The 57,671-nt window shown below is 29.0% G+C and carries 51 protein-coding genes (1 of these 51 running past the window's edge); 42 read left to right on the top strand and 9 right to left on the bottom strand.

The window, feature by feature from the left end:
• Window positions 1–697, bottom strand: partial view of a DEAD/DEAH box helicase gene (locus tag HY951_04285; GenBank protein ID MBI5539252.1) — the 5' portion only. 542 nt of this gene lie to the left of the window's left edge; only the first 697 of its 1,239 coding nucleotides appear in the window; the start codon lies at window positions 695–697; its stop codon lies beyond the left edge, outside the window.
• 282 nt (window positions 698–979) lie between these two features.
• On the opposite strand from HY951_04285, the gene HY951_04280 reads away from it, so the two are divergent.
• Complete coding sequence (locus tag HY951_04280; protein ID MBI5539251.1) at window positions 980–1,444, top strand: ribonuclease HI; 465 nt, start codon at window positions 980–982, stop codon at window positions 1,442–1,444.
• 141 nt (window positions 1,445–1,585) lie between these two features.
• The gene (locus tag HY951_04275) at window positions 1,586–1,873 is read left to right on the top strand and encodes a hypothetical protein (GenBank protein ID MBI5539250.1); all 288 of its coding nucleotides are present in this window, start codon (window positions 1,586–1,588) and stop codon (window positions 1,871–1,873) included.
• On the opposite strand, the gene HY951_04270 is transcribed toward HY951_04275, so the two are convergent.
• Genes HY951_04270 through HY951_04260 form a run of 3 tightly spaced genes read right to left on the bottom strand, consistent with a single transcriptional unit; the run spans window position 1,866 to window position 5,960 of the window.
• Window positions 1,866–3,305: an MFS transporter gene (locus HY951_04270; protein ID MBI5539249.1), complete on the bottom strand. Its 1,440-nt coding sequence runs from the start codon at window positions 3,303–3,305 to the stop codon at window positions 1,866–1,868. The genes HY951_04275 and HY951_04270 overlap by 8 nt on opposite strands.
• Before the next feature lie 8 nt (window positions 3,306–3,313).
• Window positions 3,314–4,117, bottom strand: a complete 804-nt coding sequence (gene cysQ, locus HY951_04265; protein ID MBI5539248.1) for a 3'(2'),5'-bisphosphate nucleotidase CysQ — start codon at window positions 4,115–4,117, stop codon at window positions 3,314–3,316.
• A 58-nt stretch (window positions 4,118–4,175) separates the two neighbouring features.
• Window positions 4,176–5,960 carry an acyl-CoA dehydrogenase family protein gene (locus tag HY951_04260; protein ID MBI5539247.1) on the bottom strand — a complete coding sequence of 595 codons (1,785 nt, stop codon included), beginning with the start codon at window positions 5,958–5,960 and terminating at the stop codon, window positions 4,176–4,178.
• A gap of 472 nt (window positions 5,961–6,432) precedes the next feature.
• Here HY951_04260 and HY951_04255 point away from each other — a divergent pair, with 472 nt between their 5' ends.
• The 6 genes from HY951_04255 to HY951_04230 all read left to right on the top strand — a co-directional run bounded on the left by HY951_04255 (window position 6,433) and on the right by HY951_04230 (window position 12,570).
• The gene (locus HY951_04255; protein ID MBI5539246.1) at window positions 6,433–7,746 is read left to right on the top strand and encodes a radical SAM protein; all 1,314 of its coding nucleotides are present in this window, start codon (window positions 6,433–6,435) and stop codon (window positions 7,744–7,746) included.
• 146 nt (window positions 7,747–7,892) lie between these two features.
• Entirely contained in the window at window positions 7,893–8,699 is an 807-nt protein-coding gene (locus HY951_04250) for an ABC transporter permease (protein MBI5539245.1), read from the top strand.
• Window positions 8,700–8,702: 3 nt separating this feature from the next.
• Window positions 8,703–9,845 carry an ABC transporter ATP-binding protein gene (locus HY951_04245; GenBank protein ID MBI5539244.1) on the top strand — a complete coding sequence of 381 codons (1,143 nt, stop codon included), beginning with the start codon at window positions 8,703–8,705 and terminating at the stop codon, window positions 9,843–9,845.
• 1 nt (window position 9,846) lies between these two features.
• Window positions 9,847–10,863, top strand: coding sequence for an NAD(P)-dependent oxidoreductase (locus HY951_04240; GenBank protein ID MBI5539243.1), 1,017 nt, complete (start codon window positions 9,847–9,849; stop codon window positions 10,861–10,863).
• Window position 10,864: 1 nt separating this feature from the next.
• Window positions 10,865–11,977 carry a DegT/DnrJ/EryC1/StrS family aminotransferase gene (locus HY951_04235; GenBank protein ID MBI5539242.1) on the top strand — a complete coding sequence of 371 codons (1,113 nt, stop codon included), beginning with the start codon at window positions 10,865–10,867 and terminating at the stop codon, window positions 11,975–11,977.
• Window positions 11,971–12,570, top strand: coding sequence for a hypothetical protein (locus HY951_04230; protein MBI5539241.1), 600 nt, complete (start codon window positions 11,971–11,973; stop codon window positions 12,568–12,570). Before HY951_04235 ends, HY951_04230 begins: the two co-directional genes overlap by 7 nt.
• Before the next feature lie 231 nt (window positions 12,571–12,801).
• Here HY951_04230 and HY951_04225 read toward each other — a convergent pair whose 3' ends face one another.
• Complete coding sequence (locus tag HY951_04225) at window positions 12,802–13,908, bottom strand: radical SAM protein (protein ID MBI5539240.1); 1,107 nt, start codon at window positions 13,906–13,908, stop codon at window positions 12,802–12,804.
• Between the two features lie 67 nt (window positions 13,909–13,975).
• Between HY951_04225 and HY951_04220 the strand changes: the two genes are divergently transcribed.
• The 17 genes from HY951_04220 to HY951_04140 all read left to right on the top strand — a co-directional run bounded on the left by HY951_04220 (window position 13,976) and on the right by HY951_04140 (window position 33,147).
• Window positions 13,976–14,758 carry an SDR family oxidoreductase gene (locus HY951_04220; protein ID MBI5539239.1) on the top strand — a complete coding sequence of 261 codons (783 nt, stop codon included), beginning with the start codon at window positions 13,976–13,978 and terminating at the stop codon, window positions 14,756–14,758.
• A gap of 1 nt (window position 14,759) precedes the next feature.
• The gene (locus HY951_04215; GenBank protein ID MBI5539238.1) at window positions 14,760–15,200 is read left to right on the top strand and encodes a hydroxymyristoyl-ACP dehydratase; all 441 of its coding nucleotides are present in this window, start codon (window positions 14,760–14,762) and stop codon (window positions 15,198–15,200) included.
• Window positions 15,197–16,477, top strand: coding sequence for a beta-ketoacyl-[acyl-carrier-protein] synthase family protein (locus HY951_04210; GenBank protein ID MBI5539237.1), 1,281 nt, complete (start codon window positions 15,197–15,199; stop codon window positions 16,475–16,477). Before HY951_04215 ends, HY951_04210 begins: the two co-directional genes overlap by 4 nt.
• Window positions 16,474–16,716: an acyl carrier protein gene (locus tag HY951_04205; protein MBI5539236.1), complete on the top strand. Its 243-nt coding sequence runs from the start codon at window positions 16,474–16,476 to the stop codon at window positions 16,714–16,716. The genes HY951_04210 and HY951_04205 overlap by 4 nt, the downstream gene beginning before the upstream one ends.
• Before the next feature lie 4 nt (window positions 16,717–16,720).
• Window positions 16,721–17,308: a 4-phosphopantetheinyl transferase family protein gene (locus HY951_04200; GenBank protein MBI5539235.1), complete on the top strand. Its 588-nt coding sequence runs from the start codon at window positions 16,721–16,723 to the stop codon at window positions 17,306–17,308.
• Window positions 17,301–18,260, top strand: coding sequence for a glycosyltransferase family 2 protein (locus HY951_04195; protein ID MBI5539234.1), 960 nt, complete (start codon window positions 17,301–17,303; stop codon window positions 18,258–18,260). The genes HY951_04200 and HY951_04195 overlap by 8 nt, the downstream gene beginning before the upstream one ends.
• Window positions 18,260–20,035 carry an asparagine synthase (glutamine-hydrolyzing) gene (asnB, locus tag HY951_04190; protein ID MBI5539233.1) on the top strand — a complete coding sequence of 592 codons (1,776 nt, stop codon included), beginning with the start codon at window positions 18,260–18,262 and terminating at the stop codon, window positions 20,033–20,035. Before HY951_04195 ends, asnB begins: the two co-directional genes overlap by 1 nt.
• Window positions 20,036–20,107: 72 nt before the next feature.
• Window positions 20,108–21,808 (top strand): hypothetical protein, encoded by a 1,701-nt coding sequence (locus HY951_04185; protein MBI5539232.1) that lies wholly within the window; start codon window positions 20,108–20,110, stop codon window positions 21,806–21,808.
• The gene (locus tag HY951_04180) at window positions 21,808–23,232 is read left to right on the top strand and encodes a radical SAM protein (protein MBI5539231.1); all 1,425 of its coding nucleotides are present in this window, start codon (window positions 21,808–21,810) and stop codon (window positions 23,230–23,232) included. The genes HY951_04185 and HY951_04180 overlap by 1 nt, the downstream gene beginning before the upstream one ends.
• 12 nt (window positions 23,233–23,244) lie before the next feature.
• Window positions 23,245–24,627 carry a radical SAM protein gene (locus tag HY951_04175; GenBank protein MBI5539230.1) on the top strand — a complete coding sequence of 461 codons (1,383 nt, stop codon included), beginning with the start codon at window positions 23,245–23,247 and terminating at the stop codon, window positions 24,625–24,627.
• Window positions 24,608–25,933 (top strand): SPASM domain-containing protein, encoded by a 1,326-nt coding sequence (locus HY951_04170; protein MBI5539229.1) that lies wholly within the window; start codon window positions 24,608–24,610, stop codon window positions 25,931–25,933. The genes HY951_04175 and HY951_04170 overlap by 20 nt, the downstream gene beginning before the upstream one ends.
• Window positions 25,934–25,935: 2 nt before the next feature.
• Window positions 25,936–27,354 carry a radical SAM protein gene (locus HY951_04165; protein ID MBI5539228.1) on the top strand — a complete coding sequence of 473 codons (1,419 nt, stop codon included), beginning with the start codon at window positions 25,936–25,938 and terminating at the stop codon, window positions 27,352–27,354.
• Window positions 27,355–27,395: 41 nt separating this feature from the next.
• Complete coding sequence (locus HY951_04160; protein ID MBI5539227.1) at window positions 27,396–28,724, top strand: radical SAM protein; 1,329 nt, start codon at window positions 27,396–27,398, stop codon at window positions 28,722–28,724.
• Window positions 28,725–28,742: 18 nt separating this feature from the next.
• Window positions 28,743–29,627, top strand: coding sequence for a sulfotransferase domain-containing protein (locus HY951_04155; protein MBI5539226.1), 885 nt, complete (start codon window positions 28,743–28,745; stop codon window positions 29,625–29,627).
• Window positions 29,627–31,120, top strand: a complete 1,494-nt coding sequence (locus HY951_04150) for a hypothetical protein (protein ID MBI5539225.1) — start codon at window positions 29,627–29,629, stop codon at window positions 31,118–31,120. The genes HY951_04155 and HY951_04150 overlap by 1 nt, the downstream gene beginning before the upstream one ends.
• A gap of 5 nt (window positions 31,121–31,125) precedes the next feature.
• A complete protein-coding gene (locus HY951_04145) occupies window positions 31,126–32,304 on the top strand; it encodes a hypothetical protein (protein ID MBI5539224.1) in 1,179 nt (392 codons plus the stop codon).
• A 3-nt stretch (window positions 32,305–32,307) separates the two neighbouring features.
• Window positions 32,308–33,147: a hypothetical protein gene (locus HY951_04140; protein MBI5539223.1), complete on the top strand. Its 840-nt coding sequence runs from the start codon at window positions 32,308–32,310 to the stop codon at window positions 33,145–33,147.
• Here HY951_04140 and HY951_04135 read toward each other — a convergent pair.
• Window positions 33,140–35,599, bottom strand: coding sequence for a toxin-antitoxin system YwqK family antitoxin (locus tag HY951_04135; protein ID MBI5539222.1), 2,460 nt, complete (start codon window positions 35,597–35,599; stop codon window positions 33,140–33,142). The two genes, HY951_04140 and HY951_04135, sit on opposite strands and share 8 nt — an antisense overlap.
• A 126-nt stretch (window positions 35,600–35,725) precedes the next feature.
• On the opposite strand from HY951_04135, the gene pbpC reads away from it, so the two are divergent.
• The 17 genes from pbpC (at window position 35,726) to HY951_04050 (ending at window position 54,883) form a co-directional block, all read left to right on the top strand.
• A complete protein-coding gene (pbpC, locus tag HY951_04130; GenBank protein MBI5539221.1) occupies window positions 35,726–38,110 on the top strand; it encodes a penicillin-binding protein 1C in 2,385 nt (794 codons plus the stop codon).
• Between the two features lie 110 nt (window positions 38,111–38,220).
• On the top strand, window positions 38,221–39,189 hold the full coding sequence (locus tag HY951_04125) for a substrate-binding domain-containing protein (protein ID MBI5539220.1): 969 nt from the start codon (window positions 38,221–38,223) through the stop codon (window positions 39,187–39,189).
• A 121-nt stretch (window positions 39,190–39,310) separates the two neighbouring features.
• Window positions 39,311–40,204 (top strand): phosphate ABC transporter permease subunit PstC, encoded by an 894-nt coding sequence (gene pstC / locus HY951_04120; GenBank protein ID MBI5539219.1) that lies wholly within the window; start codon window positions 39,311–39,313, stop codon window positions 40,202–40,204.
• A gap of 1 nt (window position 40,205) precedes the next feature.
• On the top strand, window positions 40,206–41,060 hold the full coding sequence (gene pstA / locus HY951_04115; GenBank protein MBI5539218.1) for a phosphate ABC transporter permease PstA: 855 nt from the start codon (window positions 40,206–40,208) through the stop codon (window positions 41,058–41,060).
• A gap of 1 nt (window position 41,061) precedes the next feature.
• Window positions 41,062–41,817: a phosphate ABC transporter ATP-binding protein gene (locus HY951_04110; GenBank protein ID MBI5539217.1), complete on the top strand. Its 756-nt coding sequence runs from the start codon at window positions 41,062–41,064 to the stop codon at window positions 41,815–41,817.
• A 221-nt stretch (window positions 41,818–42,038) separates the two neighbouring features.
• The gene (locus HY951_04105; protein MBI5539216.1) at window positions 42,039–43,289 is read left to right on the top strand and encodes an alginate export family protein; all 1,251 of its coding nucleotides are present in this window, start codon (window positions 42,039–42,041) and stop codon (window positions 43,287–43,289) included.
• 161 nt (window positions 43,290–43,450) lie between these two features.
• A complete protein-coding gene (locus HY951_04100; GenBank protein ID MBI5539215.1) occupies window positions 43,451–44,317 on the top strand; it encodes a hypothetical protein in 867 nt (288 codons plus the stop codon).
• Window positions 44,318–44,476: 159 nt separating this feature from the next.
• The gene (locus tag HY951_04095) at window positions 44,477–45,154 is read left to right on the top strand and encodes a hypothetical protein (protein ID MBI5539214.1); all 678 of its coding nucleotides are present in this window, start codon (window positions 44,477–44,479) and stop codon (window positions 45,152–45,154) included.
• A 361-nt stretch (window positions 45,155–45,515) separates the two neighbouring features.
• Window positions 45,516–48,974, top strand: coding sequence for a T9SS type A sorting domain-containing protein (locus HY951_04090; protein MBI5539213.1), 3,459 nt, complete (start codon window positions 45,516–45,518; stop codon window positions 48,972–48,974).
• A 276-nt stretch (window positions 48,975–49,250) separates the two neighbouring features.
• Entirely contained in the window at window positions 49,251–50,267 is a 1,017-nt protein-coding gene (locus HY951_04085; protein MBI5539212.1) for a T9SS type A sorting domain-containing protein, read from the top strand.
• A gap of 21 nt (window positions 50,268–50,288) precedes the next feature.
• Window positions 50,289–50,540 carry a DUF2007 domain-containing protein gene (locus HY951_04080; protein ID MBI5539211.1) on the top strand — a complete coding sequence of 84 codons (252 nt, stop codon included), beginning with the start codon at window positions 50,289–50,291 and terminating at the stop codon, window positions 50,538–50,540.
• A gap of 23 nt (window positions 50,541–50,563) precedes the next feature.
• Window positions 50,564–50,983: a DsrE family protein gene (locus HY951_04075; protein ID MBI5539210.1), complete on the top strand. Its 420-nt coding sequence runs from the start codon at window positions 50,564–50,566 to the stop codon at window positions 50,981–50,983.
• Window positions 50,984–50,987: 4 nt separating this feature from the next.
• Window positions 50,988–51,617: a class I SAM-dependent methyltransferase gene (locus tag HY951_04070; GenBank protein ID MBI5539209.1), complete on the top strand. Its 630-nt coding sequence runs from the start codon at window positions 50,988–50,990 to the stop codon at window positions 51,615–51,617.
• 1 nt (window position 51,618) lies between these two features.
• A complete protein-coding gene (locus HY951_04065; protein ID MBI5539208.1) occupies window positions 51,619–52,065 on the top strand; it encodes a hypothetical protein in 447 nt (148 codons plus the stop codon).
• 65 nt (window positions 52,066–52,130) lie between these two features.
• Window positions 52,131–53,273: a DEAD/DEAH box helicase gene (locus tag HY951_04060; GenBank protein ID MBI5539207.1), complete on the top strand. Its 1,143-nt coding sequence runs from the start codon at window positions 52,131–52,133 to the stop codon at window positions 53,271–53,273.
• A gap of 184 nt (window positions 53,274–53,457) precedes the next feature.
• The gene (locus HY951_04055) at window positions 53,458–54,513 is read left to right on the top strand and encodes a hypothetical protein (protein ID MBI5539206.1); all 1,056 of its coding nucleotides are present in this window, start codon (window positions 53,458–53,460) and stop codon (window positions 54,511–54,513) included.
• A gap of 28 nt (window positions 54,514–54,541) precedes the next feature.
• Window positions 54,542–54,883: a hypothetical protein gene (locus tag HY951_04050; GenBank protein MBI5539205.1), complete on the top strand. Its 342-nt coding sequence runs from the start codon at window positions 54,542–54,544 to the stop codon at window positions 54,881–54,883.
• Between the two features lie 3 nt (window positions 54,884–54,886).
• Here the strand turns inward: HY951_04050 and HY951_04045 are convergent, their stop codons facing one another.
• The 3 genes from HY951_04045 to HY951_04035 all read right to left on the bottom strand — a co-directional run.
• On the bottom strand, window positions 54,887–55,816 hold the full coding sequence (locus HY951_04045) for a phosphatase (GenBank protein MBI5539204.1): 930 nt from the start codon (window positions 55,814–55,816) through the stop codon (window positions 54,887–54,889).
• Window positions 55,817–55,820: 4 nt separating this feature from the next.
• Window positions 55,821–57,197 (bottom strand): ABC transporter permease, encoded by a 1,377-nt coding sequence (locus HY951_04040; protein MBI5539203.1) that lies wholly within the window; start codon window positions 57,195–57,197, stop codon window positions 55,821–55,823.
• A gap of 12 nt (window positions 57,198–57,209) precedes the next feature.
• The coding region (locus HY951_04035) for a DUF4162 domain-containing protein (GenBank protein MBI5539202.1) at window positions 57,210–57,671 on the bottom strand (462 nt) is incomplete at its 5' end.

The following is a 57,671-nucleotide window of genomic DNA, read 5'->3' as shown; positions in this document are numbered from 1 at the left end:
CAGGAAATATTTTATCTACCTGATCAAATAACTTGTCTGCTAATTTTTTTAACCCAACAAAAACTAGTACTTTATTATAATCCTTATCGTCAGAAAGAAGTGATTTTATAAGATTAACTTTAGTATTAAAATTTTGTAAATAATAACCTTTTTGAATAATCTTATCGATTGGTGTACCATGTGGAGCAATCTCAATTTTAAGAGGGATTGGAATTGCATCATTTATAAATGCTTCAACATCTTGAGTTAAAGTAGCCGAAAACATCAGATTTTGTCTTTTTTGTGGCAACAAATCCAATAAACTTGACAATTGAGAACGAAATCCTAAACTTAGCATTTCATCAACTTCATCAATAACAACTTTCTGAATACTTTTTAATCTTAATACTCCTGTAAAAGCCAAATCAATTAACCTCCCCGGAGTTGCAACTAGAATATCCAATCCTGCATATATTAGATGCTTCTGAGTATTAATATTTGTTCCTCCATAAATTGCTCCGGAACGTAAATTAGAATATGTTGTTAATTTTTTAATCTCATTTAGAATCTGAATTACGAGTTCGCGGGTAGGTGCAAGAATTAGAATTCGTGGATCTTTTTGGTCTGAGAAATTTAATTGTCTTAATAATGGCAATAAATAGGCAAATGTCTTACCAGTACCGGTTTGAGCAATACCAACAACATTTCTTCCTGACATAATTATTGGAAACGCTTTCTCCTGAATTGGTGTCGGATACACATATTCCAAGTCTGCCAAAGCCTTTAACAGTGGAGTGTTTATATTTAATTCTTCAAATGTCACAACTATATATTTTAATTATGCAAAGGTAGTTAGAATTCACGTTAAGTTGCAGTATTTTAAAATAATCATTGAATTTCTGCTAATAATTGGCAGAAGAATCTACTTTTGTATTATAATAAAAAAAACAAATAACATTATACAGCAATTTTATTATAATTTAATCCGATAATTATTTTCATGAATCAAAAACTAATTAACATTTATACTGATGGAAGCTGCCATACTCAATTAAACATTGGTGGTTGGGCAGCAATTATATTTTTTGAAAACAAAAAAACTATAATAAAGGGAAAAGAATTTAACACAACTCACAATAGAATGGAATTACTTGCAGTAATAAAAGCCATTGAATTTGCAGAAACAAATTACAAAAATTTTTCAATAAAAATTTTCACTGACAGCCAATATGTATTTAGAATTCCAGAAAGAATGGAGAAACTTAAAATAAATAAGTTTATTACAAAAAAAGGAAATCAATTAAATAATAATGACTTATTGCAAATATTAATTACTCAGATTGAAAATCATTCTATTGAATTTGTAAAAGTAAAAGCACATCAGAAAACGGAATCAGAAAATTCAAATTACAATTCTGAGGTCGATAAATTAGCCCGCGAAATTGTAAGACAAGCTTTAATTTAAAAATAATTTATCAAAAAAGAATATAATACATTTACATATATAGATTTTCAATCTATTTATTCAACAATTTTGTATTAATACAAAATACTATTAATTTTAGGCTTTATAAATTTCAAATAAATCAACTTAAATATAAGAATTATGGCTCACCATCATGAAGACAACGAACACTTAAGTCCTGAGGAAATTAAATTCAACGATTGTATTCGTCGTGGCGATGATTTGTTTAATATTCATCAGTATATGGCATCAAGAGAATTTTATAATGAAGCTCTTGAAATGCATTTTAACGATAAATTAGTAAACGAAAAACTTGAATTAGTTACTAAAAAGAAAAGTTTTGAGACTAAAACTGTAATTAAAATATTAGCTATTGCTGCTGTAATTATTGCTGCTGTATGGATTTACAGGACTCAATTGCCTATTTAATAGATTTCACTTCTTTTTTATATTTTCTATCATAAAAATACAGTAAGATAACTGTTGCTGTACCTATACTAAACAATACTGTACCAAACATATAAGGATGGTAAGTATTCCATAACAAATCTGTTAATCCTTTTGAATCAGTATTTAATAAGCTGATAGCTTTTTCTGTTAATTGTTCATTTGTAAGATTCAAAGAATTTAATTCAGGTAACATTCTTTTTATCATTTCATATTTATCAGAAAGATTTAAATAAACACCACCTGAAATAAATCCACCAAAAAAATTACCTAAAGCAATTGGTAAAAACTGAGTACCCATATATAAAGCAGCCTTATCTTTTGGCGCAATTCTTCCTATATATTCAAGAATTTTTGGAGAAAAAGTCATCTCACCTATTGAAAAAATTATGATAGATGTTAATGCAAAAAATGGATTTCGTGTTAAAACCATTAATACAAGTCCAAGAGAATTTATTAAAATACCTATTGTCATTGCTGATAAAGGTCTAAGCTTCATAACAACATAACTAATTATTACTTGAAATGCAACAATAAAAAATGCATCCATAGCAATAATTTTTTCAGTAAGAATTAGACCATCCAAAGTACCTATTGCCTTTGCAAAAGCTGGCCAGATAGAATATAATCCCCTATAAAGTGGTGCAGTATCTACCCATTGTTCAATAAAAACAGGGAGACTATAAAAATACTGCCAGTAAACTGTCCAGGCACCAACAATTATCAATAAAAATGTCACAAATTTAAAATCTTTAAGTACTGTAAATATATTTTTAAATACTGTGCCAAGACTTTTTGCTAAAGATTCAGAATTATTATCTCTTACAGGCTCTTTAAAGAAAATTATTACAATAACAAGGTTCAATAAAATTGCACCAGATGACATTAAGAAAATATAATTCCAATTAATTTCACGTAAATACGAAGCGGTAAATGGTCCAACTAGACCACCAATATTTACTATCATATAAAAAATACCAAAGCCAATACTGGAATTTGACTCATTGGTAGTTTTTGCAATAGTTGCAGAAATTATCGGTTTAAAAAGAGCAGCACCTATTGCAACATATAAAAATGCAAGAAATACAGCTGCAAATGATGTTACAATTCCCATGACATAATATCCTGAGGATAAGATAACAAATGCTATTATTAGAACTTTTTTATATCCAAATTTATCTGCTATAGAACCTGTAATTATTGGTAAAAAATAAAGAATTGCATTAACAATTCCCATTATCATACCTTTTTCAACCTGTGAAAAGCCAAGTGCACCGGTTTCAGAAGAATTTGTTAAATAAAGTGCTAATAAATTAAAAAGCCCATAATATGCCCAGCGTTCAAAAAGTTCAAGAGTATTTGCTGCCCAAAAAGTTCTGGGAAGTGTTTTTACAGTTTTTGTAAATCCTGACATTTTAAAATCTAATTACTTCTATCCCTTTTAACTATAAAATATGGGTTCAGTAAATTTTCTTTATTATAAACAAATGGCGTTTTTTCATCTGCCTGAGTAAAAGTACAACCTGCTTCAATTGCTACTGCATGACCTGCTGCAGTATCCCATTCCATTGTTGGACCAAATCTAGGGTAAATATCTGCTTCACCTTCTGCTACCATACAAATTTTCAATGCACTTCCTCTGGACAATAACTCAACTTTTCCTTTTTCTGTTTCAAGCTTTTTTAAGTAGTCTTTTGTTTCAACATTCATGTGCGAACGACTAGCTACAGCAACAAAATTACTCCTATTCGCTATATTTGGAATCTTTGTATATTTCTTATATTCAGAATTAAAGATAGCATCAACCTGAATATTGGTTGTATATGCACCCTGCCCCAGAATTGAGAAATAAATTTGCCCTGAAACAGGAACATATACTACTCCAATAATGGGCTCATTATTTTTTACTAATGCAATATTTACTGTAAAATCACCATTTCTGTTAATGAACTCTTTTGTTCCATCCAAAGGATCAACAATCCATAAGTAATCCCAATTTTTTCTTTCTTCGTAAGAAATATTTCTTCCTTCTTCACTCAAAACAGGAATATGTGTTGTATCTAAAACTTTTATAATTGCTGAATGAGCATTCTTATCTGCAATAGTTAAAGGAGAATTATCTGCTTTTAACTCAGTCTCGAAATTTTCATTTTTATAAATATCAAGTATTGCTTTACCAGCTTTTAATGATGCATTTACTGCAACAACAAGCAAATTTTCTAACATAATAATACTTTAATTAATGGATAAAAAAAAGACGTCTTTCGACGTCTTTTAAATTTTACTAGAATTTATAAACGTTATCGTCTATTAGTTTAGTTGCTATTCTTCTTCGGGCTTCTTTAATGTTTACAGGTTCTATCGAAGTTAAATTCTGTAATGCTTTTTTAAGTTTTACAAATTCTTCAGGCTGAGCAAATGCATTAATTGCATCCATTCCTGATTTCAATAATCTGGAAGAAGCTTCATAAACTAAAACATCACATATATCTGAATAAACAACAAAGTCTTCTGCGCTTTTTATTGTTTTTAATTTTTCAACTCTTAAAACAACAGATTCTGCAGCATAAGTTTGAATTGACATATCAGAAATACTCATCATTATTTCCTGTTCAATATTGAATTGTTTTCCAACAGCTTCATGAGCTTTATTAAAGATAAGTAATACAGCTTTTTTTAACTGACTGATATAAAAATGTTTCTTTGCAAAATAATCAGTATGAGAAAGTGAACTATCAGTATTTGTATCAATTTTTTCGTAAATTGATTTTCCTAAACTAAATATTACAGATTCACATTTTTTAGCTTGTTTTAATAAAGTATCTGTAGCAACTAAACGATTAATTTCGTTTGTACCTTCAAATATTCTGTTAATTCTGGAGTCACGATATGCACGTTCTACAGGCATTTCAGCAGAATAACCCATTCCACCATAAATCTGAACTGCTTCGTCAACAATATAATCAAGTGCTTCTGAACCTAATACCTTTAATATTGCAGCTTCCATTGCATATTCACCCAAAGCTTCCATATAAGCTTTAATCTTTTCCATACCATTTGCAATATTCTGCTGAATTGTATCATCAACATATTTTGAAGTACGATAAAGAGCTGATTCAGCAGTAAACTGGCGAATAACCTGTTCGGCTAATTTATATTTAATAGCTCCAAAATTGGAAATCAAACTATTAAATTGTTTTCTTTCATTTGCGTATCTAACTGAATCAGAAATAGCTGTTCTGCCTGCACCCAAAACATTTGCACCTAATTTAATACGTCCAATATGTAAAATATTTAGTGCTATTCTGAATCCTTCACCTCTTTTTCCGAGTAAATTCTCAACAGGTACAACACAATCGTTAAAGAAAATCTGAACAGTTGACGAACCTTTAATACCTAATTTTTTTTCTTCGGGATTAAATGTAACTCCAGGAAAATTTCTTTCAACAATAAAAGCAGAAAGAATTTTATCGTTATCAATTTTTGCAAAAACGGTTAAAACATCAGCAAAACCACCATTTGTGATCCACATTTTCTGACCGTTAAGAATATAATTTTTTCCATCTTCTGAAAGTACAGCTTTTGTTCTTCCTGAATTGGCATCCGATCCAGCATTAGGTTCAGTTAAACAATATGATCCTGCCCAAACTCCACTTGCTAAATTTGGAAGATATTTTTGTTTTTGTTCTTCAGTACCATAATATAATATAGGTAAAGTTCCAATACCTGTGTGAGCTGAAAATGCTACAGCATATGAATAACCAGCACCTAATTCGTCTGAAGCGATCATAGATGTAACGAAAGGTTGGCCAAATCCACCATACTCCTCAGGAACAGATATTCCCAATAAACCCATCTCACCAGATTTTGTAACTAGGCTTCTCATTAAACCAGGTTCCATATGATCAATTCTATCAAGATTTGGAAAAACTTCCTGTTTCAGAAAATCCTGACACATTCCGGCAATCATTTTTTGCTCTTCATTAAACTCCTCTGGAATAAAAATATCTTTTGCAGATGACTCTGAGATAAGAAATTCTCCTCCCTTTAATACTTTAATATTTTCCATTAGTTATATGTGTTTTACGGGTTGCAAATTTAAAAGGATTATGATAAAAAACAAAGTTGGTTTCCTGATAAAATAATTAATTGACCTTTCATTATATAGATATATCTATATATATTGATTTTATTTTTTAAAATTTCTATTAATTTAGAATGCGTTAGATGCATAATATTAGATAGTAACATGATTTTAATAATTAGAAATTTTGAAACTAAAATATATTTATGATTAAAAAAGACTTATAAAATAAGATTTGTATACTTATTAACAAATAAGTAAAAATTTAATAACAAAATCTTTAAAATATGCCATTTCTATTTTACTTTTCTAAATACTTAATAAAATGTTTATTTAAACAACATCTATTTAATCAAGAAAATAAAATGATATAAAATCAAATTAATACGTAAAATTGCAACTAAATAAATCGTTCAAATTATTTTAAGACTTAGAAAATTTTTTATTTATATTTAAAATGTATTCAACTATTTCTAATTTCAGCAAAATTTTTCATAAAAAATATCTTTGTAAAGCTCCTTTTAATAGTATATATATTAGCGGTGATGGAAGTGTTACAACTTGCTGTTTTAATAGAACTGATATATTAGGTAATATTTATGATTCTCCGTTAATAGATATTATAAATAATCCCAAAATAATTGATTTAAGAAAAAAAATTGAAAATGGGATATTTCCAAATGGATGTAAGATTTGTAAGAATCATCTAAAAAATGGAAATAAAGCTAATTCAGGTATTACAACCTTTGAAAATTTTCCTGTGTTAAAAAATAGTTTATCAATAATTGAATTTGAGTTAAGTTATAAATGCAATATTAAATGCACTATGTGCAAGCGAAATGAAAATCATTTAAATATTAACCCAGAAAAAATTGGATTTAAAAAATTTAATCTTATTGAACAAATAACACCATTTATTGATAATATAAAATTAATGAGGTTTTATGGTGGAGAGCCTTTCTTTATTGAGGAATATTATTCTATTTGGGAACATGTAATTGCTGTTAATCCAAAATGTAAATTTTTAATACAAACAAATGGTACAATTTTAAATTCTCGAATTGAAAATTTAATAATGAAGGGTAACTTTAGTTATAATATATCAATTGACTCAATAAATAAAAATTCTTACGAAATAATTAGAAAAGGTGCCGATTTTGAAATCACTATGCAAAATTTAAAAAAGCTAAAACAAATAGCAGTTTTAAAGCACGAATCAATTAGTATTTCTTTATGTCCAATGCGAATTAATTGGAAAGAAATACCTGAAATTTTAGAATTTTGTAATAAAAATAAATTTTTAATCTTTTTCAATTCAGTATTTTCTCCATGGAATATGGCTCTATGGAGTCTATCATACAATGAATTAATTGAAATTTATAATTACTATAAAACAATTAAGTTTCGTACTAATTCAAAAGTATCAATTATTAATAAATTTAGATGGAATTCTTTTATTAAACAAATTCATAACTGGTCAATAATTGCAAAACATCGTCCTCAGTTATCAAACAAAGAAATTAATGAATTTAAAATAGAAATATTCAATATTATAAAGAATAAAACTTTAGAATTTGCTAATCAAAAAAATATTAAGATAGATTACATTCTTCAAAAAGAAAAAATAAACAGCTCTTTAGACGAAATCTTTAAATTTATTCCATTTTCAACTTTAATAGAAAAACTAAATTCATCTTCTTCGGAAACAATTTATAATGAGGTAATTAACAAAGACGAGTTTGAAATAAAAGATAATATTATCAGGTTTTAGTATAATTACGACAAAATAACATCGTGTAGACATAAAAGTATTTTTATAACTTCCTCTAATAATTATTATATTAACGAAACATAAAAAATATATTTATATTTGTCTATAAAAGATGCTAGTCAAAATAATTCAGAAAATTTTATAAGATGATAATTATTGATTCAATAAGTAATTACAATATCTTTTCATATCTAAATAAACTTTGGCAAAGCAAAAGTCTTTTATGGGTTTTTGCTAAGAGAAATATTAAAGGGAAAGTTGCTCAAACCAGACTAGGAATATTTACAGTTCTTTTGCAAGCAATTTTTTTAACTATAGTTTTTGGCTTGCTCGTAAGCCATTTTATTACATTTCCTATAACATATCCATATATTTTGTTTGCTGTTACTGGAATGATGGGGTGGTATATTTTTTCTTATGTTGCTGTATTCTCAGGAACTTCTGTTATTCAAAATCATCTATTAGCTTCAAAGGTATATTTTCCAAGAATTATTTTACCATTTTCTTACGGAATATCAGTCATACTAGATTTTTTAGGCTGGTTATTAATATTAACATTATTATTAATTTATTATAAAATTATCCCATCTATAAATTTTCTTGCAATATTTATTTTTTTAATAATAGATATTATATCAGGACTAGCTATAGGTTTGTGGATATTATTATTAAGCCTTAGAAAACGTGACGTTGCTTTATTTGCCCCATTAATTACTGGAATAGGAATGTTTTTTACACCAATATTTTATCCTGTAAAAATATTTCCGGCATTTTTAACTGATTTTATTTATTTAAACCCTTTAGCAGGAGTAGTAGAAGGTTTTCGGTGGGCAATTTTTAATACTAATTTTGATTTAAGATATATTTGGGGATTTTCAATTATTGTATTGATCTTTTTATTTGGCATTTTTCTTTTTGTTAAGAAAGATGGAAATATGGCAGATAACTTATAATCTATGAATAAAGAAATTGTTATATCTGCCGAAAATTTAACGAAATATTATTATATTTCAGAAGGGATATTTTCTTTTCATAAAAAAGATAGAGTTATAAAAGCTTTGGAAGGCTTAAATCTTGAAGTAAAAAAAGGAGAAATACTTGGAATAATTGGACGAAACGGATCAGGAAAAAGTACATTATTAAAAATACTTAGCCAAGTTACTAAACCATCTAAAGGAAAAGCTGAAATACATGGGAAATTAGTTTCTGCAATTGAAGTCACAAGTGGGTTTAATTTTGATTTATCAGGAAAAGAAAACATAAGAAACACTGCTCAGATATGGGGTTTAAAATCAAAAGAAATTCAAAATATAGAAGAAAAAATTATTGAGTTTTGTAATTTAAGTAAATTCATTCATTTGCCTGTTAAAAAATTTTCAACGGGTATGATTAGCAAACTTGCAGCTTCAATAATAATTCACATAAAAGCAGATATTTATATTTTAGATGAAGCATTAAATGGAAGTGATCAAGTATTTTCAAGAAAAATGAATCAAAAACTTATTGATTTGCAAAACGAAAATAAAACTATTATAATTGCTTCACATAAAATTACTGATTTGATATCGTTATGTAATAAAGCAATAGTTTTAGATGAAGGAAAAATTATTCATAGCGGAAATACATTTGAAGCAATAATTTTCTACCAAAAAATAATAAAAAATAATATTTTAGATATTGTAACAAATAATAAGAATAATTTTAAAAATAATTACTTTAAATTTAACGATTTTAGAATTATTTCTTCTAAAGAAAATTACAAATTTACATTTACCATAAAACCGATAATAAATTCTATTTTAAATTCAAAAATTTACATTGTAATTAATAACAGTTTTGACATCCCAATTGGGCACAGCTCAATAGAATTAACTGAAGTAAAAAAAGAAATAGTATTGTCTTGTAACTTTCCAAATAAAATTCTAAGTAATGGAATATATATTATTTCATTAGCTATTAAAATTAATGAAGACAATTGGTTATTTTTTCCAAGAGTATTTGAATTTGAAGCAAATAATAACAATATTCATAATTATCAATTTATTCCAGGATTGCTAATTTCTGATGCAAGCTGGGAAATATCTAATAAAACTACCTAACATGAAAAACATTCTTATAACAGGCGGATTAGGTTTTATTGGATCACATTTAGCAGTTCAACTTTCTGAAAATAAAAACTATTCTGTTTCTGTAATTGATTCTGAAAAATATTTTTTTGAAAAAGGCAACTTAAATTACAATTATTATAAAAACTTAAGAGAACAAAAACTTTTTAAAAATTCTGTTAAAATTTTTAAAACAGATTTACTTAATAAAGAACAAATAAAATTAATTTTCAAAGAAAATAAACCTGATATTGTTATTCATTTGGCATCTGTTTCTGTTGCCGGTATTGCTGATTATTACCCGGATAAAGCAAAAGAGAATATTTTTGATATAACATACAATTTATTACAAACCATTGTAAATGAATTCCATATTGAACGATTTATTTATATTTCTTCCTCAATGGTATATGGACATTTCCCAAAAGACGAAAATGATAACATTATTCCACCAAACGAGGATGCTCCTTGTAACCCAATTGATATTTACGGTTCATTTAAACTTTGTTGCGAACATTTAATAAAAGCATTTCATCACAGAAAGAAACTACCATATGTTGTAATCCGTCCAACTGCAGTTTATGGTCCAAATGATTGTAATTTTAGGGTAACTGAACTGTTTGTAGCAAATGCAATTTTAAAACGTCCTATTCTACTTGATAACGGTGGATTACATCTTTTAGATTTTACTTACGTGAATGATTTAGTTTCGGGAATTATTTCAACTATTGAAAACCCTAATGCATTAAATCAGACTTTTAATTTAAGTTACGGAGAAGGAAATTCAATAAAAGAATTAGCTGAAATAATAAAAGATATTTTACCTAATGTTACTATAAATAACAGTGAATGCAGACCATTCAGACCGAATCGTGGAGCTTTGGATATTTCAAAAGCTAAAAAGTTGTTAGACTTTGCTCCTGAATATTCTCTTCAAAAAGGCATGAAATTATATATTGAACAGGTAAAGGAACATATCTTAAATCTCGATTATCCTGAAAAGTATTTTTAATATGAATCACATAAAATTCTATAATGTCGACAGATTTTATCAGACTCACAAAGATAAAATACTTGAGTTAACCAATGAGGTTTTCTCAACAGGACAAGTACTTGAAGGCGATTACGTAAAAAAAGCTGAAGAAGAACTTGCAAAATTAACAAATCGCAAGTATTCACTTACAGTTAATAGTTGTACGGACGCATTATATTTTTCATTAATTGCTTCAGGTATAAAAAAAGGTGATGAAGTATTAGTTCCTACATTTTCATTTATTGCTTCAGCATCAGCAATTGTTCGCACTGGTGCTACTCCAGTATTTATTGACGTTAACGAAGACGGATTAATAAATTTAAATAAAGCTGCAGAAAAAATAACAAGTAATACTAAAGCAATAATTGCTGTACATATTTTTGGAAGAATAGTAAATCCTGAAGAACTTAATAGTTTTGCAGAAAAATATAAATTAATAATTATTGAAGATGCAGCGCAAGCATTAGGAAGTAAATATAATGAAATCCCTGCTGGAAAAACTGGCATAGCAAGCTGTTTCAGTTTCGATCCTTCAAAAATTATTCATGCATTTGGAACAGGGGGATGTGTAGTTACAAATAACGAAGAAATAGCCAACAAAGTTAAAAGTATTCGTGTTCATGGAAAATCTAAAAACAATAATGATTTTGAAACTTTAGGTTATAACAGCAGAATACCAGGTATACAAGCAGCAATCCTACAGTTTCAATTGTTAAACATTAAATCATATATTGAAAAAAGAACTTTTATTGCTGACTATTATTATTCTAGATTAAAAAATATTGAAACATTAAAATTCCTATCTCCTTCCCCATCAGAATCATGGAACTATCATAAATTTCCAATTTTTACTTCATACAGGGATGAATTAAAATCATTTTTAACATTAAATAATATAGAAACAGGAATTCATTATCAAAAAACACTTCCCGAATATAGTTTATTTGGTATAACAAATAACACTTTTCCTGTTGCAGAAGCATTAGCTAAAACTGAACTTTCACTTCCTATTTATCCTGAACTTCATGACGAAGAAATAAAATGGATTTGTGATTGCATTATTAAATTTTATAATTCTAAAGGCTTATGTTAATAATAGGTACAGGTGGATTAGCCAAAGAAATATTTGGTATGGTTTTAAAATATAAATTGTCAGATGACATTACTTTTTACGACGAAAACAAATCAACTCCTTCCCTTTTATATAATAAATTTAAAGTACTTCATGAGGAAAATGAAGTGCAAAAATATTTTTCTGACATTTCTAAAGATTTTATTGTAGGTATTGGAAACCCTCGTATTCGTGAGAAACTCACAATAAAAATGCGAGAACTTGGTGGTAAAAGCACTAATGTTATTTCTAATGAATCTGCTATTTTTCAATTTAACGACTATTCAACTGCAACTATAATTGAGCCTTTTGTTGGAATTTCACATGCATTAAGTCTTGGAGAAGGCTGTGCTATTCATATTCATGCAAGTATTGGTCATGCTGCAAAAATTGGCAAATATGTAAATGTGGGACCTGGAGCCACTATCATTGGTCCTATTGAGATTGGCGATTACACTTATGTTGGTGCAAAAACATTAGTATTACCAAATATTAAAATAGGAAAGCACGTTATTATTGCAGCCGGAGCTACAGTAAATAAAGATTTAAATGATTATGAAACTTTTCTGGGTTAATTAACAAAATATATTTATAATTTGTCATTCAGAACGAAATGAGGAATCTATTTCGACAAATTATAAACATATACTATTGCAGGTTTTGAAGCATTTTCAGCATGGCTAAATCTGCAATTAAATAAATCATCAAGGTGAGGATTGCAAATCCTCAAATATTAACATCGGGGTTACAAACCCCGACGAGCGGTTACTGCTATTCTCGATAAACTAGAACAAGCAGCTATACAATTATTTATTCGACCCAAAATGCACCATTCTGCAATAATTCCTGTATTGTTTTACAGTTTCGTCTTCCATAACTTTTAATTCTTTATCAGATAAATCCTCAATAAAACAAGTTGGATCAGATTCGTAAATATCACCTGTCATATAATACGAATAGACCCTACAACCGCCACATGTAAAGCGAAATTTACATTTTCCACATTTCCCTTTTAAATTGTTACGATTAACAATTTTTGAAAATAATTCAGATTTATAAAGTATATCATATAAATCTTCTATTAAAACATTTCCACCTGAGACATGATCAGAAACCAAAGGACATGGAGCCACATCACCTTTTGGATTTATTGCATAAAATGAACCGACCCAACAACCTACAGAAGGATTAGTTGGAACATGATTCAGGTTCTCTTTTTGATGACTATATTTTTTGTAATTTTCAGTTGAAAGAAATAATGGCACGTAACTCACATAACCTTTATAATGCTTCCTGAGTGCAGGATGCAAATAGTTTTTCATTGCCTCTTTATCAAACATCCATTTTCGGTTAGTGCTGTTTCTTGGAGAGTAAGGAACACGATTAAAAGGCAAATGAAGTTCATTTATTTTATCAAGAGTTTTACAAAAGGAATGTTTATTAAAACTGCCCATTGTTACAGAAACATTAACTCTGAAATGTTGACTCTCTAATCTATTCAGAATTTTCAAAAAATAATCTTGCGAACTTTCACGCGATTCTATATTTTCTTCATCAAATGAATTTATTCCCAGGGAAATAATCACATTCTGTCCTAAAATTTCTTTTATTTTTAATAATGTTTCTTCAGATAGTGTACTTCCATTTGATAAAATGCCAATAGAAAAACCTAATTCATTTGCTTTTGCAAGTATTTCAAATGCATCTTTTCTGAGTAAAAATTCTCCGCCGGAAAAATCTATATTCTTTGTTCCTAATTTTCTTGCAGGAATTAAAATTCTATTAACAATTATATCAAAAGGCAAGTCATCTTCTATTTTGTCTTTATGCTGCGAACCACTTGAACAACTTTGACATGCAAAATTACAATTACGCGTTGCTTCTAAATATAATGTGTGAAACATTGGGTTCATAAACACAAATTCTTAATGTTTGAAGATAAATATTTTTTTTGTAGGTTTGATAAAAAAATATTGATTAATGAAAAAAGCGGCTCTTATTCTTGGTGCTTCAAGTGGAATTGGATTAGCAACTGCAAAGATTCTGGCTAAAAATAACTGGAATATAATTATTGTTCATCGCGATAGGCGTGGAAATATGCCAGCAATTGAACCTCATTTTGAAGAAATAAAAAGTTATGGAGCTACTCTTTTAACAATTAACAATAATGCCTGTGAAACAAAGGGACAGGAAGAAATAATTGCTGAAATTAAATCACATTCACAGGAATTTAGTTCAATAAATGCACTTATACACTCAATTGCTGATGGTAATATTGGAAGTTTTACCTTAGAAACCGAAAGAAAAACAGACGAATACGGAATTCTTAGAACTATAAATTCAATGGGTTCGTCATTTGTTGTTTGGACTCAGCTTTTATTAAAAAATAATCTTTTATCAGATAATGGTCGTGTGCTTGGTTTTACAAGCGAAGGAAGCCAGAAAGTTCTTGAACAATATGGTGCTGTTGGCATGGCAAAAGCTACACTCGAAGCAGCTTGCAGATATTTAGCAATTGAACTTGCACCAAAAAGAATTACAGTTAACCTATTAAATCCAGGAGTAATTGAAACCCCAGCAATTAAAATATTTCCAACAGTTGCAGAATTTGTAAAAAAAGCAAAAGAACGTAACCCATCCGGTAGGTTAACTACTCCTGAAGATATTGCTAAAGTTGCTGAGTTTATGTTATCAGAAAATGCTGCATGGATAACCGGTGAAATTATTCGTGTTGACGGTGGCGAACAAATAATAGGATTATAAAATGGACGAAAATATTAAGAAATATATTCTTGAAAATCTACCGTACTCCAAACCATTTCTGTTTGTAGATAACATTATATCATATAACGAAAATGAAATTACAGGCACTTATACTTTTGATAAAGAAGAGTTTTTTTATAAAGGTCATTTTAAAAATGATCCTGTCACACCAGGTTTAATACTTGTTGAATGCATGGGTCAAATTGGTTTAGTAGGTTTTGCATTAGCACTCACCTATCCTGATTTTAATTATAAACCAATGCTTTCATTTGTAGAATCAGAATTCTCAAAATCTGTTTACCCTAGTGATAAGGTAACTGTAATTTCAAAAAAAGTTTATTTCAGAAATAATATTCTGAAATGTAATATCACAATGACTAATTCGAATAATGAAGAAGTCGCAAAAACTACTGCCATTTTAACTTTAGTTGAAACAAAATGAAAAGAGTAGTAATTACAGGAATTGGAGTTGTGGCACCTAATGGTTGCGGCAAAAAGGAATTTACCAATGCACTTATTTCAGGTAAAAGTGGAATTAAACACTTACCAGAACTTGCAGAATTAGAATTTGGCTGTCAAATTGGTGGAATTCCTGATACTTCAAATAACATTTTTAATAAATTTATTGAATTATATGGGCTTGAAACAGCAAGTTCAATGATAAAATATGCTGTTCTTGCTGGACTCGAAGCATGGGAGGATTCTGGTTTGCAAATCCCTCAACAAGGCTCAAATGAAGTTGATTACAATACTGGTGCAATCATTGGGAGCGGAATTGGAACAATAGATATTTATGGTGAACGAATTATTCCTATAACAAATCAGAAAAACATTAAAAAATTACGAAGTACAATAGTTGAACATAGTATGCTTAGTGGTGGCGCTGCAACTTTAAGTGCTATTATTGGATTAGGAAATCAACTTAGTTTTAATTCTTCTGCATGTAGCACAGGTACCGAAGCTATTATTCATGCTTTTGAAAGAATTAAAAATGGAAAAGCAGTTCGAATGCTTGCAGGTGCATCAGAGCCTTATTCCCCGTGGCATTGGTCACCATTTGATTCGATGAGAGTAACAACGCGCAAGCATAACGATGAACCAGAAAAAGGAAGCAGAGCTATGAGCGAATCTGCAAGTGGATTTGTACCAGCTGCTGGTGCAGGAATTGTATTACTTGAAGAACTGGAATCAGCACTCAAACGCAATGCTCATATTTATGCTGAAATTAAAGGTGGTTATATTAATTCCGGTGGTCAACGTAATGGTGGAAGCATGACTGCACCTTCATCTGATGGAGTTATTAAATGCATTCAGGGTGCATTAAAAGAAAGTGAAATTAATGAGACTGATATCGATTATATTTCAGGACATTTAAGCTCAACTATGGCTGATCCTCTTGAAATCAGCAACTGGAGTAAGGCCTTAAACAGAAAAGGAAAAGATTTCCCTAAAATAAACTCCACAAAATCTTTAATAGGACATACAATTGGTGCTGCCGGTGCAATTGAGAGTATTGCTGCAATTATTCAAATGCAAAATAGTTTCCTTCATCCTTCAATAAATTGCGATGATTTGCATCCACAGATTCTTGAGATTATTGACGAAACTTGTATCCCAAAGCAAACTATTGAAAATATTTCCTTAAATTGCATAGCTAAAGCAAGTTTTGGATTTGGAGACGTTAATACATGTTTAATTTTTAATAAATTTAAGTCATGAACAAATTATTTGAAGAAGTAAAAGATATAATCAAAAAATATGCTTTCGATAAAACTTTAGTCGATAAAGCTGAGGAAAATTCAAAAATTATTGCCGATCTCAGAATTAATTCTGCCAGAATTGTGGATATTGTTCTGGATATTGAAGAAAAATATGATATTGAAATTGACGACAAAAGTCTTGAAAGAATTATTTCTATTAAAGATGCAATGAATATAATCTCAGAAAAACTAAAATAATAAAATGAGTTTTATTGGTAACGACATTATGTACTTTAAAAATAATGTTAATACTTTTAATAGAAAAGGTGTTACTGATAAAATATTATCTAAAAATGAATCAAAATTATTTCATTCATTTTGTTTGAATAATCACCTGATAATTGCATGGACAATCAAAGAAAGCATTTATAAAATAACGTGCAAAGAAGGCAATCAAAAAGCCTTTTCTCCTAAAACAATTGAGATAATAGAATTTATTTCTGAGAATTTAAACGAATATATCGGTAAAGCTGTTTATTCGAACAAAATTTACAATTTCAAAACTGAAGTAAATAAAGATTTTGTATTTTCAAATGCATCAAACAATTACAATACATTAAATTGCATTAATAATATCTTTTTTCCAAATAATGTTTCGGATAAAAGAAGTTCTAACAATTTATACTTAAACGAATATTTAAACTATAATAATAAACAGCTTTTTTTTCATAAAAACGGAGTTCCATTTATTTCAGATCAGGCAAAGAACATTGATATTTCAATAACTCACGACTTTGAAACACTTGTTTACAGCGAATTAAAAAACTTAAATATTGCTACTAATGCCTGATAATAATCCCATAATAACTATAGCAATTTTAGCTCATAACCATGAGAAAACAATTGAAAAAGCGATTAAGGGAGCTCTTTCTCAAAAATTAACTTATAGTTTTGAGATTATATTATTTGATGATGGCAGTAATGACGGAACTTCGTTAATATTTCAGAAGTATTATAAAGAAAATCCTGATGTAATTAAGCTTTTCATTTTCCCTGAATCAAAAGGTCCTATTTTCAGAGCAAAACAGATGTATGAAAATGCAAAAGGAAAATACATTGCATGGCTTGATGCTGATGATTACTGGACATTTCATTCAAAACTACAAATTCAATTAGATTTTTTAGAAACAAATCCTAATTATTCTGGCTGTTTTCATGATGCATTAATTAAAACAAATGAACAACTGCACGTAAACGAACAAACAAAACTTCAATCACTTCATAAATACAGGTATTATAGTCAGTTTAATCATTACGAAGAAGAATTTACACCGTATTTGCTTTTAAAACGTAACATTATACCAACAGCATCGCTTGTTTTTAGAAAATCAGATTTTTCAGCATTTATGAATAATTACAATTTGAATATTTATTCGTTCAGCTGGGCTTTTCAATTGAAAATAATTAGTGAAGGCAATTTTAAATATTTTAATCGTTGCTGGTCTGTTTACCTTGACCATAATGAAGGTTTAAGCAAAAAAGTAAATTCAGAAAATTTTACGTTAAACAATATCTCTATTTTAAAATATTTCAAAAAAGATTCATTTTATAAAAAGTATTTAAATACCATCAATCAGAGCATTGTCAAAGAATATGAATGTATTTTAAGAAATAAAACAAATAACAGAATTATTTTCAAATACATGGTTGGTTATTTATGGTATTTATTTATTGCAATGTTTTGGGAAGGTGCATACTATAAATTTAACTTTGTTAAACAGATATTTTCAGGTAAAAGCTAATGTGCGGAATTTTTGGACAGTGGAATTTTAATAGTTCACCATTAAATACTGAAATTTTTAATGTACAACGTAACACCTTGTCTCATCGTGGACCAGATTCATCTGATTCATGGTTTTCTGAAAATAAAAATATAGGACTTTCTCAGACCAGGTTAGCAATTATTGATTTAGATAAAAGAGCAAATCAACCAATGCACAATGAAAATAACAATGTTCACGCAGTAGTAAATGGAGAAATATATAATTACAAAGAACTAAGAACCGAATTAGAAAAAGCAGGACATATTTTCAAAACTAACTCTGACAGTGAAGTTATAGTTCATGGTTGGGAAGAATGGAAAACAAATTTACCTTCAAAGCTTGATGGGATGTTTGCTTTTGCAATATATGATGAAATAAATAAACAAATGTTTGCTGCACGTGACAGATTTGGGATAAAACCATTTTATTATAAATCTGCACCTTCATTATTCACATTTTCATCTGAATTAAAAGCAATTGTAGCAAATCCAGATCACGAAAAGAAAATTGATTGGTCATCTGCTTGCGATTATTTTACATACCGATATATTCCAAGCCCTAGAACAATCTGGGAAAATGTTTGTAAGCTCCCTCCTGCTCACTCTATTTTAATTGAAAGTAATGGTAAAACAACTATAAACGAATATTGGAAGCTAAATTCTGAAAACAGAATAATCCCTTTTAATGACGCTGTTCATCAGGCGCGTGAACTTTTATTAAAATCAGTAAAAAAACACTTATTAAGTGACGTAGTAGTCGGCACATTTCTTAGCGGTGGCTATGATTCCTCTGCATTAGTTTTACTTCAGGACGAATTAAAATATAAGCAAAAAACATTTACCATTGGTTTTGACAATTGGAATAACAGCGAGCACAATTATGCTGAAATAATTGCAAAACAATTCAAAACCGAGCATTATAAAGAAATTATTGATGCTAACAGCTTGCAAATACTTGATAATCTAGCATGGAATTATGATGAACCAAATGGTGATATTAGCACCATTCCTACTTTTAGAGTTAGTCAACTTGCATCTAAGCATGTAAAAGTAGTTTTATCAGGTGAAGGAGCAGATGAAATATTTGGAGGATATACCTGGCATCATAATTTAATGAACAGAAATAATTTATTAAAGAAAGACAATATTTACAATATCCTAAACGGCAATAAAATGCATGGAATAGATGGTTATTCTAATGCAATGTCAATGGGACTATTTAATAATAACAAATTAAAAGAACTATTTACAAAAAATTATCATAATTACATTTCCGATGATCCATTCTGGTTCTATCGACAGCATTACAGGAATGACCTAAGTCCCTTAAAAGCATTCCAATACCTCGATATTAAAACTTTTATGGCTGAACTGGTACTTCAGAAAGTAGACAGAGCCAGCATGGCAAATTCACATGAAGCAAGAGTTCCTTTTCTTGACTTGGAACTAGTAGAATTCATGTTTAACCTTGATGAAAAAGTATATTTCAAAAAAGGAACACAAAAATATATTCTTCAGGAAATATTAAAGCCTTTTGTACCTACTGAAATTATTAATCGAAAAAAACAGGGATTTACAGGTCCGGATAGGTATTATCAAAATGTTGAATGGTATAAAACCGAACTTAAAAACTCAATTTTAGTTGAGAATGGTGTAATTAACAGAAATTTTATTGAAAACTCAATAAATTCAATAGATTTTTGGAGGTTATGGAAAATTGTAATTTTTGAAAAATGGTATAAAAAGTGGTTCTAGTCTTATATTATTAATTAAGCCAACCTTTTTTCAAGTTAAATTTATTATATTTGATATACTAAATTTAATATTTTGGCACTAATCTGCGGCATATATTCTAATAACATTGATAAATTGACTGATGAAAAGCAAAGATTTTTAACAAGCGTTAGCATTGGCAATTCTTCAATTATTCATAAAATTAATAAAAATGGGTTATTTGTTTTAGTTAACCCATTATGGAATACAATAGAAAACTGCTTTGCTGAATTTAAAAATTATTCCTGTATAATATCTGGTAGAATTACTAACATAAATGAGTTAAAAGATTTACCAAATCAACCACTTACGGACTCACATGCTTTAATAGTCCTTAGTTTATACTTAAATAAAGGAGATGAATTTGCAACTTTGATTAAAGGTCAATTTTCAATCTTAATTTATAACGAACAAGAAAACACTTTATTTATAACAAATGACAAATTTGGCATCTGGCCAATGTTTATAAAGAAAAGAGAGATTGGATTATTTTTTTCTACTGAATATGAACTGTTGGTTGAAAACATATTTGATTTAAGCCCTGATTATAAAGGCATTTCAGAATATTTTTTCCTTGGCTCTCCTCTTAATGGAAAAACTTTCTTTAAAAACATTTCAAAGATTAAACCATGCTCAGTAATAAATTGCAATAAAGATAAAATATCTGAAACAAATTATACCATAAATTGGCCTGAAATAAATTTCAAAAGAAACATAAAAGAAACTTCTAGTCAATTAGCAGAGATTTTTAATAAAGCAGTTAATACCCGTTTAAAAATTGAGCAACCAAAGCAATGCATGCTTACAGGCGGACTTGATTCAAGATTTATCCTTAGCTGTATTCCTGATGATATCAGAAAAACTATTGAATTTATAACATTCACTTCACCTAGAGTTAATGAAACTTTAGACAGAGATATTATCATTTCTAAAATGATCGCTAATAAAAAACAACTTAATCATAAAGTAATTAATTACCAGCCATGGTCAAGTTTGTGGGAAACTGAGCTATCTCCGGAACATTTAAAAGTATGGCGAGACATACCTCAAACATATACTATTGGAGGATTTTATGGCGGGGAACTTATCAGTGGAGGTTGTTTTGAAATGATGCCTAAAGAAATATTTCTTATTGATAAAAATAAATTCAACATCTATTCTAAATTTAAAAGTATTAAATCAAGAAAAATCCGAAAACTACTTCCCATCGAAATCTCTAAGTATTCTAACGAGATATTTGATGAACTTAAATTTAACTACAATAAGTTATCAATGCAGAATAAACTTTTTTGGTTTGCTCTTACATATATAACGGGAGGTTTCTTCACATCAATATATGGAGGTATAAATTCAAGATGGCACACACCCTATTTACTTCAACTTAAATCAGATTCACCATTTCTTGATACAGACTTTCTTACTTTTTTAATGACTATACCTCCTGCTATTCTGCAAGATGTTAATATGCCACTTTACAATTCCATTTATAGTGAAATTTATCCTGAATTATCCTCTTTTCCGACTAATTCAAAATTCGGTTTAATTTCCGGAAATTGTATTCTTTATTTAAAAGAAGGCGTTGAACCAAGAGATAGCAGAACTATTGAAAGAAAAATAAATATTGAAGAATTTAACAATATATCTAATAAATGGCTCAACTGCCAAAATTTTGAAAAGCCAAATACAGGAACTATTGAAGAACAGTATTTTGTTGATTTTATAACTTTGTGTAAATATTTGAAATTAGATAAATAATGAAAATCTTTAACTGGTTAAACATTAAAACTAAGTCAACAGGAAATTCATATTTTTCTGAATACAACTCATTAAGAAAAATAAAGCACAAAGATGCATTTTGTTATGCTCCGTATAATACAATGAGATTTTCGGTTGCTGGAAAAATTCTGGGTTGCTGTCGTAACAGATTTTATCAGCTTGGTTCTTTTCCTGAACAATCTATTGACGAAATATGGCATGGTTCATTATATAATAATTTAAGAACATGTATGAATAATTACGACCTTTCTGCAGGTTGTCAGTTTTGTCAAAGGATGTTGATGCAAAAAAATTATTCATTACTTAAATCTATTGATTACGATTTTTTTGGAACCGACAAATCATTAAAATACCCTGAAAAACTTGAGTTTGAATTATCTAACACGTGCAATTTAAACTGTATAATGTGTTCAGGTGAATTTTCTTCTACAGTTCGTAAACAACGTGAAAACCAAATCAATTACCCTGATTCTTATGGCGAAAGTTTTTTAACACAGATTATACCATATTTACTGCATGCTAAAAGAGCTACATTTTCTGGAGGTGAAACCTTTTTAATAGAATTATATTACACATTATGGGAAAAAATAATTGAAATAAATCCCAAAATGGAAATCATTATAATTACTAATGGAACAGTTCTTAATGACAGAATTAAAGATTTATTAAAAAGAGGCAACTTCTATTTTGCAGTATCTATAGATTCTTTTAAAAAAGATAATTTTGAAAATATCAGAAAAAAAGCATCATTTGAAAAAGTTATTGAGAATTTTGAGTATTTTTATAATTACTCCGCTTTAAGAAACAAGTGGATTACAGTTAACATATGCCCGCTTCAGCAAAACTGGCATGAAATACCTGAAATTGTATCATATTTAAACAAACGTTCGATTAGCCTATATTTTAACAATGTTGATTTTCCTTCTTATTGCGCAATACGCACTATGTCAGCATTACAAATAAATGAGATAATTGAATATTATAAAAATACTGATATATATATGACAACTAATTCTGTATGTATAAGTAACAAACAATTGTTTGATAATCTTCTGAACTCTGTTATTGTTTGGCACAATGAAGCAATTGAGTTTGAAAAATCAGGTATTGACTCTTGTAATGACGAACTTAAGTTAAAACAATATTTATTCTCTATGGTTGAAAATCATATTAATAACACTACTTATTTATCCGAAGAAAACAAAATTAAACTTTACAATAATTTTTTAACAAAGCACAACTTAGTTCTTGAAAAAATAACAGATTTAAACATTAAGCAAAATGCAATTAAAAACTTTTCAAGATTACCTATTGATGTAATAATGGCCGAAACTGAATTATGTACTTCAGAAAAGCTTCTTGAAAAATATATACAAACTTCTAAATTTGCTTATGAAAGTTAATTTCAGAAAATAATGCCAGATAAATTTAAAATAACATTATCAAACAAATTGAATTACAAGCTTAAAGCTGGAATTCCAATCAAAGCACCATTGTGTAATGCTCCATTTACAAATATGTTATTTGTTCCTACAGGAAAAGTAATGGCTTGTCATTATAATAGGGGAACAGTTATTGGCGATATAAATAAAAACAATTTAAAAGATATCTGGTTTGGAAAAAACTTTGATAAACTAAGGAAAAAAATAAAAGATTCTGATCTTTCTTACGGTTGCCAGAATTGCTATTATGAACTAAAAAATAAGAATTATTATTTATCAGGTCCGTATAAATATAATTATTTAAAGCAAAATGTTAATAAAATGCCTGCATTACTGGATTTTCAGCTTGAAAATACATGTAATCTCGAATGCATAATGTGCAGTAGCGAGTATAGCAGCGCAATTCAAACAAACAGAGAACATCTCGAAAAACATAATAGTCCATATAACAATGATTTTATTGAACAAGTAAAACCATTTATTCCATTTTTAAAATCAGCATCTTTTACTGGCGGAGAACCATTTATTATTAAAATATACAGAGAATTATGGAAATTATTTAATGAATTAAATCCGTCTGTACCATTATATATTTCTACTAATGCCTCATTTATTCCGGAAACCATAAAGTCTATTTTAGAAAATGGGAATTTTAACTTCACGGTATCAATTGATTCATTAAATAAAGAAATTTATGAAAAAGTTCGCAAAAATGCAAGTTTAAATAACACTTTACAGAATATTGAGTATTTATATAATTTAACAACAAATAAAAATAATTCGTTAAGTATAAAAATAGTAGTAATGACTTTAAATGCCAAGGAATTACCAGAAATGATACAATACTGGTCTGGCAGAAATATTCAGGTTTTCCCAAAACTACTATGGGTACCGGTGTTTTTATCATTAAGACAATTAAGCGAACAAGAATTTGATGAATTAATTAGTTTATATAAATCATATGAACTTCCCTCAGCTTCTGATATTCAAAATAATAACAATAAACGTTTTCAGGAAATTATTCACCAGTTAGAGATATGGAAATTCGAAAAAAATCAAAATTCAATTTCAGAGTTATCTAAAAAGGATATCAAAGACCTAAAAATAACTTTTAAACAAAGTTTAGATAATTCAGTTATAAATGATTTCAATATTGATGTTTTAAAGAAAGAAGAAACATTAAATATTATAGAAAAAACTTTATCAGAGATTTACAAACAAAATATAGAAGAAGCCAATTTAAAAACATCATTAATACATTTCATTTCCATTGTACCCGAAACTATTACAGCAGAAATAATGCGATCTCCAGAAAAATTTATAGAAAGGTTTCATTATGAATCAAAAAATAAATAATAAAGTGGAAAATAATTTCAGATGCAATCTGCCTAATCTGAACATGTACATTTCACAGGATGGAACTGTTAAAGTATGTTGTTATAATCATCATTTTGAAATAGGCAATTTAAATAATAATACTCTTTTAGAAATATGGAACTCTTACAGCAGAAAAGATTTTGCTAAATCACTTCATAAAAACACTAACGAAAAAAGTTGCAGTAATTGCAGTATAAAGCAGCAGGTTAAAAAAGATTCGTTTTTTACAAATAAATCATTTAAGAATGCAAAATTCCCTAAATCTATTGAATTAGAACTCTCAAATAATTGCAATCTTGAATGTGTTATGTGCTCGTCATTATTTTCTGATAAAATTGCACATAAATTAAATTTACAACAGAAAGAAACATTTAATTTTCAATATATTATTCAACAACTGTCTCCATTTATTTCTCATTTATCTGAGGTTAAATTTTATGGTGGGGAACCATTTCTTATCGAGAAATATTATGAGATATGGGAATATATTTTAGAACAAAATTCTGATTGTAAAATATATTTACAAACAAATGGCACAATACTAAACAATAGAATAAAAACTTTATTAAATAAAGGAAAGTTCAATATTGGAGTTTCAATAGAATCAATAAATCCTGTAAATTATGCTAAAATAAGGGTAAACGCAACTCTGGAGAAAGTTCTTACTAACATTAATTACTTTTACGAATACTCAAAACAAAAAAAAACATATTTTGGCATTTCGGTTTGTCCATTAAGACATAACTGGCAAGACATTCCAGCTTTAATTGAATATTTCAACAAATTAAAAATAAGTGTTAGTTTTCATAATGTAGTTCAACCATTTTATGCATCAATCTGGAATTTAAAAAAAGAAGAACTTTTAAAAATTCATAACATATTATCAAAATATAATTTTAAAGAAACTAAAAATAAAATAATCGCTTCAAATATCAATAATTACAACAAACTAGTTTCAGATATTTTAAATTGGCATTTAGATTCTATTGAACGTGAAAAAGAATATGAAACATATATAAATCATTCTATCGATAAACTATTAGAAGAAATATATAATAAAGTAAAATCATTTTTAGATAGTTTAGAATGGATGAAACATAGCATAAAAGAATCAAAAATTAGTTGTTTTATTGAAAAGCTTGATAAAGTTTGTAAAACTATTGAAAATAAAGATTTGTTAAAATCAAAATTAATTAGGTTACAGTTTATTTCTGCAAACATTTTAATTAGCGAAACCGATAGAATTAGCATTGATGAATTTAAAGACAATTTACTTGCTTTATAACAATGGATAAGAATAATATTAATACTATAAATAATTGGGGAAAATATTCAATTTTCAGGCTTAATAATTTTATAAATAAAAAGAATTACAAAGATTACAAACTATTGAACGAATTCAATAAACATAGACCTTTTGGTCCACAAAATCTATTTTGTCTGGCACCTTTTAATTCTATGTTTTTTGACCAGAAAGGAAGAGTTAGACCCTGTTGGGATTTAATCACCGACTACGAATATTTTCCGAACAAATCACTTAAAGAAATATGGAAAGGAGATATTTTTAAGAAATTAAGAGATAATTTTAGTGCAAATGATTTATCGTTAATGTGTGGTATTTGTAGAAAGTCATTATCTGATAAAAGCTTTTATAATGTTAAGTCAACAAAATTTGACAATTACCCTATTAACAAAAGCGAATTTCCTTCATATATGGAATTTGTTTGCGAAAACACCTGTAATTTGGAATGTATAATGTGCAGCGGTGAATTGTCATCTTCAATAAGAAACAAGAGCGAACATATTTCAGCAATAAAAAGCCCTTACGGTAATGATTTTGTAAAACAGCTTGAAGAATTTATTCCACATTTAAAAGTTGCAAATTTTATTGGCGGAGAACCATTTCTAATTAAAATATATTACGATATCTGGCATTTAATGAACAAAATAAATCCAAATATTTCAATTTATATTTCAACAAATGCAACGGTTTTAAACGAAAGAATAAAAAATATTCTTAACAATGGAAAATTTTCTTTTAATGTTTCTATTGATTCTCTGAAAAAAGAAGTTTTCGAAAAAATCCGCAAAAATGGCTCATTTGAGACGGTAATGAAAAATATTATCGAATTAAACAAATACACAAAACTAAAGAAAACTTATTTTAACATTAACACCTGTATTATTAGAGAAAACTGGGAAGAAATTCCTGAAATTATAAATTTTTGTAACAAACTCGATTCTACGATTTTTTTCTGCGAAGTTATTCAACCAGAAAACCAAGCAATATGGACATTACATTCTACAGAGATAGAAAAAATACAACAATATCTTTCTGGTTTTTCATTTCCTTTAAAAACCAAAAATCAGAAATATAACAATGTTCAGTATATTTCTTACATTAAAAAATTGGAATATTGGAAAAATAAGGCAGAGCAATTAGAAAAAGACATCAATAAAGAAATTAGAGTTGTAAATAAAGAACAAATTATTGAACTAATAATAAATCATTATTCAAAACACAATAATAGCATTGAATTTATAAATAAAATAGAGGAAATTGTAAATGGGTTAAATAATAACATGCTTACATCTGATTTAACAGATAAATTATTTAATTTGCCTGACGATTTTGTGCTTTCTATATTTTTAAATGAAAGTAAAGAAACAATAATAAATCAGTTATTAGTGCTAAAATATTATTAATATTGTAATTATAAATATATTTTGTTGATTTTTATTTAAAAATGTCAAAACAAATAAATAAATATTTAGCTACTCTCCCATTATTTAACAGAAAAACACTGTGTAAAGCTCCATTTAATGCATTAAGATTAAGTCTGAATGGTAATATTCAAATATGTTGTGCAAATAAAGACTTTTTATTAGGAAAATATCCCGAGACAAATATTAAAACAGCATGGTTTAGTGAAAAAGTTAACGAATTAAGAAAATGTATTTCATCAAAAGACCTGTCACTTGGCTGTTCAGAATGTAAGTCACAAATTGAAAATGGAGCATTTTATTCGGTAAAAGCCAGATTCTATAACCATTTAAAAATAAATAAAAACGGTTACCCTTCCCTAATTGAATTTGAATTGGATAATAATTGCAACTTGGAATGTATAATGTGCAATCCATATACGTCATCTTCAATCTTAAATAAATGCAATTTTCAGTTAGAAAAAACACAATACAATAATTCTATAATAAATGAAATTGAGGAATTTATTCCTCATTTAACACATGCTAATTTTATTGGTGGTGAGCCATTTTTAGTTCCACTTTATTTTTCAATTATTGAAAAGATGTTAAGCATTAACCCCAAAATAATATTTAACATAAGTACAAATGGGACTATTTTAAATAACAGAATAAAAGAATTATTAACAAAAGGAAATTTTGACATAGGTTTCTCAATAGATTCAATTAGAAAAGATACGTATGAAAAAATCAGGATTAATGCCAGTTTTGATATTGTTATGGATAATCTTGACTATTTTCAAAATTACTGTAAATCAAAGGGGACATCTTTTAGTGTGTGGGTTTGTCCGTTAAAACAAAATGCATATGAAATTGCAGAATTTGTAAATTATTTCGAAAAAAGAAATATTAAGGTCTATTTTAACACAGTTATAATGCCACACAGCTTATCACTATGGTATCAAAATTCTTTTTATTTGAAAAAACTTCACGCATTTTATAATAAATTACAAATAAGTGGTAAAAGTGAAAACTATAAAAGATTTATCGAATTTATAAATCAGATTGGTTCTTGGGCTGAAGCTTCGATTTATAGAGAAAAATACCTTTCAAAATATTCAATTTTAAACAATGATGAACTTATTAATATTTTCGTAGAAAATGTAAGACAGCACATAATTAAAAATGACGAAACAAAATATTATTCAGAAGAAATAAAATCAATTATTAATAGCATCTTAATTCAAAAAAGTGAAAAACAATTAAAAAATATTTTATTATTTTTATTATCGTTACCGACTTCAGAAAGCATAGAAATTTTAATGTCAAATAATATTGAATATATTAATTATTATATAAGCAAAAATTTTTAATGAATCAACTTAATATTAATGAGTAAAATTCTTTTACATATTGGTTATCCAAAAGCTGGTTCAACTTTTCTTGGTAGTTGGTTTTATAATAATCCTAATTTTAGATTTTATGATTTAAGTAAGGTAGCATTTAATAATATTAATAAATTTAAAGATTGTTTAAATAATACATCTTCTGATAAAACAATTGTAATTAAAGATACCAGATTTATAACTCCTCACAATAATGACTTTAAGGAATTTTCAAATATTTTTGACACCCAAAAAAAAATTGCAGAAAAATTATTTTTACTATTTCCAACTGCAAAAATATTAATTGTAACAAGAGGTTTCGAATCAGCAATAAAAGCAAATTACTCACAATATGTAAAAGAAGGAGGTATATTAAGCTTCAATAATTTAATAAAAATAAATAAAAACAGCCAATGGCTTCCATTTAATTATAATGAAATAATTGAATATTATATAAATTTATTTGGGAATAATAATGTATTAATCATTCCATTTGAATTACTTAAAAATAATCAGAATAAATTCATTTATAAAATCGAAAATTTTGTAAATATCTCACATATAGATATTGATGTAAAAGATAATAACCCATCATTAACACCTCAAGGAATGGAATTTATCAGAATAATTAATATTACTTTATATTTTTCTTTATACATATTGGGCCCATTTCAAAAATACGGATATAGAATACATTTAAAAATACTTGATACTATAAAAACAAAATCATGGAATAATATTTTGTTCATAACATTATCTAAACTAGTTAAAAATAAACCTTTAATAATTGAACCTATAAAAGAAATTAGAAATAATTTTCAAGGATATAGTGATTGTTTAAGAGATAACCCAGACTTTCAACCATATAAAAAAGAATATTTTTTAGACTAATGACATACTTAAAATTAAAATATTTTATTTTAATCTGTTTATTATTAAACATTGGTAAACTATACTCTCAACTCGACTCTCCAGTTAATACATTTGTTAAAAATATAAACATAAAAGATCCATCATCTAATTGCATCTCAATATACAACCCAACAAATTCTAATTCAGTCTTTTCATTCAATATTAACAATAAATTGTGGGCAGATACAGGTGAAATGTTAAATGAAATCAGATATTTATCTGGAAAGAGTACAGATAGCTTATATTACTATGCATGGAAATATGTTTGTAACAATACATACTCTAATATTTCATTAACCAATAATAATTGGATTTCATCACCAATAATATATCTAAACTCAATTGGCTTTGGTTTATGTGGAAAACAAGCATTAGTTTTAGCCAATCTGTGGGAAAAATTAGGTTATAAATCCAGAATCTGGGGTTTAAATGGTCATGTTGTTCCAGAAGTATTTTACAATGGCAAATGGCATATGTTAGATCCTGCATATAAAGTTTATTATTTAAACGAGAATAATGATATAGCAGATGTGGAAGAATTATCAAATAACCCTAGACTAATAACTAATCCTTTAAAAATTCAAAAAAATAATTTATACTATTTTTTAAGATATACAAATGATTTAGCAAAACTATATATATCAAAAAATGATAACAATTTAATTTATAAAGAAACAATACCTGATGCAGTTTCGAATTTCTCAATAGAACTTCCTCCTTATTCAACTTTAGATTTTCCAATAAATTACAACTCTAGTTCAACTAATATAAGACAACTTCCATATAAAGCATTTTGCAAAATTAGTATCCCTTCAAATTGGACTGGAAATTTAAATAACAATCTAGTGTTAGCAGGAATAATAGGAAAAGGAAAAGTCTTGATTAACAAAAAAGAATATATAATAAATAGTGCAGAATTAAATAACCTTTTATCTAATTTAGAATACTTTATAACTAATTTTAATATTATTGAATCAAAAGAACCGCTTGAAATATATTATTTTATTAACCCAGTTATTACAGAACTAAAAACAAATAACATTATACGTATTAAAGGTGTAAATACTACAAAACTAAAAATTACAAATAAAAATATATCCGACTCTATTTCTGTTGTTAAAGCTTTATACAAACAATATTTTTTTTATGAAAATTCAAGAGTTTGTATTCTCAATGAAAAACTAGATTCAAATATTCCATGTTTAAATAATAATAAACCTCTTTCTAAAGAAAATTTTATTAATATTTTGAAGGATTATTATAAATGTACAAATAATGCAAATACAACAGATATTAATAAGATTATTAATAAAATTGAAAAATCTTTTAATAGACTTCAAGACAATTATAATTATAATAAATTATTTTTTATAATTAATAATATTCCTAATCAAATTTTATTTGATGATTTTAAAAATGCTTCAGAAGAAGAATTATTATATATATTGCTATTTATTAACAAAGAAGAATAAATAATATGTACAGCTACGTATTTGTTGTTTGTGGGGCAGAAAAACATATTAATACTCTTGATTTCTCGATATCATATTTGAAACATTTTTCAAATTATGAAATAATTGTAGTTACTGATTCTTCTCGTAATGAAAGTCCAATAAAACATAATAACATTATAGATATAAAAGTTCCAGTTGATTACAATAATCATCAGGCAAGCATTTGGTTAAAAACTTCTCTTCACCGGATTTTACCTAAAGGTATACTTTATTGTTATTTAGATAGTGATGTTATTTCAGTAAATAAAAACTGTAACAACATATTTAATTACTACCATTCCCCCATTTCATTTGCCTCAGATCATTGTAAAATAGATCAATTCAGCCCCTATGCTATAAATTGCAATTGTTTATACAAATATATTACAGAAAAAGACACATTTGAGAAAGCCATTTCTAATGCTATAAATTGCAGTAATTATCCTCCTGATTTTCACAATCCAAATACCAGAGAATTATATGGAATACTAGAAAATATCAAGAATAATCCATTAAAAAATATTGTTTCAATATTTAAAATGTTGTTAAGTTTATTTGGATTTAAATTTATTATTAAAAATAATATTGTTTTAGATAAAAAGAAAAAAGGATTTTTTATTAATAATGAAGTTTTTCCATTTTTGTTTTTTTACAGAAAGCAAATAAAAGAAAAAACAATTTACAAACTAAACTTATTGAAACTTAAATGGAAAAAATCTGACAATACATATTTAGCTAAAAGCACATGCAATCATCTAATTAGTGAAATAAAAAATAATTTTAACATTAAAATTACTGATAACAAATGGCAACATTGGAATGGCGGGGTATTTTTATTTAATGATGACTCATATGATTTTTTGGAAACATGGCATCAAATGACTTTAAAAATATTTGAAAACAATGTATGGAAAATTCGTGATCAAGGCACTTTAATAGCTACAGTATGGAAATATAATTTACAAAATCACCCCACATTACCACATGAATTCAACTTTATTGCAGATTACTATAAATTTAATATTAAAGCAGAAATTAAACAAAACAATATAGTAATTACACAAAATAACAAATTACTAAATCCAAACTTTATTCATGTTTATCATGAATTTGGAACTAAAGGTTGGAATTTGTGGGATAGTATCGAAAAAATTTATAATTAATAAATGTCCAAAATTACCCCAGAAAATATTATCATTAATGGATTGTGGATTGGCAAAGAGCTATCATTACTGGAAATTCTATGCATAAAATCTTTTATTAAAAATGGACATACATTTCATTTATGGTTATATCAACCACTAAACAATATATTACCAGAGAATGTAGTTTGCAAAGATGCAAACACCATAATACCAGAAAATAAAATTTTCAGATATAAGAATAAAAACCAATACGGACATGGAAAGGGAAGCTTGGGAGGATTTTCTGACATATTCAGATATAAACTTTTATACGAGTATGGTGGTTGGTGGACAGATATGGATATTACCTGCATAAAACCATTAAATTTCGAACAGGAATACGTTTTCAGAACTCATCTTGATTTAAAACTTGTTGGAATCTTAATGAAATGCCCAAAACATTCAGAATTAATGGCACAGTGTTATAAAAGAGCCATTGCAGAAATAAATGAAGAAAATACAGACTGGAATAGACCTATTCAAATTCTTGTGGATGAAGTAAAAAACTATAATCTTGAAATTTATATTATTGAATTATCTAATCAAGATAGCTGGAAATTGATAATAAAGCTTCTGAAAAAAGATTTTCAGATTCCATCTAAATGGCATGTTATACATTGGGTTAATGAAGAATGGAAAAGGAATAAAATTAGAAAGGATTATTTTATTGAAGATTCTACCATTCATCTGCTTTTACAGAAAAACAATATTCCTTTTTCTAAAATTAGTTTATTCTGTAAAATTTGTTACAGATTTAATTTATTATATTTAATTGCAGGTTTAAGGCAATTACCTTATTTTATTAAAAGAAAGTTTAATTAACTTCAACTCCGTTTTTATATGTAAACTGATTTGTTTTATTACCTCCTTCGTCAAATTCTAACCAAACACCATCTTTCTGATTAAGGTTATATTTTCCTTCAACCTGCTTTGTTCCGCTTTCATAAAAACATGTCCATATTCCTTGTTTCTGACCTGTTTTATAGCCACCTTCACAAGCTTTTGCACCAGATTCATAATACTCTACCCAAATTCCTGTTTTACCCCCAGCAGCATACATTCCTTCACTCGATTTTTTACCGCTTTCAAAATATTCTATCCATCTACCATCTTCCTTACCGTTAGCATATGAGCCTGTAGCTTTCACTTTTCCCTTTTCGTCACAATATGTAAAAGGTCCGTTTAATTTTCCTGCAGAATAAACTTCATCCGATTTACGATTTCCATTTTCATACCACTGCAAACTTGAGCCACTTTTCAAACCAGCTGAATAATATTCTTCAGATTCTTTTTTACCATTTGCATACCAAAAAACAGCTTTACCGCTTTGTAATCCATCTTTAAAAGTTTCTTCAGACCTTAATTTACCATCAATAAACCATGATGAGAATTTTCCATCTTTTTTATCGACCGTATAACTGCCCTCAGATTTTTTTTGCTGATTGTCATACCAGATAGTCCAGGTACCTTCTTTGTTTCCATTTTTAAAAAGACCTTCCATTTTTTTCTGACCATTCTGAAACCACTCTGTATATGTACCGTCTTCTTTTCCTTTGATACAGTTAATCTCCATCATCTTCTGACCATTTTCATATACTGTTCTGAAAACTCCATCTTTTAAGCCATCAATAAAATTGCCTTCTGTTTTAATTCTACCATTCTCATACCACTCTTTATATTCACCATTCTGTACTCCGTTAACCCATGTTTCGACTGACATTTTTTGTCGATTCTGATACCAACTTTGAATTAAACCGTCTTTTTTACCATTAACATAGTTACCAGAAAATGATTCGCGTCCATCTTCATACCAGGATTTACTCTGTCCATTTAATTTACAGTTGACATAACTTTCAAGCGATTTTTTTTGTCCGTTTTCATAATACCATATCCATAATCCATCATGTTTATCGCCCATTAAGGTTCCTTCAAGACTTAATTTTCCATTAGGATATTTTTCAATAACGGTTTTATACACCATATCTTTTAAAGCCATTCCTTTTTCATCAAATGCTTTCCAAATTCCTTCACGTCTGTCATTCAAATAATTTCCCTGTTGCATTATTTTACCATTCTCATAATAAAGAGTAGCTGTTCCATTAAGTTTACCATCCTTACAAATTCCTTCAAAAGACTTCTGCCCGCTGTTATACCATTCTAGCTGCGAACCGACTTTTTTGCCATTTTCATAATTCACTTCCATTTTTTTATTCCCTGATTCATAGAATGTGGCATACTTACCATCAAGTTGTCCCGCAGTATAAGCTGACTCACATGATTTTTTTGCATTTGCATACCATTCTGTCCAGACTCCGTCTTTTTTCCCGGCTTTCATTTTTCCTTCTATACTCTTTTCTCCGTTCTCATACCAACTTGTCCATAAACCATCAGCAATTCCTTCATTATAAGTTTCCCTGAATTCCATTTGCCCATTATCATACCACCAAAGAAGCTCACCATGCTTTTTGTTATTAACTAAAGTAGTTAATTCCTGCTTTTCACCATTCGGATAAAATTTTACTGTAGTTTTATAACTTGTTTCTTTAACAACTTTTCCGGAAGCATCATATTCTGTCCATTTACCATCATTATAGCCAGACAACATTTTACCTGAGATTTTTACTTGTCCGTTGTCAAAGTACTCGAGCCAGTTACCTTGTAAAGTATCATTTACCCAATTCTTTTCTGATTCCTTTTTTCCGCTTTCGTACCAGGTAATTTCTTTTCCGTTTTTAATATTTGAATTATAATTTATCTGATGTTTTAACATTTTATTTTCATAATACTCATTGAAACTATCATGCTTTTTTCCATCCTTTAATGTTGATTCCGATTTCTTTCTATCCTTACTATACCATTCATAAACAGTTTCGTAATTTCTTTCCTTACTTGTTTTTCCATAAGCATCCCACTCAATCCATTTACCTACCTTACGTCCGTTTTTATATGCTCCCTGTTCTTTAATCTGACCATAGGGATAATAATATGTACCAGTTCCATTTAACTGACCATCTTTGTAAGAAGCTTCAAATATTCTAAGTCCGTCCTGATCATATTCAGTCCATTTACCTTCATGTATTCCTTTCTTGAATGATCCTTCATATTTCTTTTGTCCGTTTGCATGCTTTCCTACACATAATCCTGTATAAACTTCTCCAGTAGAAATCAGATAATATGTATGATTATCACGCTCTTCAAGCTGATCCAAAGTAACATCCTGACTAAAACAGATAAATGGAAGAATAACGAATAATACTATTATTATTTTTTTCATAAACATAATTAGGCTAAGTTTAGGTATTGTTACAAATATAACTAAATAAAATCGTTCAGATTATTATATTTTTATTTCCTTTTAAAAATTTATTTAACTTTACATTTCTACGTAAACACACAGCTTGTGAGACTTTTTAACCCTCGATTGTTAATATTATTTGCTTTAATTGTTATATCAGCAATTGTAGTTAAATGCCTTACAAAAAATTTATTTAACTCTCCAATTAGTTTTGTAATTACCGATAAAGATGATAATCTACTTGGAGCAAAAATTGCGGAAGATGGACAATGGCGTTTTCCGGTAATAAAAAATGTTCCGGAAAAATTTACATACGCAATTACAACTTTTGAAGATAAAAGATTTTTTTTTCACAAAGGAATTGATGCAATAGCAATTATTAGAGCTATATATTTAAACATTAAACACAAAAAAATAATTAGTGGTGGAAGCACTTTAACAATGCAGGTAGCACGCCTTTCCCAAAATAATCCTCCACGAACTTTTTTTCAAAAATTATATGAATTGCTTTTAGCATATGCAATAGAAATAAGCTATTCTAAAGAAGAAATTCTTAAACTTTATGCATCCAATGCACCATTTGGAGGAAATGTAGTTGGTTTACAGGCGGCTTCATGGAGATATTTTGGAAGAATGCCTGACCAGCTTTCATGGGCGGAAACAAGTATGTTAGCAGTATTACCTAATAGTCCGGCATTAGTACACCTTGGTAAAAACAGAGAAAAACTCAAAATTAAAAGAGACTTACTATTAGATAATTTATTTAAATCTGGAATTATTGACAGAGAAACATGTATTCTCTCAAAAGATGAACCTATTCCTGATAAACCAAATGATTTTCCGCAGGAAGCCCCACATCTGCTTGCCAGATTAATACTCGAAACGAATCACGACACAAAAAACAATGTACACTTTGTTAAAACAACAATCTCAGAAAAACTTCAGAACGATGCAATTCTTGTTTTAGAAAGATATAAACCTAATCTGATTGGAAATGGCATTCAAAATTCGGCAGCAATAATTTTAGAAGTTGAAACAGGAAATACATTAGCATATGTAGGCAATTACAATAACCCTGAAGACAACAAGAATGGATGTCAAGTAGATATTTTAAATGCACCTAGAAGCACAGGAAGTATATTAAAACCGATGCTTTATGCTGCAATGTTAAACTCAGGGGAAATTTTACCAAATGCTCTTGTTCCTGATATTCCAATTCAGATAGGAAGTTATTCGCCAAAGAATTTCAGTAAAGGATATGACGGTGCTGTTCCGGCACACAGAGCCTTGGCAAAATCATTAAATGTTCCTGCTGTTAAAATGCTACAGGCATTTGGAGTGCAAAGATTTATATTTGTCTTACAAAAGGCAGGTTTAAAAACAATAAACAGAACTGCCGATGATTATGGATTATCACTTATTTTAGGCGGCTGTGAGGCAAAGCTTTTTGAAGTTACCGGTATGTATGCATCATTAGCAAGAACATTAAACCATTATAATCTTACAGGCAGATATACAAAAAGCGATTTTCATGATCCATTTATCACTGAAAACAACATAAAAAAACAAAGTCCGAATGAAAATAATTCATGGATAAATGCTGCCGCAATATGGTATACTTTTCAGGCAATGTTAGATGTTGACCGACCGGTGGAAGAAAGTAACTGGGAAATGTTTTCTTCGGGTAGAAAAGTAGCATGGAAAACCGGAACCAGTTTTGGGTTTCGCGATGGATGGGCTATTGGGGTTACGCCAAAATATGCTATTGGTGTTTGGGTTGGAAATGCCGATGGCGAAGGACGTCCGGAGCTTACAGGAATAAAAGTTGCTGCCCCTATTTTATTCGACTTATTCAGCTTGCTTCCTAATAATAACGAATGGTTTTCTGAGCCAACTTCTAATATGATTAAATCAACAATATGCAGTAAAAGTGGTTTTCTTGCATCAGATATTTGTGATGAAACTGAAGAAGTATTTATTCCTGCAAACGGCATCAATTTTAAAAAATGTCCTTATCATAAACTTATTCATCTCGACAAAACCGAAGAATTTCAGGTACACAGTGACTGTGAGGAAACTTCACAAATGATACATAAATCATGGTTTGTTCTCCCTCCTACTATGGAGTTTTATTTTAAAAGCAAAAATAATTATTACGTTACACTGCCACCATTTCGCGAAGATTGTAAAGAAAAACTTTTTGCTAATCCAAATAAAGTAATGGAAATTATTTATCCTAAAAACTATACTCAGATTTATATCCCTAAAGAACTTGACGGAAAAACCGGAAGTGCTGTTTTTGAAGTCGCACACAGAAAATCAAATTCAATAATTTTCTGGCATGTTGATCATAAATTTTTATGCGAAACAAAAGGATTACATCAAGCTGCTATTACTGCTAATCCAGGAAAACATACGCTTACTCTCACAGATGAAGACGGTGAAACACTTTCAATAATTTTTGAAGTGCTTGATAAAGAGCAGAAATAATATTTTTTTATAATTTATTTCAAAAATATTTTGGAAATAATAAAATTGAATTTACATTTGCATAGTCTATTATTTCGATAGACTATATATATTAATAAATATGTTAAATTATGAAAACATTACATTTCCTTTCATTAGCATTAATATCAGCAACTTTGACATTACAGGTTTCATGTTCAAACAACACAACAGAAACAACTGATAAAAACAAATTATCTGGCAATATAAGCATAAGTGGTGCCTTTGCCTTATATCCAATGGTTGTGAAATGGGCAGAAGAATTTCAAAAGTTAAATCCTGATGTTAGAATAGATGTGTCGGCAGGTGGCGCAGGTAAAGGAATGACGGATGTACTTCAGGATATGGTTGACGTTGCCATGATTTCGAGAGAAATTAAAGAAGAAGAAATTCAAAAAGGAGCATGGTTTATTGCTGTAACAAAAGATGCTGTATTACCAGTTATTAATTCTTCAAACCCAGTTTTAGCAGAAATTCAGAAAAATGGAATAACAAAAAGTCAGTTATCTACACTTTTTACTGAAGGTAAAAAAACAACCTGGGGAAAATTATATAACACAAAAGATAAATCTAATATAAATGTATTTAACAGATCAGATGCATGTGGAGCAGGCGAAATGTGGGCAAAATTCTTTGGTAAAAAACAGGAAGATTTAGCAGGAACAGGTGTATTTGGTGATCCTGGAATTGCAGAAGCTGTAAAAAATGATGTAAATGGAATAGGATATAACAATGTAATTTATGCATACGATTTAAAAAGCAGAGTTTTGTATCCGGGGTTAGCAATAATTCCGATTGATTTAAACGAAAATGGAGTTTTAGATCCAGAAGAAAACTTTTACCAGAATCTTGATTCAATAACAAATGCTATACGCACTAACAGATATCCGTCACCACCTGCTCGCGAATTATTTATGGTAACAAAGGGTAAAACATTTAATCCAATAGTGTTGGCTTTTTACAACTGGATTTTAACAGATGGCCAGAAATTTATTGATGAAGGTGGTTATGTTAAATTAACCGACGAAAATATTAAATCACAAATTGAGAAATTAAAGTAACTCATAAAAATAAAGATAGTCATCCTGAGGTCCGCCGCGGCGGATCGAAGGACGAACACCATATTTCGACCCTGAGCTTGACGAAGGACCAACATGACTTTAAAATTATGAAAAAAAATAAATGAGCTTATTAAGTAGAAAATTTCGCGATAAAACTGCCCTTTTCTGGATGGTAATATCATTGGTAATTCTATTACTGATGCCAATTTTACTTGCCGTTGGTTTATATTTAAAATCGTTGCCTATACTTCATGAACAATCCTTTTTTGATTTAATTACTGAATCGGAATGGAAACCTATGCAGGGTAAATTCGGATTTTTACCTTTTATAACAAGCTCATTGTGGGTTACATTTCTATCTGTTTTAATTGCTGCACCTGTATGTATTCTTACTGCAATATATTTAACACAGTACGCAAGAAAGAAAGTATTAGCTTTTATGCACCCTGTAATTGACATTCTAGCAGGACTTCCATCTGTTATTTACGGAGTCTGGGGAGTATTAATTGTTGTACCATTTATTTCAAAAACTGTTGCACCATTCTTTGGTTTACAAACTTCGGGATATACTATTCTTGCAGGAGCTATAGTATTATCAATAATGGTTATTCCTTTTATTTTAAATATTTTGATAGAAGTTTTCAGAACAATTCCTGAAGAACTTACAGAGGCATCATTATCAGTTGGAGCAACAAAATGGGAAACAATTAAATACGTTTTGTTAAAAAAAGCTTATCCAGGAATTATTTCTGCAACCGGACTGGGTGTTGCACGAGCATTTGGTGAAACCATAGCTGTACTTATGGTAGTAGGGAATGTTGTACAAGTTCCAACATCGGTTTTTGATTCAGGTTATCCCCTACCCGCATTAATTGCTAATAATTATGGCGAGATGCTTTCTATTCCAAGATATGACTCGGCATTAATGCTTGCTGCATTAATATTATTTGGAATAGTGTTATTATTTAATTTCTTATCACGAATGGCAATAATCCGTTCAGAAAAAAATCAGTAATATGAAACTAAAGAAAACTGAAGAAATTATTTTCAAAGGTCTGATGTATTTGTCGGTATCTTTTATTACTGCATCTTTATTTCTAATTGTTTTCAGTATTTTTTACAAAGGTTTACCATCTTTGTCGTGGGAAATGGTTAGCCAGACACCAAAAGGTGGTTTTTACTTCGGAAAAGAAGGCGGAATATTAAATGCAATTATCGGTTCATTATATTTATCAATAGGAGCAACAATACTAGCAATGCTTTTTGGAATTCCTATAGCACTTTTCATGAACGTATATTTAAGAAAATATAACCGATTCGTAAATGGTATAAGATTCTTTCTTGATTTGTTATGGGGAATACCTTCTATTGTTTATGGCGCATTCGGATTTACTATTATGGTTATGCTCGGTATTAAAACCTCATTACTTGCAGGTATTATAACAGTAAGCATATTTATATTGCCAATAATGGTTAGAGCATTGGATGAAGTTTTAAAAACTGTTCCCGTAGGCTTATTTGAAGCTTCACTTTCACTTGGTTCTACAAGGTCCGAAACTGCATTTAGAGTTTTTATCCGTCAGACTATTCCTGGTTTAGCAACTGCTATTTTATTATCATTCGGACGCGCAATCGGCGATGCTGCTTCAGTACTGTTCACAACAGGATATACTGATCATATACCTACTTCTGTAATGCAACCTACTGCAACTTTGCCGCTGGCAATATTCTTCCAGTTGGGTTCACCAATTGAAGAAGTAAGAAGCAGAGCATATTCATCAGCATTAATTTTAACAATAATCATTTTATTGATTTCTGTAATTGCAAGAGTTGTATCAGCAAAGTATAACAAACACCGTATTAAATTCTAATATGAAATCAAAAATCGACATAAAAAATCTTAATTTATTCATCGGAAAGCAACAAATTCTGAATAATGTTAATGTTCAGATTCCCGAAAATAAAATTACTATTATCCTTGGTCCGTCAGGGTGCGGAAAAACTACACTACTAAAAAGCTTAAACAGACTAACTGATTTGTATGAAGATGTAAAAGTCACTGGTGAAATAATAATAGACAATGAAGATATTTTGCATTCAAGTCAGGATGTTACAGCAATCAGAAAAAAAATGGGATTACTTGCACAGCGCCCCTACCCGCTTCCAATGTCAATTTATAAAAATGTGGCATACGGAATCAGAATCTCAGATAGTGAAAATAAAAAAACAATATCACAACGTGTAGAACACCATCTGAAACAGGTAAATTTATGGGAAGAAGTTAAAGATCGTTTACACAGCCCTGCTTCGAGATTAAGTATTGGTCAGCAACAAAGGTTATGTCTGGCACGTGGTTTAGCTGTTGATCCTGAAATTATTCTTGCCGACGAACCAACCTCTGCTCTCGACCCTATTTCGAGTCAGGCTATAGAACAAAAATTTATCGAGCTAAAAGAACAATATACAGTAGTGATGGTAACTCATATTTTAAGACAGGCAAGAAGAATTGCAGATTATGTAATATTCATGTATTTAGGCGAAGTTGTTGAGTGTGGTACTGCTGAAGAATTTTTCTCGAACCCAAAAGAGGAAAGGACTAAAGCATATTTGAAGGGAGCTTTTAATTAATTAATTAATGATAATTATACCAAAGTGAAATAATAAGTAGTCCAATTTGTAAGCAACACCATTCACAGTCATCCTGAGGTACTCGAAGGATTTGCCCACAACCCTTCACACATGTTTCGAGAGCCTCAACATGACCCATTGTATTGGGCTAGTTTATAAATCACTTTAGTGATAATTACTAATGATAATGATTTGAAATTTATAACTTAATATATTTAATTATGAAAAAAATAGTTTATTTGACTTTAATTATTGCTATGATTAGCTTAAATGGTTTTTCGCAATTTTCATTAACCGGTGAATTCAGACCCCGTGGGGAATTCAGACATGGTTACAAACAATTATCAGACGATTCATTAAGAAAAGATCCTGCAGTTTTAATCAGTCAACGTACAAGATTAAACTTAAATTACAGTGCCGAAAAATATAAAGTTGGTTTATCATTGCAAGATGTTCGCTTGTGGGGTGATCAGATTCCAAAAGAAGACGTTGCATCAACAGCAGTTTATCAGGCATGGCTGGCATATAAACTCTGTGATAGCTTGTGGATAAAAATGGGTCGTCAGGAAATATTCTTTGACGATAAGGTTTTAATGAGTACAAACAATTGGAATCAGAATGCACAGGTTCATGATGCTTTAAAATTAACATATAGCAAAAACAAGACAAGCGTTGACTTTGTTTCTGCATATAACAATTCCTCTGATCAGCTTGTAGGGAATGATTATATTTTATATGACAAAAATTATAAGCTAATGAATATATTATGGCTATCAAAAAAATTCGGGAAAATAAATACTCACATAGCCGGTATTAATGATGGTTACCAAAAAGCCGGAACAAAAGCTACAATATATATGCGCTATACCTATGGCGGAGGCTTTGACATTCCTTTCAGTACATTTTTATTTCAGGGAAGAGGTTTTTATCAATCAGGAAAAAACAATGCAGGAAAAGAAATAGCTGCATATTATTTTAGTGCAAATTTAACTGATACAATAATTAAAAACTTTATTGCAACTGCGGGTATTTTTTATGCTTCGGGAACCGATGCAACTGATACTGCTAACAAAAAAATAAATGCATTCGATCCATTATACGGAACAAATCATAGCATTCATGGCAATATGGATTATTTCACTTCATTAACAAAGAATACAGCAAATGCAGGATTAAATGATATTTATTTAAAACTTGCATATAAATGTTGTAAAAACACTACTATAACGCTGGATTATCATTTTTTTATGCTTCAAAACAAATGTGTAAAAAATAATGTAACACTTAATAAAAACCTTGGTTCAGAAATCGACTTAGGTGCAAAATTTAATCTATCAAAAGAAGCCTCACTTGAGCTTGGCTATGCATATTTAATGGCTCAAACCTCATTAGAAACTTTATCAGGTGGAGATAAAAACAGTCTTAACCATTGGGCGTATATTATGTTTACTTTAAAGCCGAAGTTTTTGTAACAATAGTTTTTATTATTTTAAAAAGCTGTCTCAAAAGGACAGCTTTTTTTATTTTTATTTATTATATTTGACTTAAATAGTTATAAGTATTTATATGCAATTAGAAATAATTAAAATATAATATTAGCGATGTGTTACCAAAAATTTATAAAAAAAACAAAATGAAATTTTCACAAAGAATAGGAAAAGCTCCTATGAAAAAGGTTCTTCAGCTTGAAGAAATGGATATTGAATTAAAAAATGGCCTTTGGAACTCATATAAAATCAATTTCATTGACCAAATTGAAACAACGTCAAAATATGCAGGCGATTACGATTATGTTACTTACAGTAAATTGTTATGGCAAAATCACTTTAAGCTGACCATTGACACTATTCCAAATTCATTTCATAATACTGAATTCTTTATTAGAGAAAGATTTTTTAAGTTTAATTGGTACGAAGTATATGACTTTATTGAATTTATTGCAAATATTGACACTGATATTATCCCTTATAGTAATGATCTTTTTAAAGAATACTGCAATAATATATTTGAAAAAGAGAATTCTGGTTATAGATTTATTGGAAATAATATAGCTCCCATAACAAATCCAACTGAAATAAATGAGATAGAAGAAGTAATAAATAAATCAGGAGAATTTACTGCACTTTTTGGTGTGAATACACATTTGTTGAATTCTCTAGACAAAATTTCAAATAAGCAAAACCCTGACTACAGAAATTCAATAAAAGAATCTATTTCAGCAGTAGAATGTATTGCTAAAATTATATCTGAAAATAAAAATGATACATTAGCAGGAGCATTAGATAAAATTAAGGGTAAAACTAAAATTCATCCTGCCTTAGAAAAAGGATTTAAACAAATTTATGGTTACACAAGTGACAGTGATGGGATAAGGCATTCATTAACCGAAGAACCAAATTGCGACTTTGAGGATGCAAAATTCATGTTAGTTTCATGTAGTGCATTTATTAATTACTTAATTTCAAAAGCTAATAAAATTGGAATTAAGTTTGACAAATAAACAGGTGGTAACACACGCTTGGCAAAACCTGGGCGGGCGGTGGCAACTTGACAAAATTAACAAAATACAAACTTCGCCGCACCTTGACAAAATCTGCAGCTAATCGCCCAGATTTTCCAAGCGCAGCTCGTTATAGCCTATGTTTCAAAAAGTAACTATATGACAATAAATATCAAAACTGGACTTGTTGCTATTTCAATTTTAATAACTGGAATAAATATTTCATTAGCTCAAAATGACTCTATCACTAATATAGACAAAACTTTTCCATTATTAAAAATTAAGACAGAATTAGTAAATTGGACTGGACTTAACCCAAATATTTATTTTGACTATAAACTCAATAATAAAATTGGAATTAATGTAGGTGTTTTGTATCATTTTACAGGAATAATTTGGACAGCCCCAAATGTTATGTTAAAAGGGAACATATACGAATGGTCATATCTTCACGGACTTGGTTTAGATCTTGGAATTAAATTCTATTCAAAACCAACAAAATATTATTATTTTAGCTGTAAGGTAGATAAATTAAGTTTCCCACCTAGACAAATAAATGCTGGTGAAAGTATGAATGATTATAAAACAGGGTCTGTTAAATATTATGACATACATTTAAGATTGTTACGAGGCTACGAATTTTATTCTAAAAAAAGCTTTTTAACAGAAATATATTTTGGCATAGGACTTATTATAGCACATAGACAATATGATCTTCATTCATACGTAAGTTGGGGGAATATGAGTAGTAATGTAGGATTTAATAATTATGTTATTCCAACCATTCATTTTGCTTATAATTTTGGTTGGCAGTTAAAAAATAAACATAGGCTATAACATCACCTACAATAACAACTAGCAGACATGGGCAACTTGACAACTTTAACATTAGATATAATTCTTAGCGGTTTAACAATCACTGCAAGTAATTGCACGGTGTTGAATAACTTCAACCGTTAGTATCAAAGCGAAGAGAAGACAGGATATCAAAATAAACCATAATCTAAACATACACAAAATTGAATTAATATTATTATCATTGTTTAATTATTTAACACCTATTCCTATAATGCAACTTAATATTAATAAATTACGTAATATTAAAATGTATAAAAAATAATAGCTAAAAACTTAACGTATATTTTAACAATTTTATTTTAAATCAAAAGATATAACTGTTACACTAAAAATATTCTTTATGAAAAAAATAATACTACTAGCTTTATTCGCTATCTGTACTCTAAATCTGAAATCTCAATTCTCAATTATTTATGAAAACAGTTTCAGGAACTGGCAACCTAATCAAGGATGGGTAATAATTGATACCGATACAATACCTTCAACAGTTGGGTTAATTACCAAATCAGTTACTGCCGGAATACCTCCTTCTACAGAAATCATGGATTATATGTTAGGAGTGAAATCACTTATTGGTTCAAGTAATAAGGTTTTCTTTAGTCCGCCAATTTCACTACAGAACAAACCTTGGGCTCAGTTTTATTCATACAAATCTACAGGCATAATGTTTTCAGTATGGATTGTTACAAATCCAAATGACACTACATTATCTGGTCTAACAGACAGTGTCTCGGTGCTAAATGCCGATGGATTCAATAGTATAAATCTTTTGCCTTATTCAAATACTACAATTCGATTAGCATTTAAAATGAATGGTATTAACCCCACAGCATATATTGACGACATCAGAATTTTCGAGAAGCAGAACCAGGCTTTTATTCCTGATAATTGTTTCAGAACGTATTTACAATCTTTAATTCCTTCAGGATTTATAGGTGACAGTCTTGATTACACATCTAATGCCGTTATCTCATTGAGAAGAATAATCAGACCAAATAGTTGTATAGAATCATTGGAGGGGTTGCAATATTTTGTATTTCTGAAAAAAATAGACGTTTCAAATAATCTTGTAAGTTATTTCCCGTCAAATCGTCTTCCTTATCTGGATAGTTTAATTGTTAATAATAATTTTATTTCTATTATCCCTAACATTCCTATTGCTAAATATATTAATTACGATAATAACCTTGCCCGAAATATTCCAGATTATCTTAATCAGCAATGCTCATTTCTACATGCAAACAACAATCTTATATATGATTGTTTGAGATGTACGAATCGCTTTGTTATTGCAAGATTATTGAATAATGTAAGCGTTTATCAAGCAGGTTGTATGTATTATGATCTACAATACACTTTTGACAATACTTTACCAATTCCTAATTGTTCCCAGTCTATTGGTTTTATAAACGGAACCGTTTATTTTGATCAAAATCTGAATGGAGTTCTTGATGTAACCGATATCAGAATGCAAAATCAACATTTAAGTTTTTTCCAGAGTTCAGATATTATTACAAATAACAATGGATATTATGGATTATCTGTTGACAGTGGAATAGTAAATATAGATGTTGTTCAACTACCAAATTATTTGCAATGTACCAATCCTTATAATGCTACTATTGGTCCTGATGAGAACATTCATCATAACTTTAGAATTATTGCAACCAGCCAGTATGATGACATTGAAGTTACATTATCTAATAACGGAACTGTTGCTGCAAATGAACCATTGACACTTATGATTACTCTTATAAATAATGGTACTACTTCAAATACTGCAAATACTAAACTTCCGATACCATCTGGTGTAAATGTAATTTCATCAACATTTGGAAATGTTATAGGAGATACACTTTATTGGACTACTTCATTGCAACCGTTTCAGTCAAAATTTAATTCTGTTGTTTTATCTGTTACAGGTTTAGCTCAAAACGAAAACCACACTTTTAATGTAACAGCAGAAACTATCTCTGATATGAACTTAATCAACAATATCGCTTCTACTAGTGTATATGTTTCCGATTCAGTTACGGTAAATACAAATTTTGGATTTCCATTCGATCCAAATAATAAATTAGTCTCTACACCTATTGTTAATCCAAATTTTAACGACTTTCTATATTATAACATTAATTTTGAAAATATAGGAACTGCAAACGCAACACATGTAATTGTCAGGGATAAATTATCATTTAAGCTTAATCCCAATACTTTTCAATTTTTAGGAAGCACACATCCTTGTTCAGTATCATATGCGACAGATAGTATAATTCAGTTTACTTTTTATCCAATTGTATTAACACCTACTAATTTAAACCCAGATAGCTCACATGGAAGTTTATGGTTCAGAATAAAACCTACATCGCCAATGCAGAATGGTGATACTATATTTAACAACGCTAAAATTATTTTCGATACTCAGGCTCCAATCACAACTAACTTATCAAAAGTTTGGGTTGACAGTACAAGAATTGCTGACTTTAGCGCTCTTAATTCAACTCACATTTGTGCTAGTGATACTATTAAATTTTCAGATATTTCAAGTGGTAATCCTATAAGCTGGGAGTGGACTTTTTATGGTGCTTCACAAAATTCATCTTCACAGAAATATCCAAAAATTACATATGATACTCCTGGTAATTACGATGTTATGCTTATTACACATTGGGTTGATCATTCTGACACAATTTTGAAACATAATTTTATTACTGTCAACTCCAGTTACAACTTTATTACAACCCAAGAAATCTGCTCAAGTGAAACATATATTTGGCATGGGACAGAATATTCAACTTCTGGAACTTATACCGAAAACAATACTAACCTCAATGGTTGCGACAGTATTTACACTTTGAATTTAACCGTCAATACGATTTATTCTATAATTGAAAACCACGGTATTTGTGAAGGAGAAACTTACAATTGGCATGGTCAGAGTTTAGCAACTACTAATACATACACCGCCAATTATTCGAGTATAAGTGGTTGCGACAGTATTTACACTTTGAATTTAACTGTCAATCCGGTCTATTCTTTTTCTGAAAACCACGGTATTTGTGATGGAGAAACTTATAATTGGCATGGTCAGAGTTTAACAACTACTAATACATACACCGCCAATTATTCGAGTATAAGTGGTTGCGACAGCATTTACACTTTGAATTTAACTGTTAATCCGGTTTATTCCTTTACTGAAAACCACAGTATTTGTGATGGAGAAACCTACAACTGGCATGGAAGCAGTTATTCATTTTCTGGAGTTTATAATGACAGTTTATTTACGATTAATGGTTGCGATAGCGTATATGCACTTAACTTATATGTAAATTCAATTGATACTTCACTTACCGTGTTGAACCCAACAGCAACCTCAAATGTAATTGGAGCTAATTATCAATGGTTAAATTGTGATAATAATTTAGCACCAATTAGTGGTGAAATAAATCAAAATTTTACTGCAACAGAAAATGGGAATTACGCAGTAGTAATAACTCAGGGCATCTGCTCTGATACATCTTCTTGTGTAAATATAACAACTGTAGGAATTAATTCACAAAAAACAGATAAACTTTCAATTTATCCAAACCCGGTTAATAATGAATTAATTATTGAATTTAAAGGAAATATTGAAAAAATAAATTTTGAAATAAAAAATTCGATTGGGCAAGTTATTTATAATGGAACCTTGATTGAAAAAACTATAGTAAAAACAACTGCTTTTGCGACAGGTTTTTATTTTTTAAAACTTGAAAATGGTAACACTTTTGAATTTAAGAAAATTGTAAAAAATAATTAAATTAGTAATTCTACGACAATAACATTATACACAAGTACTAACACACTGTTAAAATTTAGCAGGCTGTTAGCGACAAGTATAAGAAATCACAGACATGAGTGTAAAAATATTTAATTAACGTGAATTCTATATAAGAAAACGATGCTCTTTTGCCGCAGTGAACTAGTAAAACTATATATTCTATTATTTATATTTAACTCGTGTTAAATAATCTACAAAATATAATTAATTTGAAAACAAATACTTAATTTTGTAATATCATAAACTTATATTAAAATGAGACTAATATTATTATCTGCATTATTAATAGTTTCTTGCAAATTATTATCACAAAACAAAGGTTTAAGCTTTAATCAAACATATAATAATTATATAACTACGCCCAATAATTCTGCAATTAATGTTACAAATAATTTTACTATAGAGTTTTGGCTTCAACCCAGCAAAACAGAAACATGGGCTGTACTATTACAAGAAGGGAAATGTACAACTGCATTATCTTCATACAATGTTGCAATTAATACAGATAGTACAATTAGCTTTACTTTTAATTGTACTGGAAATTGTAATGATGTTAACTCATACAAATGTACGACTAAAATTTATGCGACAGTATGCGTGCACGTTGCTATTAGCTATTCAAGTACAGGTGTTAAAATGTATTATAATGGCATTCTTCAACCGGGACAATATACAACCGGAGGTTACTGTGGAAATCTTTATAGTAGTGCAGATCCATTGTTAATTGGAGTTTACAGATTCCTTAACGGAACACTAGGTTCATATTACGACGGATTACTGGATGAACTCAGAATATGGGGAAAAGTTCTTACTCCTTCAGAAATATTGGCAAGCTACCAGGACACATTATTAGGTAACGAAACTAATTTACGGCTTTATTATAAATTTAACACCCCCATTTACGGAACAGGCATTACAGTAAATAATTATGCAACAGCAACAGGTTCGGCACTAAACGGATTAACATACAGCACAAATACAACAACTCCATATAACAGCAATTCTTGCTTTATAAATACAGAAATTGAAGAACACACCACAAATATAAATGAATTCAGAGTTTATCCAAACCCTGCAACAAATAACATAATAATTACAGGCAAAAACATTAAACAAATAGAGATTTATAATCTGCTTGGTGAAAAAATGTACAGTATACAGTCACCACAGATTACAAATGATATTGATATTACCAGCATACAAAAAGGTATTTATTTTATTAAAATATTTGATAAAGAAAATGTTTACATTGAAAAAATAGTAAAACAATAACAAATAATAGAATAAAATAATATGAATAATAAAAAAGAAGGACCGATAGAAGTTTTTGCCGGAACAATTATGGAAGCCGAAATGGTTAAAAGTCTTTTAGAAAATGCCGAAATTGAAACTTTTTTACTAAATGAGAATACGGGAACTATTGCACCATGGTACACTGCAGCCGGAGGAAGTGGAGCTGTAAAAGTTGTGGTATCAGTTATTGATTATGAAAACGCAAAAATTATTGTGGACGATTACGAAAAAAACATAAATAGAAATATTTAATTTTGACAAAATATTTTTTTAATATGAAAAAGACAATCTTTATTATTTCGGTACTAATAATAACTTTCACAAGCAATATTAATGCTCAATGTGATGGAAATAAAACCAATACTACAAAGCCAACAAGTATTGGAATAGTAATATACTCAAACGATGTTGAAACTATATGGAATGCTATACGGTTTGCAAATTTCTCGAAAAACCAGGGTGATACAGTAGGTATTTTTCTTCTTGGCAAAGGTGTTGAATTGGATAATCTTGTAAAAACAGAAAATGACTTAAAAGAACAAACCAATTTGTTTTTAGAAAGTGGTGGAACAATACTTGGTTGTGGAACCTGCTTACAAAGCAGAAAATATAATGAGCCACAGGTTTGCAAATTTTCCTCAATGAAAGACCTTTATGAACTTGTTCGTAAAAACAAAATTGTAATTACTTTTTAATATCATGGAAGAGTTTGATCGCAAAAAACATTGGGAAAAGATATATAACACTAAACAAATTAGTGAAGTTAGCTGGTACCAACCAAATCCCGAAACATCATTAGATTTTGTAAAACAGTTTGAATTACCTTTGACAGCAAAAATAATTGATATTGGCGGAGGTGATAGTTTCTTTGTTGACCATTTACTCGAACTCGGGTATAAGGATATAACAGTACTTGACATTTCGGAATCAGCACTTAATAAAGCAAAACAAAGACTTGGCAACCGTGAGAAAGAAGTAAAATGGATACTTGCAGATGCTGCAACATTTGATCCTACTGAACAATATGATTTCTGGCACGATCGTGCTGCATTTCACTTCTTAACTCAGGAACACGAAATAACAAATTACCTTAATACAGTTCAAAAAAGCATTAAGCCATCTGGAATATTAATAATAGGAACATTTTCAGAACAAGGTCCTGAAAAATGTAGTGGTATTGAAATAAAACAATATTCAGAAGTTACTATGACAAGGATACTTGAAAATTATTTTGATAAAATAAAATGCATTAAAGTTGATCACAAAACACCATTTGACACAATACAAAATTTTATTTTTTGCAGTTTCAGGAAAAACAATAATTTATAAGATGAAAAAATATATTTTACTTATTAGCATACTGAATTTTTCTTTAATTACATTTTCACAGGTAAATAAAGATAGTTTAAAACAAATTTTATCTTCAAAATCCTTCACACTCGAAGAAGAATATATAGGTGACTGGGGTGGCTACACACATTTATTTAATTTTTCTGTAGAAGGCAATTACGTAACAATATTTTGTAAGAATCCCGAACTTTTAAAAAACGGAAAAAATTTAAATGTAAAATTACCCATAAGCGAAATTAACAATTTGGAAAATATTTTCATTAATTGCTCAGAAAAAATTAAAACAACTAATAATAAAAGTACTGAGCGCATATTTTATAAATTTAAAAACAGTAATATTACCTTAATTATTGACGACAGATTTACAATGGAGTGTAACGAGGATTTTAAAGCATGGAAAGAAATGCTACTTATAAAAAATGAATAACTATTACATTTAACTTATCTTTACAAAAAAAACGTTTTACATACAAATAATAACAATATACATACATGCCTTTTTCATCATTAGGTTTATCTCCGGAATTAATAAAAGCAGTTTCAGACCAGAGCTATACTGAGCCATATCCAATTCAGAAAGAAGCTATACCTGCGATATTAAATAAAAAGGATATATTAGGAATAGCACAAACTGGCTCAGGAAAAACTGCAAGTTATGTTTTACCTATTTTACAGAACTTACAAGGAAATACAGCAAACAGAAACAGACATGTAAATGTTCTGGTATTAGTACCCACACGTGAACTTGCCGTTCAGGTAAGAGAGGTATTTCAGTTATTTAACTCAGCCCTGCCCGAAAAAATAAAATCACTTGCTGTATTTGGTGGCGTTGCCATTAACCCGCAAATGATAGCATTACAAAATGTAAAAGTTTTAGTTGCTACACCAGGAAGGTTACTCGAATTAGTGGAGTCAAAAGCAGTACACTTATCGAATATCGATACACTTGTTTTAGATGAAGCAGATAAAATGCTTAATCTTGGGTTTAAAATAGAGATAAGCCGCATATTTGAGTTATTACCAAAGAAACGCCAGAACCTTTTATTTTCAGCAACTCTTAGCGATGATGTATCAAATATTACACAATTACTTTTAAATGACCCGCTTGTTATTAAAATTGAGCCTGAAGTAGTAAATATTGACCTTGTAAAGCAATCGGCATATACAGTTTTAGATGAAAAGAAAGGACCATTGCTACGTTATTTAATTAAGAAAAACGATCTTAAACAAGTATTAGTTTTTACATCATCTGTTTTTAAAGCTGAAACTGTAACCGATAAATTAAAGAAACATGGCATCGATGCTACTGCAATGCACAGTAAAAAAAGTCAGAAAGCAAGAACAGATGCATTGGCTAATTTCAAATCAGGCAAAATCAGAGTTTTGGTTGCAACAGATTTAATTTCGCGTGGTATTGATATTAAATTTTTACCTTACGTTATTAATTACGAACTCCCCCGCTCGCCTAAAGATTATATTCACCGTATTGGAAGAACAGGTCGTGCAGAATCCCCTGGCGAGGCTATTTCATTTATTTCTCCTGAAGAGCAACACCATTTTAAAGTAATTCAAAAGAAAATGGGAAAAAGAGTAAGTCAGATTAATAGTGAAGATATTGATTTAAAGGGCTATTAGTAGGGTTATTAAGTTCAGAGTTGTTGGGTTACTGGGTTATTAGGTTCAGAGTTATCAAGTTAGCGGGTTATTATATATTTATAAAAAAAACTTCAAATAAAATACATTAACTTTGATGAACACTTAAAGCAATCGGAATAATTTTTGATAAAAGCACATCCGATTTTTATAAAAAAATAAATATATGAAAACAATTATTACATTTATTACATGCTTAAGCATCCCGATGATTGTATTTTCGCAACAGTTAAAATTCGAGAAAAAATTACAGAATAGTTTTAATTCAAATGTAAATACAGTATTACATATTAATAACAGTTATGGAAATATTACTTTTCATAATTGGGAGAAAAAAGAAATTTCTGTGGACATTACAATAACATTATTTACAGAAAACGAAGCAGAGGCACAAAAATATATAGAAAATGCTGATGTTGTTTTAATGCAGGATTCGGATAAAATACAATATACAACAACAATAAAGTATGAAAATCTTGATAAATCTTTCAAAAAAAGCAAATCGAAATTTCAAGTGGACTATGTTATAAATCATCCTGTTTATCTACAAATTAATATTGAAAACTCATATGGAAATATTAACATTGACGAGATAAGCGGAAATTCTAACATTAACCTGAATTATGGGAAATTTACTGCTAAAAATTTAGCTTTTTATGATGCAAAACCAGTAAGTAACATAAATATCAATTATTCAAAAGCAGAAATTGAGAAATGTACATGGAGTAAAATTGAAGCAGACTATTCAACTTTAATAATAAAAAAGAATACTGCTTCAGAAATAAAGAGCGCATACTCACATGTATGGATAAATAATTCCTACGGTATTTATGCTACATCTTTTTATGATGATTATAAAATAAAAAACTGTAAAAAAATAACTTTAGATGCAAATTATACATCTACAATTATAGACACAATTGAAATTGATGCAAAATTTAACTTAAACTACGGTAGTTTTAATATTAAAAGAGTAAGCCCTGAATTTGAATCCATAACAATTAACAGCAATTACACTAATGTAAAAACTTTAATCCCGGATAATGCTTGCTATACGATTGATGCAAACCTTAATTATGGTAAAATTGATTATTCTCCCAAGGCAAATGTCGATAAAAGGATGAAAAACTCTCAGACTTCTGTTACAGGAGCTATTGGATGCAGTCAGCCACAATCTAAAGTTAGCATTAAAGGTAACTATTGTGATATAAGTTTATATTAAATGTATTAGATTTGTAAAAAATAAATAATTGAAAATACATACTCAAAATATAAACATCAAGTTAGAAGACATTAAAAACGTACTTAATGCAAAATTTCCTGATTACAAAGTAAATCATTTTGGCAGCATAGATTTAACTATATTAAAAACAAGTAATATTGGTGCAAATATTTTTCTTAAAAGCAATAAAATTGAGGTCGATGGATATTTTCCAACGAAAGGAAAAAGAATAGCATTTGTATTAAGTGTAGTTCTTTTGGGATTTGTTATACCTATTATATTTTACTTAATTTTCTTTCAAAGAAAATTCTCAAAATTCGAAAAAGAAGTTGCTGTTATAATTCAAAAAGAATTTGGAATAACAAAGTAATTTTTAATGTTCAGTTTCTGAATAGCTAAAAATTATTCCTTCTTTAATTGCATATGAAGATTGTACAATATCAGTAACATTTGTTAAAGATAAAATATACTTAATAAATAAAGCCGATAAAGGAATCATTTCAACCCTCATTAAATCCATACCCGGCATATTTATTCTCTCTTCGGTTGTAGAATGAATTATTTTTTCACACAAAGTTAACACATCGGGTTTCCGAAATTTATAGAATGTATTTTCCTGACTTAAAGATTTATTATATGTTTCTATACTACAAATATTAGCAATTGTATCAAAAGACCCTGACGAACCTATTAAAGTTTTAACAGGATAAATCTTTATCGCATCAGCAAGTGGTTTTAATTCCTTTTCGATAAAACTAATAACACTTTCTATTTCATTTTCTTTAATTGGGTTAGATGGACTAAACATTTCCAATAATCTGGCAATTCCCAATGGAAAACTTTGTTTCCATGAAATTCTACTGTTATTACCAATTACAAATTCGTTGCTACCCCCACCAATATCGAGCATTAAAACGTTTTCAGAATCTAAAGGTACGGCTCTTCTTATTCCTGAATAAATAAGCTCAGCCTCTTCATCGCCTCCAATAACTCTTACATCAAGATTAAATTCTGTTTTAATTCTTTTTGTAAAAATCAATCCATTCTCTGTACTTCTAATAGCAGATGTAGCAACTGCTAAAATTTTATCTATACCAAGTGGTGCAATAGCAGAAGTATAATCTTTTATTGCCAATATTCCACGTTCGATTGCCTCATCAGAAATTCTGCTTTTAGTTATTCCACCATGACCAAGTTTTACTGCTCTTTTATCGCGGTATACTTCAGAATAATTATTTGCATCTGCATCCGCAACTAAAAGATTAAAAGTATTTGTTCCAAGGTCAATGGCTGCAATCCTCATAAATTTAGTAATTTTTATATTTTAACCATTTATATAATTCTTTATAATTTACTTTTTTACCATACATTAGAATTCCTGTACGGTAAATCTTTCCAGCCAGCCAGGTCATAAAAATAAATGATCCTATTAAAATACCAACTGACAATGCAACTTGTTCAACAGGCACACCATAAGGTATTCGCATCATCATAACAACAGGCGAAGTAAATGGAATCATAGAAAACCAGAACGCTAATGGACCCTCAGGATTACTCGTAACATTTCCTACCAATGCTACTGATAAAATCAGTGGTATTGTGACAGGCATCATAAATTGCTGAGTATCCGCTTCACTATCTACAGCAGAGCCAATAGCAGCAAACATTGCACTATATAACAAATATCCGGCAAGGAAAAAGAAAAGGAAAGAACCAATTATTGCAACAAAATCAATCTTTTTAATTTCTGAGTAAATATTATCCATTTCATTAAAAGCAGCTTCATTCTGAGTACTTTCATCAGCAATATTCATATTCTGCGAATTTGCCATAATACTCTGGGATTTTATGTTCTTATAGGTATGTGTATCGTTAAAAAAGATTTTCTGTGCACCTATAACAATAGTTGCAGTTAAAATAATCCATAACAAAAATTGCGTTAATCCAACAAATGCAATTCCCACTATTTTTCCCATCATCAATTGGAAAGGCTTTACTGATGAAATAATAACTTCAATTATTCTACTTGTTTTCTCTTCAATAACGCCACGCATTACCTGTGCACCATACATAAATATAAAAAAGTAAATTAACATTCCGCCAACAATACCTAAATACATTTTTAAATCGGCAAACTCTTCTTTTCCTTTACCATCATCGCTTAGCTTAATTATACCAACGTGCACATTAGTTTCAATTGATTTTAACACTTTAGGATCAATATTGCATAGTTTTAATTTCCAGCTTTCAATTTTTCGCTTTAAAGAATTGGTTATATGCATCCTGACAGCTATACTAGGTTGTTTATTCGACGATAAAGAAACCAGTGGAGATGACAATATACTTGGTGGAATAAATAGCAAAGCAGAATAACCATTATCCTTGAAGTTTTTTTCAATATCACTTACCTTAACATTTGTTAAATATTTAAATTTTATAAACTCTGTTTCGGGTAATGAATCAATATTGACTTTAGAACTATCCAGTAATGTATTTACAAATAGTTGAGAACTATCAATAACAGCAATTGTTTTTACTTCATTATCCTCCATCTGAGTTAACCAAGCCGGTCCGATAAACATTGCTGCCATTAATATTGGACCAAGTACAGTCATAATTAAAAATGAACGTTTCTTTACTCTTGTAAGATATTCTCTTTTAATAATTATCCATATTTTATTCATAATAATTATTTTTTAATTTGTTAATATTTTTTCGTTTGTCATCTCACCTACAGCATTAATAAAAATATCATTCATTGTTGGTAATACTTCGTTAAACGAAATCATATTTCCTAAAGGCAAAAGTCCTGAAATAAGCATATTTGTACTTACTGACGAATCTAAAAGCTTAAATTTAAGATGATGCAATCCATCTTTTTCTACATGAGATAAAATCTCGTATTGGTGCCTGAGAGAAGCTTCAATTAAATTAATAAAACCAGAATAAGTTACTGCGTACATATTGTTTTTAAACCGCTGACGAATTTCATTAACAGCACCACTTAATACAACTTTAGATTTATTTATAAGAGCAATATCATCGCAAAGTTCTTCAACAGAAGCCATATTATGAGTAGAAAATAAAATGGTAGAGCCTTGCTTTTTCAGATTTAGTATTTCGTTTTTAATAATGTTTGCATTGATAGGATCAAAACC

The organism is Bacteroidia bacterium, from assembly GCA_016218155.1.
In the GTDB taxonomy this organism is placed as follows: Bacteria; Bacteroidota; Bacteroidia; order Bacteroidales; family GWA2-32-17; genus GWA2-32-17.
This window is presented reverse-complemented; position numbering and strand designations above follow the sequence as displayed.

Coding starts and splice junctions, on each gene's coding strand:
- HY951_04280 (MBI5539251.1), top strand. CDS start 980: ATGAATCAAAAACTAATTAACATTTATACTGATGGAAGCTGCCATACT.
- HY951_04275 (MBI5539250.1), top strand. CDS start 1,586: ATGGCTCACCATCATGAAGACAACGAACACTTAAGTCCTGAGGAAATT.
- HY951_04270 (MBI5539249.1), bottom strand. CDS start 3,305: ATGTCAGGATTTACAAAAACTGTAAAAACACTTCCCAGAACTTTTTGG.
- cysQ (MBI5539248.1), bottom strand. CDS start 4,117: ATGTTAGAAAATTTGCTTGTTGTTGCAGTAAATGCATCATTAAAAGCT.
- HY951_04260 (MBI5539247.1), bottom strand. CDS start 5,960: ATGGAAAATATTAAAGTATTAAAGGGAGGAGAATTTCTTATCTCAGAG.
- HY951_04255 (MBI5539246.1), top strand. CDS start 6,433: ATGTATTCAACTATTTCTAATTTCAGCAAAATTTTTCATAAAAAATAT.
- HY951_04250 (MBI5539245.1), top strand. CDS start 7,893: ATGATAATTATTGATTCAATAAGTAATTACAATATCTTTTCATATCTA.
- HY951_04245 (MBI5539244.1), top strand. CDS start 8,703: ATGAATAAAGAAATTGTTATATCTGCCGAAAATTTAACGAAATATTAT.
- HY951_04240 (MBI5539243.1), top strand. CDS start 9,847: ATGAAAAACATTCTTATAACAGGCGGATTAGGTTTTATTGGATCACAT.
- HY951_04235 (MBI5539242.1), top strand. CDS start 10,865: ATGAATCACATAAAATTCTATAATGTCGACAGATTTTATCAGACTCAC.
- HY951_04230 (MBI5539241.1), top strand. CDS start 11,971: ATGTTAATAATAGGTACAGGTGGATTAGCCAAAGAAATATTTGGTATG.
- HY951_04225 (MBI5539240.1), bottom strand. CDS start 13,908: ATGAACCCAATGTTTCACACATTATATTTAGAAGCAACGCGTAATTGT.
- HY951_04220 (MBI5539239.1), top strand. CDS start 13,976: ATGAAAAAAGCGGCTCTTATTCTTGGTGCTTCAAGTGGAATTGGATTA.
- HY951_04215 (MBI5539238.1), top strand. CDS start 14,760: ATGGACGAAAATATTAAGAAATATATTCTTGAAAATCTACCGTACTCC.
- HY951_04210 (MBI5539237.1), top strand. CDS start 15,197: ATGAAAAGAGTAGTAATTACAGGAATTGGAGTTGTGGCACCTAATGGT.
- HY951_04205 (MBI5539236.1), top strand. CDS start 16,474: ATGAACAAATTATTTGAAGAAGTAAAAGATATAATCAAAAAATATGCT.
- HY951_04200 (MBI5539235.1), top strand. CDS start 16,721: ATGAGTTTTATTGGTAACGACATTATGTACTTTAAAAATAATGTTAAT.
- HY951_04195 (MBI5539234.1), top strand. CDS start 17,301: ATGCCTGATAATAATCCCATAATAACTATAGCAATTTTAGCTCATAAC.
- asnB (MBI5539233.1), top strand. CDS start 18,260: ATGTGCGGAATTTTTGGACAGTGGAATTTTAATAGTTCACCATTAAAT.
- HY951_04180 (MBI5539231.1), top strand. CDS start 21,808: ATGAAAATCTTTAACTGGTTAAACATTAAAACTAAGTCAACAGGAAAT.
- HY951_04175 (MBI5539230.1), top strand. CDS start 23,245: ATGCCAGATAAATTTAAAATAACATTATCAAACAAATTGAATTACAAG.
- HY951_04170 (MBI5539229.1), top strand. CDS start 24,608: ATGAATCAAAAAATAAATAATAAAGTGGAAAATAATTTCAGATGCAAT.
- HY951_04165 (MBI5539228.1), top strand. CDS start 25,936: ATGGATAAGAATAATATTAATACTATAAATAATTGGGGAAAATATTCA.
- HY951_04160 (MBI5539227.1), top strand. CDS start 27,396: ATGTCAAAACAAATAAATAAATATTTAGCTACTCTCCCATTATTTAAC.
- HY951_04155 (MBI5539226.1), top strand. CDS start 28,743: ATGAGTAAAATTCTTTTACATATTGGTTATCCAAAAGCTGGTTCAACT.
- HY951_04150 (MBI5539225.1), top strand. CDS start 29,627: ATGACATACTTAAAATTAAAATATTTTATTTTAATCTGTTTATTATTA.
- HY951_04145 (MBI5539224.1), top strand. CDS start 31,126: ATGTACAGCTACGTATTTGTTGTTTGTGGGGCAGAAAAACATATTAAT.
- HY951_04140 (MBI5539223.1), top strand. CDS start 32,308: ATGTCCAAAATTACCCCAGAAAATATTATCATTAATGGATTGTGGATT.
- HY951_04135 (MBI5539222.1), bottom strand. CDS start 35,599: ATGAAAAAAATAATAATAGTATTATTCGTTATTCTTCCATTTATCTGT.
- HY951_04125 (MBI5539220.1), top strand. CDS start 38,221: ATGAAAACATTACATTTCCTTTCATTAGCATTAATATCAGCAACTTTG.
- pstC (MBI5539219.1), top strand. CDS start 39,311: ATGAGCTTATTAAGTAGAAAATTTCGCGATAAAACTGCCCTTTTCTGG.
- pstA (MBI5539218.1), top strand. CDS start 40,206: ATGAAACTAAAGAAAACTGAAGAAATTATTTTCAAAGGTCTGATGTAT.
- HY951_04110 (MBI5539217.1), top strand. CDS start 41,062: ATGAAATCAAAAATCGACATAAAAAATCTTAATTTATTCATCGGAAAG.
- HY951_04105 (MBI5539216.1), top strand. CDS start 42,039: ATGAAAAAAATAGTTTATTTGACTTTAATTATTGCTATGATTAGCTTA.
- HY951_04100 (MBI5539215.1), top strand. CDS start 43,451: ATGAAATTTTCACAAAGAATAGGAAAAGCTCCTATGAAAAAGGTTCTT.
- HY951_04095 (MBI5539214.1), top strand. CDS start 44,477: ATGACAATAAATATCAAAACTGGACTTGTTGCTATTTCAATTTTAATA.
- HY951_04090 (MBI5539213.1), top strand. CDS start 45,516: ATGAAAAAAATAATACTACTAGCTTTATTCGCTATCTGTACTCTAAAT.
- HY951_04085 (MBI5539212.1), top strand. CDS start 49,251: ATGAGACTAATATTATTATCTGCATTATTAATAGTTTCTTGCAAATTA.
- HY951_04080 (MBI5539211.1), top strand. CDS start 50,289: ATGAATAATAAAAAAGAAGGACCGATAGAAGTTTTTGCCGGAACAATT.
- HY951_04075 (MBI5539210.1), top strand. CDS start 50,564: ATGAAAAAGACAATCTTTATTATTTCGGTACTAATAATAACTTTCACA.
- HY951_04070 (MBI5539209.1), top strand. CDS start 50,988: ATGGAAGAGTTTGATCGCAAAAAACATTGGGAAAAGATATATAACACT.
- HY951_04065 (MBI5539208.1), top strand. CDS start 51,619: ATGAAAAAATATATTTTACTTATTAGCATACTGAATTTTTCTTTAATT.
- HY951_04060 (MBI5539207.1), top strand. CDS start 52,131: ATGCCTTTTTCATCATTAGGTTTATCTCCGGAATTAATAAAAGCAGTT.
- HY951_04055 (MBI5539206.1), top strand. CDS start 53,458: ATGAAAACAATTATTACATTTATTACATGCTTAAGCATCCCGATGATT.
- HY951_04045 (MBI5539204.1), bottom strand. CDS start 55,816: ATGAGGATTGCAGCCATTGACCTTGGAACAAATACTTTTAATCTTTTA.
- HY951_04040 (MBI5539203.1), bottom strand. CDS start 57,197: ATGAATAAAATATGGATAATTATTAAAAGAGAATATCTTACAAGAGTA.